This is a genomic window from Pinisolibacter sp., from assembly GCF_036782435.1.
Lineage (GTDB): Bacteria > Pseudomonadota > Alphaproteobacteria > Rhizobiales > Ancalomicrobiaceae > CALBKH01.
This window is the reverse complement of record NZ_DAIPZB010000009.1, coordinates 57,672-108,191: the sequence shown is the minus strand read 5'-3', so window position 1 is coordinate 108,191 and position 50,520 is coordinate 57,672. Positions and strand designations below refer to the sequence as shown.

The 50,520-nt window shown below is 65.6% G+C and carries 45 protein-coding genes and 3 pseudogenes (1 of these 48 cut by a window edge); 19 read left to right on the top strand and 29 right to left on the bottom strand.

The window, feature by feature from the left end:
• The 5 genes and pseudogenes from istA to V7Q42_RS05875 all read left to right on the top strand — a co-directional run.
• A pseudogene (gene istA, locus V7Q42_RS05895) lies at positions 1 to 1,475 on the top strand (IS21 family transposase); the annotation flags it as partial.
• Entirely contained in the window at positions 1,475 to 2,482 is a 1,008-nt protein-coding gene (istB, locus tag V7Q42_RS05890) for an IS21-like element helper ATPase IstB (RefSeq protein ID WP_333823031.1), read from the top strand. The pseudogene istA and the gene istB, both read left to right, overlap by 1 nt.
• A gap of 800 nt (positions 2,483 to 3,282) precedes the next feature.
• On the top strand, positions 3,283 to 3,546 hold the full coding sequence (locus V7Q42_RS05885) for a hypothetical protein (RefSeq protein WP_333823020.1): 264 nt from the start codon (positions 3,283 to 3,285) through the stop codon (positions 3,544 to 3,546).
• A 398-nt stretch (positions 3,547 to 3,944) separates the two neighbouring features.
• Positions 3,945 to 4,601, top strand: a complete 657-nt coding sequence (locus V7Q42_RS05880; protein WP_333823019.1) for a tyrosine-type recombinase/integrase — start codon at positions 3,945 to 3,947, stop codon at positions 4,599 to 4,601.
• Positions 4,602 to 5,269: 668 nt separating this feature from the next.
• Entirely contained in the window at positions 5,270 to 5,689 is a 420-nt protein-coding gene (locus V7Q42_RS05875; RefSeq protein ID WP_333823018.1) for a MucR family transcriptional regulator, read from the top strand.
• A gap of 126 nt (positions 5,690 to 5,815) precedes the next feature.
• On the opposite strand, the gene mobB is transcribed toward V7Q42_RS05875, so the two are convergent.
• Positions 5,816 to 6,376, bottom strand: a complete 561-nt coding sequence (gene mobB, locus V7Q42_RS05870) for a molybdopterin-guanine dinucleotide biosynthesis protein B (RefSeq protein ID WP_333823017.1) — start codon at positions 6,374 to 6,376, stop codon at positions 5,816 to 5,818.
• Positions 6,377 to 6,545: 169 nt separating this feature from the next.
• Complete coding sequence (locus V7Q42_RS05865) at positions 6,546 to 9,212, bottom strand: molybdopterin-dependent oxidoreductase (protein WP_333823016.1); 2,667 nt, start codon at positions 9,210 to 9,212, stop codon at positions 6,546 to 6,548.
• A 122-nt stretch (positions 9,213 to 9,334) separates the two neighbouring features.
• On the opposite strand from V7Q42_RS05865, the gene V7Q42_RS05860 reads away from it, so the two are divergent.
• On the top strand, positions 9,335 to 10,057 hold the full coding sequence (locus V7Q42_RS05860) for a response regulator (protein ID WP_333823015.1): 723 nt from the start codon (positions 9,335 to 9,337) through the stop codon (positions 10,055 to 10,057).
• Here V7Q42_RS05860 and V7Q42_RS05855 read toward each other — a convergent pair.
• Positions 10,038 to 12,953, bottom strand: coding sequence for an ATP-binding protein (locus tag V7Q42_RS05855; RefSeq protein ID WP_333823014.1), 2,916 nt, complete (start codon positions 12,951 to 12,953; stop codon positions 10,038 to 10,040). The genes V7Q42_RS05860 and V7Q42_RS05855 overlap by 20 nt on opposite strands.
• Between V7Q42_RS05855 and torT the strand changes: the two genes are divergently transcribed.
• Positions 12,952 to 14,037: a TMAO reductase system periplasmic protein TorT gene (torT, locus tag V7Q42_RS05850; protein ID WP_333823013.1), complete on the top strand. Its 1,086-nt coding sequence runs from the start codon at positions 12,952 to 12,954 to the stop codon at positions 14,035 to 14,037. The two genes, V7Q42_RS05855 and torT, sit on opposite strands and share 2 nt — an antisense overlap.
• A gap of 50 nt (positions 14,038 to 14,087) precedes the next feature.
• Here torT and V7Q42_RS05845 read toward each other — a convergent pair whose 3' ends face one another.
• The 4 genes and pseudogenes from V7Q42_RS05845 to V7Q42_RS05830 all read right to left on the bottom strand — a co-directional run.
• Positions 14,088 to 14,546 carry a MarR family winged helix-turn-helix transcriptional regulator gene (locus V7Q42_RS05845; protein WP_333823012.1) on the bottom strand — a complete coding sequence of 153 codons (459 nt, stop codon included), beginning with the start codon at positions 14,544 to 14,546 and terminating at the stop codon, positions 14,088 to 14,090.
• Positions 14,547 to 14,690: 144 nt separating this feature from the next.
• Complete coding sequence (locus V7Q42_RS05840; protein WP_333823011.1) at positions 14,691 to 15,848, bottom strand: M20 aminoacylase family protein; 1,158 nt, start codon at positions 15,846 to 15,848, stop codon at positions 14,691 to 14,693.
• 79 nt (positions 15,849 to 15,927) lie between these two features.
• Entirely contained in the window at positions 15,928 to 16,569 is a 642-nt protein-coding gene (locus V7Q42_RS05835) for an MFS transporter (RefSeq protein ID WP_333823030.1), read from the bottom strand.
• 111 nt (positions 16,570 to 16,680) lie between these two features.
• Positions 16,681 to 17,301 (bottom strand): annotated as a pseudogene (locus V7Q42_RS05830) (MFS transporter); the annotation flags it as partial.
• 694 nt (positions 17,302 to 17,995) lie between these two features.
• Here V7Q42_RS05830 and V7Q42_RS05825 point away from each other — a divergent pair.
• The 3 genes and pseudogenes from V7Q42_RS05825 to V7Q42_RS05815 all read left to right on the top strand — a co-directional run bounded on the left by V7Q42_RS05825 (position 17,996) and on the right by V7Q42_RS05815 (position 20,422).
• Positions 17,996 to 18,601 carry a trimeric intracellular cation channel family protein gene (locus tag V7Q42_RS05825; RefSeq protein ID WP_333823010.1) on the top strand — a complete coding sequence of 202 codons (606 nt, stop codon included), beginning with the start codon at positions 17,996 to 17,998 and terminating at the stop codon, positions 18,599 to 18,601.
• Positions 18,602 to 18,968: 367 nt separating this feature from the next.
• Positions 18,969 to 19,250, top strand: coding sequence for a hypothetical protein (locus V7Q42_RS05820; RefSeq protein ID WP_333823009.1), 282 nt, complete (start codon positions 18,969 to 18,971; stop codon positions 19,248 to 19,250).
• Positions 19,251 to 19,266: 16 nt separating this feature from the next.
• A pseudogene (locus tag V7Q42_RS05815) lies at positions 19,267 to 20,422 on the top strand (IS3 family transposase).
• A 597-nt stretch (positions 20,423 to 21,019) separates the two neighbouring features.
• On the opposite strand, the gene V7Q42_RS05810 reads toward V7Q42_RS05815, so the two are convergent.
• Positions 21,020 to 22,155, bottom strand: a protein-coding gene (locus V7Q42_RS05810; protein WP_333823008.1) for an IS3 family transposase whose coding sequence is annotated in 2 segments (ribosomal slippage) — positions 21,020 to 21,888 and positions 21,888 to 22,155 — 1,137 coding nt in all. Because the reading frame shifts where the segments join, the coding sequence is not laid out codon by codon here.
• Positions 22,156 to 22,224: 69 nt separating this feature from the next.
• Here V7Q42_RS05810 and V7Q42_RS05805 point away from each other — a divergent pair.
• Together V7Q42_RS05805 and V7Q42_RS05800 are read left to right on the top strand one after the other, a co-directional pair.
• Positions 22,225 to 23,304 carry an IS5 family transposase gene (locus tag V7Q42_RS05805; protein ID WP_333823029.1) on the top strand — a complete coding sequence of 360 codons (1,080 nt, stop codon included), beginning with the start codon at positions 22,225 to 22,227 and terminating at the stop codon, positions 23,302 to 23,304.
• 1,321 nt (positions 23,305 to 24,625) lie between these two features.
• Positions 24,626 to 25,021 carry a transcriptional repressor TraM gene (locus V7Q42_RS05800; protein ID WP_333823007.1) on the top strand — a complete coding sequence of 132 codons (396 nt, stop codon included), beginning with the start codon at positions 24,626 to 24,628 and terminating at the stop codon, positions 25,019 to 25,021.
• Between the two features lie 238 nt (positions 25,022 to 25,259).
• Here the strand turns inward: V7Q42_RS05800 and V7Q42_RS05795 are convergent, their stop codons facing one another.
• The 5 genes from V7Q42_RS05795 to V7Q42_RS05775 form a co-directional block, all read right to left on the bottom strand.
• Complete coding sequence (locus V7Q42_RS05795) at positions 25,260 to 26,021, bottom strand: enoyl-CoA hydratase/isomerase family protein (RefSeq protein ID WP_333823006.1); 762 nt, start codon at positions 26,019 to 26,021, stop codon at positions 25,260 to 25,262.
• A gap of 34 nt (positions 26,022 to 26,055) precedes the next feature.
• Complete coding sequence (locus tag V7Q42_RS05790; protein ID WP_333823005.1) at positions 26,056 to 26,700, bottom strand: acyl-homoserine-lactone synthase; 645 nt, start codon at positions 26,698 to 26,700, stop codon at positions 26,056 to 26,058.
• A gap of 81 nt (positions 26,701 to 26,781) precedes the next feature.
• Positions 26,782 to 27,507: a helix-turn-helix transcriptional regulator gene (locus tag V7Q42_RS05785; protein ID WP_333823004.1), complete on the bottom strand. Its 726-nt coding sequence runs from the start codon at positions 27,505 to 27,507 to the stop codon at positions 26,782 to 26,784.
• A gap of 247 nt (positions 27,508 to 27,754) precedes the next feature.
• Positions 27,755 to 29,695, bottom strand: coding sequence for a type IV secretory system conjugative DNA transfer family protein (locus V7Q42_RS05780; protein WP_333823003.1), 1,941 nt, complete (start codon positions 29,693 to 29,695; stop codon positions 27,755 to 27,757).
• Positions 29,688 to 29,999 (bottom strand): mobilization protein, encoded by a 312-nt coding sequence (locus V7Q42_RS05775; RefSeq protein ID WP_333823002.1) that lies wholly within the window; start codon positions 29,997 to 29,999, stop codon positions 29,688 to 29,690. Before V7Q42_RS05775 ends, V7Q42_RS05780 begins: the two co-directional genes overlap by 8 nt.
• A 242-nt stretch (positions 30,000 to 30,241) precedes the next feature.
• On the opposite strand from V7Q42_RS05775, the gene traA reads away from it, so the two are divergent.
• The 3 genes from traA to V7Q42_RS05760 all read left to right on the top strand — a co-directional run bounded on the left by traA (position 30,242) and on the right by V7Q42_RS05760 (position 34,761).
• Positions 30,242 to 33,706 carry a Ti-type conjugative transfer relaxase TraA gene (traA, locus tag V7Q42_RS05770; RefSeq protein ID WP_333823001.1) on the top strand — a complete coding sequence of 1,155 codons (3,465 nt, stop codon included), beginning with the start codon at positions 30,242 to 30,244 and terminating at the stop codon, positions 33,704 to 33,706.
• A gap of 135 nt (positions 33,707 to 33,841) precedes the next feature.
• Positions 33,842 to 34,093 (top strand): hypothetical protein, encoded by a 252-nt coding sequence (locus V7Q42_RS05765; RefSeq protein WP_333823000.1) that lies wholly within the window; start codon positions 33,842 to 33,844, stop codon positions 34,091 to 34,093.
• A gap of 44 nt (positions 34,094 to 34,137) precedes the next feature.
• Positions 34,138 to 34,761: a nucleotidyl transferase AbiEii/AbiGii toxin family protein gene (locus V7Q42_RS05760; RefSeq protein WP_333822998.1), complete on the top strand. Its 624-nt coding sequence runs from the start codon at positions 34,138 to 34,140 to the stop codon at positions 34,759 to 34,761.
• Between the two features lie 198 nt (positions 34,762 to 34,959).
• On the opposite strand, the gene V7Q42_RS05755 is transcribed toward V7Q42_RS05760, so the two are convergent.
• The 6 genes from V7Q42_RS05755 to V7Q42_RS05730 are packed head-to-tail and all read right to left on the bottom strand — an operon-like array spanning position 34,960 to position 38,734.
• Positions 34,960 to 36,153 (bottom strand): arabinose transporter, encoded by a 1,194-nt coding sequence (locus V7Q42_RS05755; RefSeq protein WP_333822997.1) that lies wholly within the window; start codon positions 36,151 to 36,153, stop codon positions 34,960 to 34,962.
• 1 nt (position 36,154) lies between these two features.
• A complete protein-coding gene (locus V7Q42_RS05750) occupies positions 36,155 to 36,619 on the bottom strand; it encodes a cytochrome P460 family protein (RefSeq protein WP_333822996.1) in 465 nt (154 codons plus the stop codon).
• A 16-nt stretch (positions 36,620 to 36,635) separates the two neighbouring features.
• Positions 36,636 to 36,872 carry a tautomerase family protein gene (locus V7Q42_RS05745; RefSeq protein WP_333822995.1) on the bottom strand — a complete coding sequence of 79 codons (237 nt, stop codon included), beginning with the start codon at positions 36,870 to 36,872 and terminating at the stop codon, positions 36,636 to 36,638.
• A 10-nt stretch (positions 36,873 to 36,882) separates the two neighbouring features.
• Complete coding sequence (locus tag V7Q42_RS05740; protein ID WP_333822994.1) at positions 36,883 to 37,899, bottom strand: zinc-dependent alcohol dehydrogenase family protein; 1,017 nt, start codon at positions 37,897 to 37,899, stop codon at positions 36,883 to 36,885.
• A gap of 25 nt (positions 37,900 to 37,924) precedes the next feature.
• Positions 37,925 to 38,323 (bottom strand): carboxymuconolactone decarboxylase family protein, encoded by a 399-nt coding sequence (locus V7Q42_RS05735; RefSeq protein ID WP_442958165.1) that lies wholly within the window; start codon positions 38,321 to 38,323, stop codon positions 37,925 to 37,927.
• A gap of 15 nt (positions 38,324 to 38,338) precedes the next feature.
• Positions 38,339 to 38,734, bottom strand: coding sequence for a (R)-mandelonitrile lyase (locus V7Q42_RS05730; RefSeq protein WP_333822993.1), 396 nt, complete (start codon positions 38,732 to 38,734; stop codon positions 38,339 to 38,341).
• 126 nt (positions 38,735 to 38,860) lie between these two features.
• Here V7Q42_RS05730 and V7Q42_RS05725 point away from each other — a divergent pair, with 126 nt between their 5' ends.
• Complete coding sequence (locus V7Q42_RS05725; RefSeq protein ID WP_333822992.1) at positions 38,861 to 39,763, top strand: LysR family transcriptional regulator; 903 nt, start codon at positions 38,861 to 38,863, stop codon at positions 39,761 to 39,763.
• 69 nt (positions 39,764 to 39,832) lie between these two features.
• Here V7Q42_RS05725 and V7Q42_RS05720 read toward each other — a convergent pair whose 3' ends face one another.
• From V7Q42_RS05720 to V7Q42_RS05680, 9 genes are all read right to left on the bottom strand, one after another.
• Positions 39,833 to 40,438: a recombinase family protein gene (locus tag V7Q42_RS05720; RefSeq protein WP_333823027.1), complete on the bottom strand. Its 606-nt coding sequence runs from the start codon at positions 40,436 to 40,438 to the stop codon at positions 39,833 to 39,835.
• 85 nt (positions 40,439 to 40,523) lie between these two features.
• Positions 40,524 to 40,895, bottom strand: coding sequence for a hypothetical protein (locus tag V7Q42_RS05715; protein WP_217926889.1), 372 nt, complete (start codon positions 40,893 to 40,895; stop codon positions 40,524 to 40,526).
• A gap of 44 nt (positions 40,896 to 40,939) precedes the next feature.
• Positions 40,940 to 43,903 (bottom strand): hypothetical protein, encoded by a 2,964-nt coding sequence (locus V7Q42_RS05710; RefSeq protein WP_333822991.1) that lies wholly within the window; start codon positions 43,901 to 43,903, stop codon positions 40,940 to 40,942.
• 2 nt (positions 43,904 to 43,905) lie between these two features.
• Positions 43,906 to 44,148, bottom strand: coding sequence for a hypothetical protein (locus tag V7Q42_RS05705; protein ID WP_333822990.1), 243 nt, complete (start codon positions 44,146 to 44,148; stop codon positions 43,906 to 43,908).
• Positions 44,145 to 45,245 carry a DotG/IcmE/VirB10 family protein gene (locus tag V7Q42_RS05700; protein ID WP_333822989.1) on the bottom strand — a complete coding sequence of 367 codons (1,101 nt, stop codon included), beginning with the start codon at positions 45,243 to 45,245 and terminating at the stop codon, positions 44,145 to 44,147. The genes V7Q42_RS05705 and V7Q42_RS05700 overlap by 4 nt, the downstream gene beginning before the upstream one ends.
• Before the next feature lie 14 nt (positions 45,246 to 45,259).
• On the bottom strand, positions 45,260 to 46,312 hold the full coding sequence (locus V7Q42_RS05695; protein WP_333822988.1) for a DotH/IcmK family type IV secretion protein: 1,053 nt from the start codon (positions 46,310 to 46,312) through the stop codon (positions 45,260 to 45,262).
• A gap of 23 nt (positions 46,313 to 46,335) precedes the next feature.
• Entirely contained in the window at positions 46,336 to 46,995 is a 660-nt protein-coding gene (locus V7Q42_RS05690) for a DotI/IcmL family type IV secretion protein (RefSeq protein ID WP_333822987.1), read from the bottom strand.
• Positions 46,992 to 47,246 (bottom strand): hypothetical protein, encoded by a 255-nt coding sequence (locus V7Q42_RS05685; protein WP_333822986.1) that lies wholly within the window; start codon positions 47,244 to 47,246, stop codon positions 46,992 to 46,994. The genes V7Q42_RS05690 and V7Q42_RS05685 overlap by 4 nt, the downstream gene beginning before the upstream one ends.
• Entirely contained in the window at positions 47,246 to 47,944 is a 699-nt protein-coding gene (locus V7Q42_RS05680) for a hypothetical protein (protein WP_333822984.1), read from the bottom strand. Before V7Q42_RS05680 ends, V7Q42_RS05685 begins: the two co-directional genes overlap by 1 nt.
• 319 nt (positions 47,945 to 48,263) lie before the next feature.
• Here V7Q42_RS05680 and V7Q42_RS05675 point away from each other — a divergent pair, with 319 nt between their 5' ends.
• Together V7Q42_RS05675 and V7Q42_RS05670 are read left to right on the top strand one after the other, a co-directional pair.
• Positions 48,264 to 48,731: a hypothetical protein gene (locus V7Q42_RS05675; RefSeq protein WP_333822983.1), complete on the top strand. Its 468-nt coding sequence runs from the start codon at positions 48,264 to 48,266 to the stop codon at positions 48,729 to 48,731.
• A complete protein-coding gene (locus tag V7Q42_RS05670) occupies positions 48,728 to 49,294 on the top strand; it encodes a hypothetical protein (protein WP_333822982.1) in 567 nt (188 codons plus the stop codon). Before V7Q42_RS05675 ends, V7Q42_RS05670 begins: the two co-directional genes overlap by 4 nt.
• A 2-nt stretch (positions 49,295 to 49,296) precedes the next feature.
• Here the strand turns inward: V7Q42_RS05670 and V7Q42_RS05665 are convergent, their stop codons facing one another.
• Positions 49,297 to 49,659, bottom strand: a complete 363-nt coding sequence (locus V7Q42_RS05665) for a hypothetical protein (RefSeq protein ID WP_333822981.1) — start codon at positions 49,657 to 49,659, stop codon at positions 49,297 to 49,299.
• A gap of 344 nt (positions 49,660 to 50,003) precedes the next feature.
• Between V7Q42_RS05665 and V7Q42_RS05660 the strand changes: the two genes are divergently transcribed.
• On the top strand, positions 50,004 to 50,520 hold the 5' portion of the coding sequence (locus tag V7Q42_RS05660; RefSeq protein ID WP_333822980.1) for a type IV secretory system conjugative DNA transfer family protein. It continues 497 nt past the right edge of the window; the window shows 517 of its 1,014 coding nt (coding positions 1–517); the start codon lies at positions 50,004 to 50,006; its stop codon lies beyond the right edge, outside the window.

Here is a 50,520-nt window from a genome sequence, read left to right as displayed (position 1 = left end):
GCGGATACGCCGCGAGTTCTTCGTTCGAGAGCGTTCGATCAAGGAGATCGCCCGAGAGTTGCACGTCGCCCGGAACACTGTCCGGAAGGTGCTGCGTTCGGACGAGACGAGCTTCGCCTACAGTCGGGAGAACCAGCCGCTGCCGAGGCTCGGGCCATGGAAGGCGGAGTTGGACGAGTTGCTCACGGCGAACGCGGCCGCCTCGGCGCGAGAGCGGCTGACACTGATCCGGCTCTTCGAGGAGTTGCGCGGACGCGGCTACGAAGGGGGCTACGACGCGGTGCGCCGCTACGCGCGGGCCTGGGCGCTGGAGACGGCGGCGGCGAAGGTCGATGCCTACGTGCCACTCTCCTTCGCGCCGGGCGAGGCCTACCAGTTCGACTGGAGCCACGAGATCGTGCTGATGAACGGCCTGCCGATGAAGGTGAAGGTGGCGCACGTCCGGCTCTGCCACAGCCGCATGATGTTCGTCCGCGCCTATCCGCGCGAAAGCCAGGAGATGGTGTTCGACGCCCACGACCGGGCCTTCGCCTTCTTCAAGGGCACCTGCACGCGCGGCATCTACGACAACATGAAGACGGCGGTGGAGACGATCTTCGTCGGCAAGGAGCGCGCCTACAATCGGCGCTTCCTGCAGATGGCCGGGCATTACCTCGTCGAGCCGGTCGCCTGCACGCCGGCCTCGGGCTGGGAGAAGGGGCAGGTCGAGAACCAGGTCGGGCTGGTGCGCGAGCGGTTCTTCACGCCCCGCCTGCGGCTTCGGTGCTTCGACGAGTTGAACACCCTGCTGCTCGACCGGTGCATCGCCTACGCCAAGGCGCATCGGAACCCGGAGTTCACGGATCGGACCACCTGGGAGGTGTTCGAGGACGAGCGGGCGTCGCTGGTGCCCTATCGCGGCTCCTTCGACGGGTTCCATGCGGTGACGGCGTCGGTATCGAAGACCTGCCTCGTCCGCTTCGACAACAACAAGTACTCCGTCGCGGCGAGCGCCGTCGGCCGCCCGGTGGAGATCCGGGCCTATGCCGATCGGATCGTCGTCCGTCAGGATGGGCGCGTGGTCGCGGAACACGTGCGCTCCTTCGGCCGCGGCGAGACGATCTACGATTCCTGGCACTACGTGCCGGTGCTCGCCCGCAAGCCCGGAGCCCTGCGCAACGGCGCCCCGTTCAAGGACTGGGTGCTGCCCGGCGCCCTCGACCGGATCCGCCGCAAGCTCGCCGGTTCGAACGAGGGGGACCGACAGATGGTGGAGATCCTCGCCACGGTGCTCGACGACGGCCTGGGCGCGGTCGAGGCCGCCTGTGCCGAGGCGCTCGGCGAAGGCGTGCATTCCGCCGACGTGGTGCTGAACATCCTGGCGCGGCGGCGTCCGGCGAGCGAAGCCGTCACCGTCCTGACCCCGGACGCCTTGAGGCTGCGTCACGAACCGATCGCCGACTGCGCGCTACGACGGCCTGCGGAGGGTCGGCTGATGGACCGCACCGAGATCCTGAGCACGATGACCGAGCTGAAGCTGTTCGGCATGAAGGCGGCCTACGACGAGATCGTTGCCACGGCCCTGAAGCGCAACCACGACCCCCAGCGCACCGTCGCGGCGCTGCTCGCCGCCGAGATCGCTGAGAAGCAGGCGCGCTCCATCCGCTACCAGATGGGCGTGGCCAAGCTGCCGCTGGCCAAGGACATCGACGACTTCGCCTTCGACGGCACGCCGATCAACGAGAACCTGGTCAGGGACCTCGCCGGCGGCGGCTTCATCGCCCAACAGCGCAACGTCGTGCTGATCGGCGGCACCGGGACGGGCAAGACCCACCTGGCGATCGCCATCGCCCGATCCTGCATCAGGGGCGGCATGCGCGGCCGTTACTTCAACGTCGTCGACCTCGTGAACAAGCTCGAGGCCGAGACCCGCGCCGGCCGCCCAGGACGAATGGCCGACTGGCTCTGCCGCCTCGACTTCATCGTCCTCGACGAGTTGGGCTACCTGCCCTTCGCCCAATCCGGTGGGCAGTTGCTGTTCCACCTGATCAGCCGGCTCTACGAGCGCACCTCGATCGTAGTCACCACCAACCTCGCCTTCGGCGAATGGCCGTCGGTGTTCGGCGACGCCAAGATGACCACGGCGCTGCTCGACCGCCTCACCCATCACTGCGACATCGTCGAAACCGGCAACGACAGCTGGCGCTTCAAGAACAGGGCCGGAGGCCGGCGCCGCCGTCGGTATCGTGCCTCCGGTCGGGCTACGCCCTCCCTCCGTCACGACACCGACGACACACCCAAAACCGCCGCTCCCCAGTCCGATCAGGAGCGCCAGACTTCACGAAACCAGGGGGTCAAAGTTCGACGCCGATCCGGGGTCAATGTTCCGCGCCGATTGACAGCCGTCGATATGGAGAAATTGAGTGGTCATGATCAGCTCCTTCTTGGTGATCGTGGAGCTGATGCAAGCAAGAGACAAACACTCCTAGTCGGTTTATACTAAGAAGACGAAATCGAGAGCTGCCGCGTTGGATGCCACAGCTCATCAGCTGTGGGGCGCCGCAATCTATTCGGGTCGGAGACCCGAATAGACGAATGCGAGGCGGTCGATCGCCATAGGCGATGGCGCCGAATTCTCGGAGTCGGGCATCTAAGTTCATTTTCGACAGTCAACCGATTGATCTGAAATGGGAAATCGCAAAGAAAAGTTTTTTCGACGTCATTTTGACGTTGGTTCGACGTCAGTCTGACTTGTTGCAGGGATCCATCGGGCGGGCGGCGAGACGCCGCCCGTTGGGCGTGGCGAGAAGAGGAGCGGCGCAGCAGAATGCGCTCACGGTCAGTAAGCCCGTCCAATGTTGACAACGATGAAAGTCGTCCTGGCAATATCACGTGATGACGCGATTTCAATGTTGACAGAAGCCCAGATGTCGGCGCGTGTCGTTGGCTTGATCGCAGTGACAGTCAAGGAAAATGAGGAATTTCGTGAGATTGACAGCTGGACTCAGCGGGGAATCAGCTGCAGGATGGCATCGTCTTCTACGGTTCATCTGGGAAGGCCCCCACGGAGAAGGTTGGTAGCCTCACCGCGCCGATCGGCGGTCGGCTCCGTGGTGTAGACCGTCGGTCGGCGCGGGATCGCGAGCCCGGGTGGCGCGGCATCCATACGAACCCACGCTGTCCACCGTCTCGTCGGAGACGGCGACACGGAACCAGGGCGCGACGACCGGCGCCGATGCCTCTTCGGGCGCCGCAATGCCGGCGAAGAGAGGGGCGTCGACGGAAAGTCGAAAACCCCGGGAGGTGACGAAGGGGCCGAAGCCGCAGCCGAAGGAGGCGCAGTTGGGGCGCCTGACCCCGGCACTCCTGCGGCGCGCCGCCGCCGCCGAGTTCCTCTCGGTCTCGCCCGGCACCTTCGATCTGATGGTGCGAGAGGGAGCCATGCCGAGACCGCGGATCTTCGCCAGCCTGAAGCTCTGGTCTGTCCGCGATCTCGACCGCGCCGTCGACGCCTTACCCTTCGACGGTGACGACGAAGCGGAAACCACCACCTGGGACGATGTCTGATGCCGCGACGGTCGAGATTACCCGCCTACGTCAAGGGCTACGTGGATAGGCACGGGAAGTCCCGGTACTATTTTCGCCGCAAGGGATATCCCTCGGTCGCCCTGCCGGGGATGCCCTGGACGCCGCTCTTCATGGCGGCCCTCGAGGCGGCGAAGGGGGCGGAGAAGCCGCCGATCGGGGCTGCCCGGATCATCCCGCGCAGCATCGGGGACCTCACGACCAGATGGAAGCAGACGCGTGCGTTTCTCGACCTGAAGAAAGTCACGCAGAATGGACTGACGAGTCTGATCGAGTGGCTGCAGACCGAACATGGCCACCGTCTCGTGAGGGAAATGCGTCGCCGCCACGTCGAAGCCGTGCTCGCGTCTTGGTCCGACCGACCTTCGAGCCACAATCGATTGCTGAGCCTCCTGCGGCGACTACTGAACCACGCCGTCGTGCTCGAATGGATCGACGTCAGTCCGCTCCAGGTGTTCAAGAAGCGGAAGCTCGGCCGCGGCTACGCGACCTGGACGGAGGAACACATAGCGGCCTACGAGGCGACGTGGCCGGTCGGGACCATCCAGCGCACGGCTTTCGATCTCCTGGTGTGGACCGGCCAACGCTCGGCCGACGCTCGCGTGATGGGATGGCACCAGATCGAGGGGGATCGCATTGTCCTCGCCCAGTCGAAGACCGAGAATCCGGTCAGCATTCCGATCTGTGCGCCCTTGGCGGAGAGCCTCGCCACCGTTCCTTCCGACCAGCCGTTCTTCCTCGTCAGCAAGACGTGCAAGCCGTTCACCACCTCGATGTTCTCCCACCTGATGAGCGCAGCGATCGACGCCGCCGGGCTCCCCACCCGGTGCACGCCGCACGGTTTGCGCAAGGCCGCCTGCCGGCGCCTCGCCGACGCCGAATGCTCCGCCCTCGAGATCATGGCGGTCTCGGGTCACCGGTCTCTCCGCGAGGCGCAGCGCTACGTCGAAGAGGCCAACCAGAAGAGGCTCGCCAACTCGGCGTTGGGGCGCATCGCTTCGATCGGGGCGACGCCGGCCGAGCGGCAGGCGAGCTGATCGTCGGGATCTTGGTGCCGGATCCTCCACCGAGCCTCGGGACCTCGCCGGCGCATCCTTTGCGGAATGCCGAGACACCGAGGACCACGGCCAGACTCACCCATGCCGAACGCTTTCCTCTGACCGCCGTTCGACCTGGGGTTCGCGCCACATCGCGGAGACGCACTTCCCCATGACGACGGCCGACACGCCGAGCCCCGGCAAGACGCAGCAGGCCGTTCTCACGGCTGCAGCACGGCATGGTCTATTCCGCGTCTCGTCGGCCTGGAGGGCCAAAGGCATTCGGAACGCGATCCCTACGGCGACGGTCGATGCACTCGTGAGGCTGGGATACCTGCGGCTCGACGGGGAGACCGCCACGGTGACGGATCGTGGCCGGGACGCCTCGAGGCGGCTCTCCGGCCGGAAGCCGGCCACTCTGCCAGATAGGGAGGGATGAATGCCCGGGATGCCGGCGATGGTCTTCTGCGACTGATCTCCGGAATGATCGCCCAAGATGCCTTGTAGACGTTGTTGTTCGATCGTATCGATCAATTCGGGAAACCGACACGTGATTCGAGCAACGAGAGTCTTTAGAGCCGGACGATTCTCCCAGTTCGACTTTCCCGATCTGAGATCGCATTCATCGACGCGTGCCGCAAACCACGAAGACAACCAGAGGGCTTCCTATGACCGAGTCCCGAGACCACCTCGTCGAGCTGGCCGCCTATGTCGTTTCGGCCTACGTCGGCAACAACACCGTTCCGGCCGCCGACCTCTCCGGCCTGATCGCCGAAGTCCACGCGGCCTTGGAGCGCACGGTTTCGGGGATTGATCCGGCGTCGGCTCCCGAACCGCTGAAGCCGGCGGTCCCAGTCAAGAAGTCGGTCTTCCCTGATTTCATCGTCTGCCTCGAAGACGGCAAGAAGTTCAAGTCGCTGAAGCGCCATCTCAGGACGGCCTACGGCATGACGCCGGAGGACTATCGGGAAAAGTGGGGCCTCCCGGCCGACTATCCGATGGTCGCGCCGAACTACGCCCAGGCGCGGTCGGATCTCGCCAAGAAGATGGGGCTCGGCCAGCAACGGCGGCTCGCGTCCAAGAAGTGAGTGAGGCCGATTTCGAGGGAGGAAGTAGCGCCCGAGATCAGCGCGCCTTCTAAAGGATTCGATTGATTTGGTTCGCTCGGAATTGTCGATATGTCCTGACAGATCTCAGGCCACGTCTGAGCGGGTCTATGCGGTCGCGCCGAGTGGAATGAAAGGCAGTCGACTGTATCTGGCGGAGGTTTCGGCGTTTCCCCATGCCAACGCCGATCTCGTCAACACGAAGTCGGCGATCGCAACGGTGTCGTTCAGATCGAGAACCGGGACGCCACATCCGGCGACCTGTTCGTCGGAAGCGACGGCGAGGATGTCGGAGCCCGGATGCCACATGAGGCGGTGGCCGGCCGACGGGCGATGGACTTCGAGCATCGGATGGCCGTGGGTGTGGAAGCCCTCGACCAGGACGAGATCGACCGGGGTCATCCGCTGGATCAGATCTTCGAGCGGCGGTTCCTCCTCGCGGATCTCGTGAAGGAGCGCCCAGCGGTCGCCGGACACGATCATTACCTCGGAGGCGCCCGCTTCGCGATGACGATGCGAGTCTTTGCCGGGGCGGTCGATGTCGAAGCCGTGATGCGCGTGTTTGAGGGTCGATACGGTTAGGCCGCGGGCGCGCAATTCGGGGAGCAGGCGCACCAGGAGTGTCGTCTTCCCCGAACCGCTCCGCCCGGCCAATCCGAAGATCTTCATCACAATACTCCCCAGGAGCATCTCGTTATCGGCGACTCGCCGCTTCGATCGAAGGGGTCGGCCCTACCGGCGTCCGCACCGTTTGGAAGTGGTGGACGGCGTCAACGCCGCCCGGATCATATGGAAGTGGGGGACGGCGTCACCGCCGTCCCCCGGGGGGCGCCGGACGTCAGGGCGTCGCGTCCTTGGCGGCCTTCATCAGGAAGTCGGTCACGAGTTTCCGTTCACCGTCGTCGAGGCCGGCGCGCTGGAACATACTCTCGGTGATGCCCTTCCACTGCAGCTTGGTGTACTGCGCCGGATCACGCGGACCGTGGCAGACGGTGCAGCGCTGGTAGAACATCTTCTCGCCCGGAGACATGGTGGCCTGCTGCTTCTCGATCAGGGCGGTCAGACGCTCGACCCCGAGGCTCGCGGCGGCGATCTTCGGCAGGGCGGAAGCCGTTTCGATCGCCGGCGGCTCGTAGGCCCGGTTCGGGCCTTCCGGATCGGTGCACTTGCGCAGTGTGGCGACGCAGGTGTTGGCGATCGTCGCTTGGCTGAGCCCGCTCGATCGCCGGCTCGAGGTGATGAAGTTGATCAGACCGCTGTTGCAGCGACCCTTGCTGTCGAGCTGCGGCCAGCCGCCTTCGTAGATGCTCGCCACGCCCGGCATGATGTCTTCCGAGACCACCGCTCCGGCGATGATCGTGCCGCGCTCGTTCGAAAGCTCGACGAGATCGCCGTCGGCGATGCCGCGCTTCTTGGCGTCCTCGGCGTTGATGCGCACCGGTTCACGCCCCTGCACCATGTAGAGATCGCGCAGCCGCTCGGAGTTGGCCATCTGCGAATGGACGCGGAACCAAGGATGCGGGCTGACGACATGGACCTGCCCCTCCTTGGCGTTGCCGAGCCATTCCGCCGGTTCGAGGAACATCGGCATCGGCGGGCAATCGTCGAGTTTCATATCGGCGACGGCCTGACACCACATCTCGATCTTGCCGGACTTGGTGTGCAGCGGCGTCTTGACCGGATCCTTGCGGAAGTCGCCGTGGCGCACCCACTTGCGTGCCTCCTTCGGCATGTCGAAGACGACATAGCCCCGCTTCCAGAACGTCTCGAACGGCACCTTGGATCCGGCCCGCTCGTAGGCGAACTGGATGTGCTCCATCACCGTCTTGCCCTCGGTGAACTGGATCTCGAGGCCGAAGATCTCCGACAGGCGGCGGAAGATCTCGAAGTCGTCGAGGCTCTCGCCGAGCGGTTCGATGATCTTCTTCATCGCGTAGATGCGGTCCATCGAGTAGGTGCCGCCCGACGAGATGTCGTCGCGCTCCACCGTGCTCGTCGCCGGCAACACGATGTCCGCCCAGCGGGTCGACGCCGTCCACCACACGTCCTGGCAGACCACGGTGTCGACCGCCTTCAGCGCGCCGATCAGCTCGTTCGTGTTCTGTTGATGGGACATGAAGTTGTTGCCGGAGTTGTAGATCATCCGGACCTTCGGGAAGGTCTTCACCGAACCGTTGTGGGTGAAGGTCTTGCCGGGATTGAGCAGCATCTCGGAGATTCGCGAGGCCGGACAGATCGCCTTGACCAGATTGCGGCCCTGCGGCATGCCGGCCGGCCCGGCATTCCCCGACTGGGGCATGCCGCCCGAGCCGTAGTGCCAGGAGAAGCCGACGCCCTGCCCGGGTAGACCGATCTTGCCAGTCAATGCGGCGAAGTTGATGATCGCCCAATGGGTCATCTCGCCGTGATGGGCGCGTTGCAGCGACCAGGCACCTGCGATCTCGGTGCGCTTCGTCGCCATCAGATCGGCGAGTTCGACGATCTTGGCTTCCGGGATACCGGTGATCTTCGAGGCCCAGGCGGGGGTCTTGGCCGGCGTGCCGTCCTTACCCATGACGTGCGCCATGAACTTGTCGGACCCGACGGTGTGGCTCTTCAGGAAGGCCTTGTCGGTCTTGCCGCTCTCGATCACCCGGTGGCTCATCGCCAGGAACAGGGCGACGTCGGTGTTGGGGACGATCTTCACCCACTCGGAGCCGAGGACCTGATCCGACCCGGTCTTCTGCGGATTGATCGAGACGAACTTGCAGCCGGCATCGCGGATGTCCTCCCAGTGCTGGAACATCTGATGGTCGGCGACGGTGTACTCGATGCGGTTGTTCTTCACCGGATCGCATCCGACAAGGACGAAGACCTCGGTGTTGTCGCGGATCTGCTCCCACGAGGTCTGGGCCGAATAGACCTCCATGTCGCCGATGACGTAGGGCAGGATGATCTGCGAAGCGCCGCCGGAATAGTCGCCGACGGTGTTGGTGCAGCCGCCGAAGAGATTGAAGAAGCGGCCCTGCAGCACGTTCGGCCGCATGATGCCGGCATGCGCCCAGCCGCCGTAGGAAGTCGAGAAGATCGCCTCGTTGCCGTGCTCGGCGACGGTGTCGAGGATCGCCTTGGCGGTGAGCTTCAGCGCAGTGTCCCAGTCGACGCGAACATAGGGCTCCTTGCCGCGCAATTCGACCTTGCGGTCGGCCTTGTCCCAGTTCTCCAGATAGGATTTGCGCACCATCGGGTAGAGGACCCGGGTCTTGTCGTAGGTGCGGTCGACCATGCCGAAATAGAGCATCTCGGTCGGCCGTGCGTCGAGTTCGGTCAATGCCGAGACGCCGACGAACTTGCCATCCTTCACGATCGCTTCGAACGGGCCGTAGTGGCTGCCGTGGAAGAACCGACGCGTATGCGAATTGGGGTCGACGGAGGCGAGGGCGGAAGATCCGAGGAACCTGGCGGCGAGAACCGCGCCGAAACCTCCCTTGATCAAAGTCCGCCGGTTCAGGGTGTCGTGGGCCATGTTCGTCTCCTGCTCTGGATCCATCCACGCGCCGGAGGCTAGAAACCACGTGTGAATACGTCCCGTGACGAACACGAACGGGCTGTGCAATGATGTGAAAGAATGTGAAAGAGGTCCGCACCATGCTGCGACCGACGACCAGACCGGCCCACATCGTCGTCATCGAGGACGATCCCGTCACCCGGGCGCGCCTCGTCGCCTATCTCAGACAACAGCATCATCGCGTCAGTGAGGCCGAGAACGCCGCCCGCGCCGCCGACCTCCTCGCCCGCGATCCGGCGGAACTGCTGATCGTCGACATCAACCTCGAGGGCAAGGACGGGCTCGAGATCACCCGCGAGCAACGCGCCGTCTCGGACGTCGGCATCATCCTCCTCACCGCCCGCACCGATCACGTCGACCGCATCGTCGGCCTCGAACTCGGGGCGGACGACTACATCACCAAGCCCTTCGATCCGCGCGAGCTGATCGCACGGGTGAAGAACCTGTTGCGGCGGGTGGCGGAGGGACGGGTGGCGCGGATCGTCCCCGAGCAGGTCGTCCATTTCGGCGGGTGTAGCCTCGACGTCTCGGCGCGACGCTTCTTCGCCGCCGACGGAGCCGAGATCGCGTTGACCAAGGCGGAGTTCGACCTCCTCAAGGCCTTCGCCGCCGCGCCCGGCATCGTTCTGTCGCGCGACCGGCTGATGCAGGCGACGACCCACCGCGACCTTTCGGCCGATGACCGGACCATCGACGTGTTGGTCGGCCGATTGCGTCGCAAGTTGGCCGCTATCCCGGCGCGTCCGGCGACGATCACCACCGTCCACGGTGAGGGCTATCTCTTTACTCCGGAACGGACGTGATCCCGCCGGTCGATGCCGGATCGACGCAGACCCGCCGTGCCGCCGCCTCGAGCTGTTCGGCCACTGCCCGCCCCGCGTCGCGGACGACGTCGGGTGCGTGGCGTGCTCCGGCGGAGACCGTCGTTTCGACCGCCCGCATCACGTCGCAGAAGTCGGCGAGGTCGAAATTGGCCGCCGCCCCCTTCAATCGATGTGCCGCCCGACGGATCGCGTCCGCGTCGCTCCCCTCTTCAAGGAGACTGGCGAGCCCGTCGATCTCGTCCGGCAGGCGCCCGAGGAAGGCCGTGACGATGGCGCCGACCGCTTCCCGACCGAGCGCCTCGACGTCGCGCCGCAACGCGGCCTCGACCACATCGTCGGTCACCTCGTCGGCCGGGGTCGGGGCCTCCCGCGGAACCGGTTCGGTCCGCGGGTCCCTGCCGTCCGTCTCGGACAGCCGGTCGAGCACCCGCGCCAGCGCCACCGGCGTCAGCGGCTTGCCGATGAAGTCGAAGAAGTCGGCCTGCCGCAGCTCCGCCGCCTCGGCGCCGAGCACATGGGCCGACACGGCGACGACCGGCGTGGTGACGTTCGGCCCCGCTTCGCGGATCCGGCGGACCGTCTCGCCGCCGGTGAGGTCTGGAAGGTCGAGATCCATCAGGATGATGTCGTAAGGCTCGCGTCGTGCCCGGTCGATCGCCTCGGCACCGGTCGCAGCCTCGTCGACGACGGCCCCGGCGCGCTCCAGGAAGCCACGGGCGACCATACGGCTGACGTCGTGATCCTCGACCACCAGGGCGCGGAATGGCGGGCGTGCCGGAGCGTCGGCCTCTTCGGTTTCGGCCACCGCCAACGCCTCGACAATGTCGCCCTCCTCGAGCGCCAACGTCAGGGTGAAGGTCGAGCCGACCCCCGGCCGGCTCTCGACGGCGAGCGCTCCGCCGAGGGCGACGGCAAGACGCCGGCAGATCGACAGGCCGAGCCCGGTTCCGCCGACGGCGCGGGGATCGAAGGGCCGATGGATCTGGTTGAACGCTTCGAAGATGCGCGACACCACTTCGGGACTCATGCCGATCCCGGTGTCGTGAACGCGGAAGGCGACGAGGAGGCGGCCTTCGCGATCGGCACCGTCCAACTCGGCGATCAGGGCGACCTCGCCGTGATCGGTGAACTTCACCGCGTTGGAGCAGAGATTGACCAGGATCTGTTGGATCCGGCTCATGTCGCCCCGCAGCGCCGGCGGCAGGCGCTCGTCGATGTCGACGACGAAGCGCAATCCCTTCGTTGCGGCGGCGGGCGCCGTCAGATCCGCCACCCGTGCCACCAGACCGCGGACCTCGAAGGCGTCCGTCTTCGGGCTCGCGTCGCCGAGTTCGACCTTGGCGTGTTCGAGGATGTCGTCGAGCAGGGTCTTGAGATCGCCGGCCGACCGCCGCGCCAGATCGAACCGCTGCGCGTCCCCGGGCGCCTCCGGTCGTCCCATCAGCCGCAGCATACCGATCAATCCGTTGAGGGGCGTTCGGATCTCGTGGCTCATGGTGGCGAGGAACTCGGACTTGGAACGGCTCGCCTGTTCGGCCTCGGCGCGCGCCTGATCGTGGGCGTGCATCTCTTGCCGCAGCATCTCGGTGCGGCTGGTGACTTCCGCTTCGAGTTCCTTGCCCCGCGACCTCAGTTGGTCCTCGAGCTGCTCCTTGCGCCGCACCTGGAGCTGGAGGACGCGTAGCGCCCGCTCCATCCGGCCGATGTCGTCGGCGCCACTGACCTCGACCTCCTCGTCGAGGCGGCCGCCGCCGAGCGCGACCAGATGTGAGGTCACCCGGGTCAGGCGCGACAGGACGTGGACTTTGAGATAACGGCCGATCACGAGGGTGGCGAGAAGTGCGAAGACCCCGAGCGATCCGACCAGCGCCACCAACCACTGCGAGGTAGCGAGCGTCTGGTGCTGAAAGGCGAGCACTTCCGCTTCGATCGTCCGCATGATTTCCCGTGCCGAGGCGGAGACCAGATTGGCGGCGGCGCTGGTGTCGCGGGCCAGTGCCGCGATGCGGGTCTCGGTGGCGAGCGCCTCCCCGCGGGTCGCCGCCAGCCCGCCCTCGCCGAGCACGGCGCGATCGAAACGCGCGGCGAGATCCATCGCCTGGGTGCGGCGGGTCGGGTCGACGATACGCTCGAGGCGTTGGTCGAGCATCCGGACGTCTTCGGCGATCCGGGCGCGGGCCGCCGCGAGGCCGACGGTGTCGGACGCGGTCGTCAGACCGTCCATCCCGAACACGAGACGCCGGGCGACCTCGCGGACCTCGGTCATCGATTGCAGGACGAAGAGATCCTCCTCGGCCAGCTTGTCGAGGATCACCGCCCGTTCGGCATCCGACGCCGTCTCGTAGAGCCCGCTGAGGCCGGCTGACATCTGCGCCTGGGCATTGGCGATCAGAGTGCCGGCGACGGTGGCGAGGTCCGAGGCCGCCCGACCGGCGGCCTCGCGCTGTCCGATCGCCATCTCGTCGAGATCGAAGCGGTGACGGACCGCGGCGACGAGTTCGTCGCCGCGCGCTCGACTGTCGCGCGAGCGTTCGCGCAACTCTCGGATCGTTTCGATCTCGCCGATCAACGGCGCCAGAGCCCGCAGCCGGTCGTCGATGGCATCGAGTTCGCCCCGCAGCGATGCCGCCTGTCCGTCGAGGCCGCGACGATCCGGCGCTCGTTCGGCCGCCGTCACCGCGGCGGTTGCCACTTCGGCCGAACGCGCCATGCCGCGCGCCAGTTCGGCGCTCGGGAAATTGCGGTCGATCAGCTTGCGCTCGGTCGTGGCTTGGTGGTTCAGTCCGCTCCAGGCAGTCCCGATCGCGGCGAGCAACAGGCCCATGAGTACCAGGAAGGTCAGACTGACGAGGCTCTCGAAGTTCGGCCGCCTCATGATCGCCTCTCTCGTCCTCGCGTCCGTCGTCCGGCTCGCCGTACCGATCGGCCCCGCCTTCGCCGAGGATCCTGCCTCGCAGTCGAAAGCCGCCGGGATCGGCATCCAGCTCGAAAGCCATGCGGACCCGTTCGATTACACCGGGCCCAAGACCGGAGTCATACACCTTCCCCTCGTCGAAGCACGACGCCATTGGCGCCTGTGCGCGATCGTGCCCCACGTCAAGGACGAGTATTGGCTGAGCGTCGGCTACGGCATGGTGGAGGAGGCGCGCCGCCTCGGTGTCGCGCTCAGGATCAGCGAGACCGGCGGCTATCGCAGCGCCGATCAACAGGCGTCCCGCATCGACGCCTGCCGCGAGGAGGGCGCCAACGCCATCGTCCTCGGGTCGGTCGGCTATGACGCGCCGCAGATCGCCGCGGCGATCGACCGCGCTGCGCCGAAGATCCCGGTGGTCGCGGCGATCAACGACGTCGGTTTCCGTGCCGTCGCGGCGAAGGTAGGGGTCTCCTGGCGCGACATGGGGCTGCGGGTCGGCGAGTTCCTCGCCCGCCGTCATCCCCAGGGATCGGGCCGGGTCCGCGCCGTGATCGCCACCGGGCCGAAGGTGGCGGGGTGGGTCGGGTTTCTCTCCTCAGGTATCCGCGACGGACTAGCGGGCTCCGACGTCGAGATCGTCGAAGAGGGTGGAGCCGACACCGATACCCAGGAACAGCTCATGTTGGTCGAGGACCTTCTCGCCCGCCACCCGGACGTCGATTACCTGATCGGCAGCGCCCCGGCGATCGAGGCGGCGATCTCGGTCGAACGCATCCGCGCCCGGTCGGGTCGGGTGCGGCTGATCGCGACCTACTACACTCAGGCGATCCGCCGCGGTCTCCTGCGGGGTCGCGTCGACGCCGCGCCCTTCGACGACCCCCGCCTCCAGGGCAGGCTCGCCGTCGAGACGGCCGTCCGTGCCATCGAAGGGTCGATCGAAAGGCGCCAGATCGGCCCCGAGATCCGGTTGGCGGAACCCCTCGCCCTACCACCGGCCGACGCCCTGTCCCCGCCCCAGGCGCGACCGGAATTCGTCGTGCCTTGATCCCCGGCGGGCTCATCTCGCGCGCAGACGACCGCTTCATCTCGCAGACGTCACTCGTCGGCCGGTTGCCGCGCCTTCCAGTGGTCGAACGAGGTGAGGACCCGGTCGAGCAGCGCATGTAGGCGCTGCCAGTCGTCGTCGGAGATCTCGGCGAACATCTCGTCCTCGAGACGGCGGCCGATCCGCTCGCTCTCCTTCCAGATCCGCAGGCCTTCGTCGGTCAGGTGGAGACACTGGCGGCGGCTGTCGCGCTTGTCGGGCAGGCGTTGGATCAGGCCGCGGTCTTCGAGGTGGGCGATGTTCTTGGACAGCAGCGTCTTGTCGAGGACGATCTTCTGCCCGAGATCGGTCGCCGCGATCCCGGGAAAGTCGTGCACCAGCCGCAGGACGCGCAGCTCGCGGACCCGGAGACCGACGCTCTTCTGGTAGTAGGGGTCGGCCGCCTTGGTGGCCAACGTCTTCGCCAGATCGAGCTTGTAGGTGAGGAACGGCTTGGTGGGGTCTGTCATGGTGGCCGATGGTTGGCACTTGCAACCATGACTCCTATCGAAGATCGACCGGACGGGCAACTCCGCGCGGGGCGGGGCGGCCCGTCCGATCGGTGCGAGAGGGGCGCCGCGGGGCGAACGGCGGCGGACCTCTCGGCGGGACGTTCAGCGCAGGTAGTGCTCGGTCAGGGCCACCCAATAGGCGGCGCCGACGGGCAGGTTCCGGTCGTCGAAGTCGTACATCGGGTGGTGCACCATCGGCGTGTCGCCGTTGCCGATGAAGCAATAGGTCCCGGGCCGGCGCGCCGCGAAGAAGGCGAAGTCCTCGCTGCCCATGAAGGTCGGGCCGTCGGTCGAGACCCGGCTCTCGCCGAGGAGACCCTTGGCGACCTCGGCGCAGATCGCGGTGTGAACGGGGTCGTTGACCAGAACCGCGCCGGCCGGTCCCTCGCGGATCTCGTATTCGACCCCGTAGGAGACGGCCTGCGCCGCGGTGATGCGGCGGATGCGATCGAGGACGAAGGACCGCGTCGCCGGCGCGCTGCTGCGGACCGACAGGCGCAGCACGGCGGTCTGCGGGACGACGTTGCCGGCGTCGCCGGCGAGGAAGGCGCCGACCGAGACGACGGCGGAATCCTTGGCGGCGACGTTGCGCGACACGATGGTCTGCAACGCCATCACCAGCGAGGCGCCGGCGACGACGGGATCGATGCCCTTCTCCGGCATCGAGCCGTGGGTCCCCTTGCCGGTCAGCTCGATCTCCCAGTTGTCGACGGCGGCCATGACGGGACCTGAGGTGAAGTAGAGCTTGCCCTGTTCGAGGCCGGGCATGTTGTGCATGCCGAACACCGCATCGACCGGGAAGCGCTCGAACAGCCGGTCCTCGATCATCGCCATGGCGCCGCCCATCACCTCTTCCGCCGGTTGGAAGATCAGGCGGACGGTTCCGTCGAAGTTGCGGGTCTTCGCCAGGCGGCGAGCGGCGGCGAGCAGCATGGCGGAGTGGCCGTCGTGGCCGCAGGTGTGCGATCGGCCGTCGACGGTGCTCTTGTGATCGCTCTCGCCCGCCTCGCGGACCGGGAGGGCGTCGGTGTCGGCGCGCAGCGCGATCGCCTTGCCGCTGGTGCCGACGGTGAGCGAGGCGACGACGCCGGTCTTGCCGACGCCTCGCGTGACGTCCCAGCCCCAGGTCTCGAGCAGGTCGGCGATGTAGGCCGCGGTCTGCGTCTCGCCGAAGGCCAGTTCCGGGTGGCGATGGAGGTGATGCCGCCAGACGGTGATCGACGGCTGCTCGGTGGTGAGGTCTTCCAGAAGCGCGTGCATGGTCGCAACTCCGCTCGGTGTCTCGAGGGGGGGGCCCCGACCGATCCGGAGATCGTCGTCGGGGTCCGGGATGTCGGGATCAGGGCTTGGCGGCGGGGGCCGGCGCGATCGCCTTCGGGTTCCCCTTCGGCACGGTCAGCATGATCGATCCGATGGCGACCAGGACCATGAAGACGTTGAAGGAGAGGGCGATGATCGCGGCTTCGCGGATGGCGAGGTTGTCCTGGCGACCCTGGAAGGTGATCACGCCTTCGAGCCAACGGATGCTCTCGGGATCGGCGGTGAGGGCGGTGAAGATCGCCGCCGAGATGGCCACGCCGAAGGCGGCGCCGAGCGAGGAGGCCATCTTGTAGATGCCGGCGCCGGAGCCCGCCTGGGCGGCCGGAAGGGCGGAGAGGGCGGCGTCGGTCGAGGGCGTCGCATAGAAGGCAAGCCCGATGCCGAACAGCGTGTAGCCGATCATCGCCATGATCTGGTAGTCGGCGAGCATCAGGTGGGCCGGAGTGAGCAGCACGATCGACAGGCCGGTGATCAGGCAGCCCCAGATCATCGGCTTACGGGAGCCGAAGCGCTGCAGGAGCTTCTCTCCGACGCGGATGAAGGCGATGATCGCGACCGCGTAGCCGAGCGTCAGCATGCCGGCCTGCTGGGCCGAGATGTTGCCGCCGCGCTGCACCAGCTGGAGCGAGACCAGCAGGGTCCCGGCGACGCCGTTGAGCAGGAAGTTGGAGAGGGTGGCGCCGGTGTAGGTCGGGTTGGCGAAGAGCTTGAAGTCGACGAAGGCGTTCGAGGCGCGGGATTCGATGCGGAAGAACAGGCTGCCGAAGACCAGCGCGACGGCGCCGAGGGTCAGGATCAGCGGGCTGGTCCAGCCGAGCTTGTTGCCCTGGGTGACGAAGATCTGCAGCGAGATCATCGCGACCATGAAGGCCAGCACGCCGGCGAGGTCGAACTTGTAGGAGCCCTTGGTCTCGGCCTTGCTCTCCGGGGTGCCCTGGATCAGGGCGAGACCGGCGAGGGCGACGGCGATCGAGGCGAAGAAGATGTGGCGCCAGCCGAAGTTCTCGGCGACGAAGCCGCCGAACAGCGAGCACACGCCGGAGCCGCCCCACGAACCGATCGACCACATCGAGACCGCGCGCTGACGTGCCGCCCCGTCCCAATAGGTCTTCACCAGCGCCAGGCTGGCCGGCATGATGCAGGCGGCCGAGAGGCCCTGGAGGGCACGGCCGGGGAAGATGAACCAGGGCGCGAGCGTGCCGCTCGGAGCGACGGCGATCAGCAACGAGCCGAGGATGCTGAGGAGAAAGCCGATCTGGACCACCTTGACGCGGCCGACCCGGTCGGCGAGGCCGCCGATGACGACGATGAAGATGCCGGAGAACAGGGCGGTGATCGCCACCGCGATGTTCATCAGGCTGTTGTCCAGGCCGAGATCCCTCTGCATGTCCGGGGCGACGTTGAGCGTCGTCTGGGCGAAGAGCTAGAAGGTGATCACGCCGAGGATGATGCCGATCAGGAGCTTGTCGGTGCCCTGAAAGGTCGCCGAGGTGGCCGACGAGGGCGCCGTGCGCGACGCCGTGGCGGATGGATGGGTCATGGGAGCCTCTCGATCTGAGGTCGGTTGGCGTTTCGGTGCGCTCGGGCAGATGCCGACGAGTGGGGGCCGACGGCCCCGGTGACATGCGTCGTCCCACCTCGAACGGGTGCTGCGCGCCACCACACGTTCGGGATCGGAACTCTTGGTCTCTGCGAAAGAAGACAGTTGAAAAAGTAGACGATATCGTCGAGTTTTTCAACTGATAACCAACCCAGATCCGATCCTGTGACACTCTGTCCAGCCACTCGCCGGCACTGCTTCGCCCCACGGACGACCCCATGACGGCCAACTCAAGTCTCTGTATGAACATGCTTCTCGGCCCCGAACCGCCGTCTCGACCAAGGCCGGCGCCGGCCCGTCTCGCCGCTTCGCATCGGGTTTGCTACGGATGTCGCCCCGGCTGGCGCCGCACCCGCGGCAGCCTCTCGACGGCGCGTCTCTTCCGGCGGGAGGGGGTGCGGCGGGCGTCCGACCCCGCCATTCCCGACCACACCGACCACACCGACCGCCCCTCCCGGCCCACCTTGCTTCGCAACGGACCCACGCCATGCTTCTGACGCTGCTCGATTTCGTCGGCACCTTCGTCTTCGCGCTCAGCGGCGGCACCCGCGCCGTCCAGCACCGGCTCGATCCCTTCGGCGTGATCTTCCTCGCCTTCGTCGCGGCCGCCTCGGGCGGCATCGTCCGCGACGTGCTGATCGGGTTGACGCCGCCGATGGCCATCGCCACCTGGCACTACTGCGCCATCTCCGCCCTCGCCGGGATCGCCTGCTACTTCGCCTATGGCCTGATCACCCGCCTGTCGGCGCCGGTGGCGGTGTTTGACGCCTTCGGCCTCGGGCTGTTCGCCGTGGTCGGCGCGCGCAAGGCGCTCGACGCGGGACTGTCGCCGCTGATGGCCGCGATGCTCGGCATGATGACCGCGATCGGCGGCGGCATCGCCCGCGACGTCCTGACCGCACAGACCCCGATGGTGCTGCGCCGGGAGGTCTATGCCCTTGCCGCGCTGGCCGGCGCCGCCGTCGTCACCTTCGGCGACCATTTCGGCATGCCCTACCCGCTCACCGCGCCGCTCGGGGCGGCCATCACCACCGGCGTGAGGCTCGTCGCGATCGGACGTGATTGGCATCTGCCCACGGCCAAACCGGAGTAGTGGAACGCCCCCACCCCATTGGCTGCGAGCAGAGGCTGCCGCCCAGGCGATCCAGCCATGGAGTGCGGGGTCGACATCGACGACGCTGTCGGCTTTCGATCGAACGAGACCTCACGTGCGCCTGATATCGATCGTCGCCGATCGACCCCCCCACTCAAACAAAACCTCCGATTGAACGACGCGAAAGACGAATTATCAAAGATGGCGAAGGCCCTTGGCCTGCGCCGGCTTGCGCAGACGAAATCGAATCTTCATCCGTACTTGTGCTGACTGCAAATTTTACCGAATCTAAACGCCATTTTATTAACAACAATTCATAAATATCTGTGATGGCGCGTCCGTTATGAAGACAATTAAAATCAAACTAATGGTCGTCTACGGTTCATTTGCTTTCGCATCGATCCTCGCAATCATCACTGCTCTGATCCTGTTCGGCAATTATCTGACCCGAACGGCTCTCGACGAGGCGCTGGAATCGGCCGAGAGCAGCTTTCGGATGCGTTTGAATATGGTCGAGCGCATGACCGAACTGGTGACCGAAACCATCGCGGTTCAGCCCAACATCGTCCGAGCACTCGCCGACGGGGACCGCTCATCGCTGAGGTGGTCCCCGTTCGGCGGACAGTTCGATAAGCTTGGGTCGACCTGAGAGAAGGACGATCCCGATGACGGGGAAGCGGAAACGGTATTAGCTGCGCAGGCCTTCGGCTCGGCAGATTTCAAGGCCAAGGTCGCGCTAGAAGCGATCCGCGGCGAGGCAACGGTGGCGCAGCTGACGGTGAAGTACGGCGTCCATCAGACGATGATCAGCGCGTGGAAGAAGCAAGCGATCGACGGAATGTCGGGCGTCTTCTCCGGCAAAGCCGAAGCGGCTGAGAATGCCCGCGACGGTGAGGTCGAAAAGCTGCACGCGATGATCGGCCAGCTCGTCGTGGAGCGGGATTTTTTGAAACGAGCCTCCGGACGCTGAGCGTCGGCCGGAGGCGCGAAATGATCGAACCCGACCACCCCAGGCTCACGACCCGACGGCAGTGCGAACTCGTCGGCATCAGTCGCTCGGCGTTCTACGCGCCGGCAGCGGCCGAGACACCGTTGAACCTGTCGCTGATGCGGCTGATCGACGAGCAGTTCCTGGAGACGCCGTGGTACGGCTCTCGACAGATGGCTCGTCATCTGCGACGGCACGGCCATACGGTCGGCCGGAAACGGATCCGGCGGTTGATGCGGAAGATGGGATTGCAGGCGGTCTATCAACGACCGAGGACGACCATCCCGCATCCCGAGCACAAGAAATGGCCGTATCTGCTGCGGAACCTCGACATCGTCAGGCCGAACCACGTCTGGTGCGCGGACATCACTTACATCCCGATGCGACGGGGCTTTCTCTACCTCGTCGCCGTGATGGACTGGGCGAGCCGGCGGGTGCTGGCGTGGCGGCTGTCGAACACGATGGACGCCGACTTCAGCATCGCTGCGGTCGAGGAGGCCATGGCGAGACATGGGAGACCGGAAATCTTCAACACGGACCAGGGCAGCCAGTTCACCAGCCCACGGTTCACGGAGGTTCTGACCGACGCAGGCGTTCGAATATCCATGGACGGTCGAGGCCGGTGGATGGACAACGTCTTCATCGAGCGGCTATGGCGATCGATGAAGTACGAGTGCATCTACTTCCATGCCTACGAAACCGGCTCGGAAGCCCGCGCCGGCATCGGCCGGTGGATCAACTACTACAACTTCGACCGACCTCACTCGACACACGGTGGGCGTACGCCCGTCGAGGTCCACGAGGAGGCCGGCGACATCAGATTGGCGGCGTGACGGACCAAAGGCCCAAGCTTACGACGGCCGCCAATCTGTCCACCCGGACGGGACCACCTCACAATGCCCTGTAATTCAAATACAATTTTTCGCCTGCGAAGCTCCGGTGGAGGTCATCACTCACAACTCCTATTCTCAGGTGCGGCAGTGGCTAAGTCTGGGAAGTCGCGTGACAACGCGGCATATATAGAGGTGCTAGACTTCGCGAGATTGAGCGTCTCAATTGTTCCATTTGCAGCGTGAACCGTCACGAAATCTGAGTGTCTTAGTAGACAAACAGCGGTAGAATTTAACTTAAATAAAAATGTATTTCGATCTACGCGATCATCTATAACTAGAGAACCAACATTATATTTTTCATCAAGTCCATCTGTTGAGTTTTTTGTAAAAGAAAGCCTTATCGGTAACGATAGCGTATTCGGATTATCCTCGTAATATAGCTGGACGGTTCTAAAAACCTGGCGGAATTGGCCGTTTTCTGATTCGATCGTCTCCGATGGGTTGGAGGCGATGCGATGGGCAAGGCACCCGGGTTCAGAGGTGGTCTCGCTGATTTGAACAGTCAGGCCCGGTCCGTTGAGTGGGTTCCCGCCTCGTTCATGCCGCCGCGAGGAGCGGCGTGTTGTTGAAGTAGGCCTGATCCGGAGTTCGCCGGTCAAGACTCGAGTGTGGACGTGAACCGTTGTACCAGCCGAGATAGCGGCCGATCGAGGCGCGGGCCTCGGCGACCGTGGCGTAGGCGCGGAGGTACACCTCCTCGTATTTGACCGACCGCCAAAGCCGCTCGACGAAGACGTTGTCCCGCCAAGACCCCTTGCCGTCCATGCTGATCGCCACGCCGGCGTCGGTGAGCACCGAGGTGAAGGCGGCCGACGTGAACTGCGAACCCTGATCCGTGTTGAAGATCTCGGGTTTGCCGTAGCGGGCCAGAGCCTCCTGGAGAGCTTCGACGCAGAACTCGGCCTCCATCGTGATCGACAACCGCCATGTCAGGACGCGCCGGGTGAACCAGTCGACGACGGCCGTGAGGTAGACGAAGCCCTTGGCCATCGGGATGTAGGTGATGTCGGCCGCCCAGACTTGGTTCGGCCGCTCCACCTTCAGCTTTCGAAGAAGGTACGGATAGATCTTGTGCCCGACCGCCGGCTTCGAGGTGTTCGGCTTCCGGTAGATTGCCTCGATCCCCATCTTCTTCATCAGAGTTCGGACATGGCGGCGACCGACATCGACGCCCTGGTTCGCCAGCAGAGCCGCCATCATTCGGCTGCCCGCGAACGGGTAGTTCAGATGAAGCTCGTCGATCCGCCGCATGATCGCCAGATCGACGGCCGGCACCGGCTTCGGCACGTAGTAGACGCTGCCACGGCTGATCCCGAGAGCTTCCGCCTGTTTGGAGATCGGCAGCTCGTGCGCAGGGTCGATCATCGCTTTGCGCTCGGAAGGCCGGCCTTCGCGAGCGCTCCGGCTAAAAAATCGTTGGTCAGTGTCAACTCGCCGATCTTCGCGTGGAGAGCCTTCAGGTCGATCGGCGGCGTCTCGGGATCGGGTCGCGTCTCTGCCCCGAACACGCCGGCAGCACCGTCGAGGAGCTGCGACTTCCACGTCGTGATCTGGTTCGCATGGACGTCATACTGCTGAGCCAGTTCGGCGAGCGTCTTCTCGCCCCTGATGGCAGCCAGCGCCACTTTCGCTTTGAAGGCAGGGGTGTGGTTCCGGCGCGGTCGTCTCGACATCTTCTCTCCTGTTCGCCAAGCCATCTTGGCTGCTCACAGGCGGAAAGACCACTCAACGGACCTGTTCAAATTCCCGAAGCCAGCTCTTTCTTCGATTTCGACGATCGCCTGAAGCGGCTGAGCGACCTCGGCGATCAGTTGGAGGCCTTCGGGCGCGCCGTCGACTTCGAGATCTTCCGCCCCGATCTCGCTGCCGCCCTGAACTACTCGACGGGCGAGCGCGGTGGCCGCCCCCCCTTCGACCCGGTGCTGATGTTCAAGGTGCTGGTCATCCAGACCACCAACAACCTGTCGGACGAGCGCACCGAATTCCTGATCAACGACCGGCTGTCGTTCATGCGTTTCCTCGGGCTCGGCCTCGACGACCGCGTGCCCGACGCCCGGACGATTTGGCTGTTTCGGGAGAAGCTCACCAGGGCGGACGCGATCAAGGGCCTGTTCGCCCGTTTCGAGACAGCACTGCGGGCTTCCGGCTACATCGCCATGTCGGGCCAGATCGTCGACGCCAGCCTGGTCGTGGCGCCGAAGCAACGCAACACCGACGAAGAACGTCGGACCATCAAGGAGGGTCGCGTTCCCGAGGATTGGAAGAACCGGCCGGCGAAACTCCGGCACAAAGACCGCGACGCTCGGTGGACGGTGAAGTTCACCAAGGCGAAGGAGCGGCCGGACGGGACCAAGCCGCCGGTCGACATCGCCATTCCCTCCTTCGGCTACCAGAACCACGTCGCCATCGACGTCGGTCACGGCTTCATCCGGACATGGAAGGTCACGGACGCGGCCGCCTACGAGGGCGCGGTGCTGCGCGACGGTCTGCTCGACACGACCAACACGGCGCGGACGGTGTGGGCCGACACCGCCTATCGCTCCGCCGTCAACGAGGCCTTCATGGAGGACAACGGCTTCGTCAGCAGGGTTCATCGCAAGAAGCCGAAGGGAAGGCCGATGCCGGAGCGCACTCGGCGGGCGAACAACGCCAAATCCAAGATCCGCAGCCGGGTCGAGCACGTCTTCGCCGATCAGAAGACGAGGATCGGCCTCGTCGTCCGGACCATCGGCATCGCCCGAGCGACGACCAGGATCGGGCTGGTGAACCTCGTCTACAACATCCGCCGCTTGCTCTTCATTCAGCGAAGGGAGGCCGCTTGAGGGGAGGCATAGCCAGCCATCGGCCGGCCAGCCGACATCCTCGCCGACCACGACCGGCCTGTCGTCGCTTCGGTCCGCCGCTGCGGTGCCGAAATCAGCCTATCCGCAAGCCCCCAGACCTGTTGATAGAACCGTCCAGCTGCAACGTTGCGGTGTAGCCACTGCCTTCTACAGAGAGAAGTGTATTCCGCATGGAATCACACGTATAGGCGACTGTGTTTCCATTGATGTTTTGTATGCCCCAGCCGGTATTCCGATCGCAGTTCATTGCGGCATCCCCGCCAGACCCCTCCTCTAAGGGGGCATAGGTAGGGCTTATGATGTTGAGTGTCTCTGTTCCGTGCTTCACGTACCGGGCGGTGAGTGTGCGCATAACCGCCGGCGTAGGCTGGCCTGGGCTAGGCCGATAGGTAGGTCCTGAAGGTTCTGCCTGAGGAGGCGAATGAGTGGGCGCTTGAGCCGGGATTATTGGCTGAACTGGTGCGGTTGGGGCTGGCACTTGAATCGCTGTGAAGCTCGGTGTCATCGGGGCGGCGACAGGCGCCCCTGGAGCGCAGACGGGAGTGGTTGATTGCCCTGGCCCATTATTAATAAGGACGACGACACTTGGTCCCTGCGGCGTCGTCGGTTCGGCTGCAGCGCTCCGATCGCGTGGAGTTGGTACAAGTTTTACGAATGGGACGATGAGCGTTACAACACCAGAGGTCAATCCGACAATAGCAGCGGAATAGCCGATCCTCTGCAGCGTCGTAATGTATTCCTGCGCGGGAAATATCCAAAATACGACAGCAACCAAGAGCAATACGCTAAGAAGCCCTTCCGAGTAAGTTAACGATACAGGGAGCAAATCTACCGAAGCTTGTGTTGGCATGGGCAACACCTTCTGGCACAAGAACACGACTTAAATATTAGCATAGATTAACAAAAAATCAACAAAAATTGAACGCTCGGATAAAGGTCAGTGGCCTTTTCCATGGCTACGAATATCCAGCGCTCGCGAATGATGCCGGTCATCACCGAATGCGAGCGGACTGCTTCGTCATCCGTGCGAAAGATTGGCAAGACTCGCTGCGTCAGCCTATAGTGCCGACGGGCAGTACGCGCTGCTCCGGGGTGTGGAAACCCTGAACAAGACGGCTGGCGCCGGCCGTTATGGCGCCGAGATCCTCTGACCGAAAGGCCGGGGGCCTGTGACGTATGTCCAGGTGCCTCGGTGCTAAAGGTCTCAGGAGTCGGCTTGTTCGACTTTCCACCCCCCGGCTAGGGATCAGGGATCGTGTTGGCGGGGGCGCACCGCGAACCAACTTCGAGCCCCGACACAATGCAGAGATTCGGGAACCTGCCGACGGCGAGCGCTGATGTTGGTTGGCGGGAGCGGATCGAGCGGCTGAGCGCAGCCGATCTCGAACGGGCTACGTGCGACGCTCTAGACGAAAACCGTCGTCAGATCGCCGACGATCAGGCCATCTACGAAGCGTGGCGCCATGCCGAGCGTGTCCTTTCGGAGGCTGAGGTAAAGGCACGGGATCTGCGGGATGAGTATCAGCGGCGCCAAGCCGCGGCGAAGATTGCACAAGAGCAGCTCGCGTTCCTGATCGATCGGCTCGGCTTCATCCCCGGTTCTACGGACGGCTTGATGAACCCGAAGAAGAGGATTCCAAGTGGTAGATCGCACGGCGGTCGTCGCCGACCGGCCGCGCGTTCAACTGCGCTCTGAGGACCCGGGTCGACCGGTCCGCGTCGCGGGTCTCACGATGTCCAATCGGGCGCCGATCGATCGCTGGGCTCGTTCGACACTTCCGCGGCCAATGTTTCGAGTGCGAGGACGAGCAGATGTGAAGTCCGAGGATATCGCCCCCGCGTCGTGGCTTCGACGGCGGAAATCTCGTCGGCGATCCAATCGGCGAGGCTCCCTCGCGGAAAGGCGTCGGCCTTTCTCGTCGTCTGACGGCCGCTCATGCGGCCGCCTCCCGGCGTTCCGTCGTCCGGCGATGTCCGACGAGGGCGAGACGGCGACGCGTCGCCGCCGATCGGAGGCACTCTTCGAAGAGTTCGATCTCGGTACGACAACGTGCCCTCGCCTCTTCGGTCGAGCGCAACAACCGCCGGGTGGCGGCGAGGGCGGCCGCCGGCTTGCGCGCCAGTCGGCTCGCACGCTCGCGTGCGATTGCCAGCAACTCGCCTCTCGCGACATGCTCGCCGACGAGACCGATCGACATGGCCTCGGCGGCGTCGATCTCCCCTCCCCCGCAGAAGATGTCGAAGGCACGGAGATAGCCGAACCTCCTCACCGCCAGGAGCGTCGAGGCGGCTTCCGGCACGAGCCCGAGTTCCACGAACGGCGCCGAGAACCGCGCCGCATCGGTCGCGAGAACCGCATCGAAATGCAGCAGCATCGTCATGCCGAGACCGGTGCAAGGACCGTCGACCGCGGCGATCAAGATCTTGTCGCATCCGATCAGCGCTTCAAAGAAGCGTGTGACCGTCGCCGAAAGCCCGGCCAGGTCGTCGATCGCAGCGAGCTCGGCCGGATCAGCTCCGGACGAGAAGACGTCGGCGGCGCTGCGAACGACGAGAACGCGGAGCGCCTCGTCGCCATTGGCGCGTTCGAGCCGATCGGCGAGGCAATCGAGATCGTCGATCGCCAGCACTCCTGTCGCCGGCAGGATGATTTCGGCGATCGTGGTGCTCGGGCGAGCGAAGGACAGTTTCGTCATCGTGGGTCTCCAGCCTACCGGTTCCATCTCCTGTTCAGACGGCCAGGGCCTGCGGCGTCGCCTCGCCGAGCCGGCCCCAGAGTTCCAAGACGGGTGCGTGAGCCCCACGGAACGCGCGGATGGCGTCGATGGTGCGCTGGCCGAAGCCGACCTGGGTCGCGACGATCTGCTGGTTGCCGATCTTTCGCTGGAAGCCGAGCGGGCGGGCGAGAAACTGGAGTTGCATGGCGCGTAGGACCCACATCGGCTCGAACTCGATGATGACGTTGTCGATGCCGGAACTCATGCCCCATTCGACGAAACCGGCGATCAGTTCGGAGCCGGCCGTCGACACACCGCGCCGCCCGTCACGATGTTCGGGCGCGACGCAGTATCGGGTGAGCTCCCATATGCGATCGGAGCACGGCGGCGTGCCCTCGCAGAGTTCGGGAAAGACGGAGGAGAGCAGGTTCGGACGCGTCGTCGGCAGCATCCGCTGATAGCCGACGACGGCACCATCGCGAACGCAGAAGTGATGGACCGCATGTTCGTCGTCGAACTGGTCGAATTCGCGGCCGTCGGCGCGGCGCAGGTCCTCCCATCCCATTTCTTCGACGAACACCTGGTGGCGTAGCCGCGACGACTGCTCGAAGAGGTGGGGGAACTCGGCCTGATCGGCTCCGGAAACTGCGATGATCATGGTGACCTCCTGTGTCGAGAGGCCGGGACCATCGTTCAATGCAGCGGGGGCGCCAATTGCGGGATCCGGGTATTGATTTCGTCAGCGGACGATGCCGGCGCGGATCGCTTCGGCGACGGCGTGAGCACGATTGGCGGCGCCGAGCTTGCGTTTCGCGTTGGCGAGATGGCGCGCCGCGGTGTGCTCGGAAATCGCCATGATCATGGAAATCTCCCAGTCGGTCTTGCCGATGGCAGCCCAGCGGATGGCCTCGGTCTCACGAGGTGAGAGAAGGGGCCGGGCCGGCGACGTCGGCCGGCTCAGACGAAACGCCCGACCGATGGCATAGATGGACACGAGCGCGAGCATGCTGCGATCGTCCGGGGAGAGTTCGATGTGATGGCCGCCGAAGGAGACGGAAGCGATTTTCCCTTCGAGCGTGACGAGCGGCACGGCCATTCCACCGGCCAGCCCGAATTCTCGGGCCTCTCCGTTCATCGTCGCCGCTTCTCGCCGAAGCGTCGGCGCGATCGGTGCCTCGTCCCACATGAACGGATTGCGGTCCTTGCGGATTCTCTCGATGACGGGGTCGATGTGGACATAGTCGCGTTGGACATAGCGATCGATCCAACCGTCGGGCCACCCATCGAGCAGGATGTGGCGTTGTTGGTCGGAGGGCGGTGTGCCGGATCCCGGCATCGTGCCGGCGATCACGCCGGTGAGGCCGAAGCGGCTGCTCAACCCGAGCAAGCGACGGCAGACCTCATCCGCTGTCGGGGCGTCGTCGATGGACGCGATGAACGCCAGGGTCTCGTCGTAGTCGGCCACGCGACGGGTCTTCCGGTTCTGAACGGCGCCGACCGATCGTGACGATCGAGGCTTCGGCACGAACGGTGATGCGTCGCGGTCGTGCCCGAGGGGAGCCGGCGGCGACCCTCGGACCGGCTACGACCTCGAGCCGAATCGCGAACTCGATTCGGTAGGCTCAACCTACGGCAGCAGGATGGCGGACCTCCCAGAAATGGAAGCTCGGCAGTGCTCGAATTCATCGAGGATCGTCGGAACCGGTGCGGTGTCATCCGGCGTGAAAACGGTTCTCGGCGACGACGGCGCGCATCTCCGGTCGCCTGAACCAGAACGCCCGACCACATCGGATCGGTGGCTCAGCCAGAACGAAGACGATCTGCTCGTCGCCGCGAAGCCGCATGACCTCGTCGGGATTGATCAGGTTGCGCCGCTGGACCGAGACGCTGGCCGAGCTCGTGGCGCCTCGCGCGTTCGCGCCGACCGTGCGCGACGTCGCCTCGACGGTCATCGTGCCGCAACGGTCGGAGACGTATTTCGCGGTCTCGTTGGAGTTGATCGCCGAGAACGAAATCCACGACGCCGAGTCCATCCAGGCGACGCGGCCGTCTTCGGACCAGATCGCGTCCATCTGCCCGAGCGACTGGTAGATCATGACGAGGGTCGCCCGGTACTTGCGACCGGCATCGCGCACGAGCGTCAGCACCTGCATGTTCTGCAGGCGGGCGGCCTCGTCGACGAGGAACAGAACGCGCTTCGAGAGCGGCACGGCCGCCTCGTCGCCGCTGGCGAGACGAACGCTGTCGTGATGATGCACGCTGTTGAGCAGCGCGCCGAGCACGACGCGACCGAGGCCGGGGTGCTCCTGTACGGTGGCGAGCGGCAGGTTGATGAAGACGTCGACGTGTTTCGTCGCGAGATCGGTGGTCTTCCAGCCGGTCGCGGTGCTCACCATGTCGGCGAAGCGTGGGAAGGCGAGCCAGTTCGTCATGTCGCCGGCATTGGAATAGATGCCGGAGAATGTGGCGCCGTGCATGCCGCGAAACGGTCCGAGCTGGCGATGCACGTAGCTGTCGACCGCCCACTCCTTCAGGATCGCCTCCAGCGTCGTCGTCTGGAAGTGATCGTGGCTCTCCGACATCAGGATGCGCAGGCGCCGGAGGGTGCGGTCGGTTTCCGATTTCGACAGGGTCAGATGGGCGAGGAGACCGCGGATCAGCGCTTCGGCCATCTGGGCGAAGAACGGATCGCGGCTTTCGGTCTTCGAGCCGGCGAACCAACTCGCGACCGTCGCAATATCCTCTTCGGCGGTCTTGGTGCCGGTGCCGATCCAGTCGAGCAGATCGACCGACCCGGCCGGATCGTTCGGATCGATCGTGAAGATGTGGCGCGGCTCGTCGCGCAAGGTGGCCCGCGCGTCGCGCACCATGGGCAGCACTTCGATCGACGGATCGAAAACGACCGCGTTGCCCGGCCAACGCAGCAACGTCGGAACGACATTGGCCGTGGTCTTGCCGCCGCCCGATCCGGAAATCACCAGACCGTGGCCGCTGCCGATGCCGCGTTCGAGATCGAAGGCGAGGAGTGGTGCCGCCCCTCCCCGTCCCCAGGTGTCTGAGCGGCGAGGGTCGAAGCTCATCGCAAGATCGGGTTCGAGATCGACCCGAAAGCGCTCCCCGACGACGATCGATCCGGCGGCCGGCAATGCGGCCGCGGCCTGTTCCATCGTCGCCCACCGCGCGTCGCCGTAGACCGACGAGGCGGCGCGATGCCGTTCGACCGGATCGTGCGTCCGTCCCGCCGATCCGGCAGCCACTCGGACGAGGAGAGCCCAGCCGATCAGCCAGAGCATGCAGCCGGCGACGATCGCGCGATCGGTGATCGGGAGATCGAAGCCGGGGACGGCGTAGAGCCGCACGATCGTCGGACCGTAAGCCCACAGGGCGAGTGAGACGATCGCGACTGCCGAAGCGGTCCCGGTGAAGGCGGCGATGCGCGGCACGCGAATGCCGATCGTCGTGACGAAGAACCAGAGAGACAGGAAGGCGGCGATGCCGAGCCGCGTGCTGCGATCCAAGAGGGCAGCGAGCCGAGGATCGCCGTCACGAAACGCATCCGCGGCCCAGGGGCCGAGTGTCACCAGAACCGCGACGACGAGGAAGGCGACGGCGACGCGCCAGATCGTGGCGACGAGCTCGTCGATCTCAGGCATCGACCGATGCCACGGTGTCGGTCATCTCGTCGCCGGCCATCGCCCCGCCGGCGACGAACGCGGCGAAGAGCGGACGATCGGCATCGCGGACGAGGAAGCCGGGCAGTTCACGCCGCAACCAGGTCGAGACGAGTTTGACGGTCTCGTCGTCGGCCCGGTTCTCGAGGCGATGCAGGAGGAAGGCACCGAGCAGGACCTTGCGCCGTGTGTCCTCGGTGCGGGACTGCTTCGTCAGTCGCGCCTTGAGCGTCGCCTTCTTGGCTTCGAGTTCGGCCAATCGCTGCTCGATGCTCTTGCGCGCCATTGGTTCTTTCCTTTCCGGTCGAATATGCCGAGGCTACACCTCGGTGCCATGGACACGGTTCATCCGTGGAAATGGCATATGGAAAGAAGAACAGCATTGCAATCGAGACAGTCGTACGGAAACCTATGCAACGAAGACACACCGTTACGACCGAACGAAGTGAGGAAGGACACAAGGGCGCACTTACGTGTTGCCGGCAACACGGATCGTGGATAGCTCTATTCTGGAAATGGAGACTGTCTTTGGCGATTTTTCACGCCTCGATGAAGCCGATCTCTCGGGGCTCCGGGCGGAGCGCCGTGGCCGCCGCCGCCTATCGTACGGCGACGCGCCTCGTCAACGAGCGGGACGGTGTCGTTCACGACTACACGGGCAAGCGCGGTGTCTCCCACGTCGAGATCGTGCTGCCGAAGGGAACAGAGGCAGCCTGGGCGCGCGACCGGTCGCTCCTGTGGAACGAGGCCGAGCGAAAGGAGACGCGCAGGGATGCGCGGGTCGCCCGTGAGGTGGAGGTGTCGCTGCCGCACGAGCTGTCGGCCGATGCGCGCAAAGAGCTCGCGCAGGAGTTCGCGCAGCACATCGCCGATCGGCATGGCGTCGCCGTCGACGTGGCGATCCATGTTCCCCATGACGAGATGGACGAGCGCAACCACCACGCCCACCTGCTGATGACGACGCGGGTCGTCTCGGCGGAAGGGCTCGGCGCGAAGACCGATCTCGAGCGACAGAACAAATGGCTGCTGTCGCAGGGGCGCGCGACGACGCAGATGCAGGTGAAGGAGCTACGGCAGAGCTGGGAGACCCTGGCGAACGCGAAGCTCGCGGCCGCCGGCCTCGACGTGCGGATCGACCATCGCTCGCACGAAACGCTGGGGCTCGGGATAGAGCCGACACGGCATGTCGGTGTCCACGCGACCCAGCTTGCCAGGGTCGGTCGGGAGGTTTCGCGGGCGCGGCTCGACGCGGAGGCGTTTCGGCGCAACGCCGAGCTGATCCGGCGGAAGCCGGACGAGGTTCTCGCGCTTCTCACCAACGAGAAGAGCGTGTTCGATCGGCGCGACGTCGCCCGCGTCCTTCACCGTTACGTCGACGACGTACAGGTGTTCCAGAACGCCTTGGCTGCCGTGATGGCGTCGCCGCTCTTGGTCGAACTGCAGGCAGAGAGAAAGACCGAGGAGGTCAAGATCGAGCCGGCGCGGTATTCGACGCGTGAGATGGTCGACCTCGAAGGGCGGCTCGCCGATGCGGCCGAGCGGCTGTCGGCGGACGCATCGCATCGCGTCGCCACGCGGCGAGTGGCACGGGCGATCGAGCATCAGGACCACGCGATCCGCAAGGCGGTCGCGTCGGATTGCTCCGGCAAGGTCACGCGCGGCGAGATGACGATCGCTGAGCGCGACCGTCGTGTCGCGCGGGCCGGATTGTCGGCCGAGCAACGACAGGCGATCGAGCACGTCACCGGGCCACGGCGCATCGCGGCGGTCGTCGGGTTCGCCGGTGCCGGCAAGTCGACCATGCTCGCGGCGGCGCACGAAGCATGGGAGGCGGAAGGCCGTCGTGTCTTCGGCGCTGCGCTCGCCGGCAAGGCCGCCGAAGGGCTCGAGGAATCCGCCGGCATCCGCAGCCGGACGCTGGCCTCCTGGGAGCGGCGTTGGGCGCAGGAGATCGATCTTCTGGAGAAGGGTGACGTTCTCGTCGTCGACGAGGCCGGCATGATCGGTTCGCGCCAGCTCGCCGGCTTCGTCGAAGAGGTCGAACGGCGCGGTGCGAAGCTGGTGCTGGTCGGTGATCACGAGCAGCTTCAGGCGATCGCCGCCGGCGCGCCGTTCCGCGCCATCGCCGAGCAGGTCGGGCACATCGAGCTTCAGGAGATTCGCAGACAGCGGGAAGACTGGCAGAGGGAGGCGTCGGTCGCCTTCGCCACCCATCGCACGGCGGAGGGTCTTCGTGCCTATGCAGAACGAGGTGCGGTGCGGTTCGACGACACGCGCGAGAGCGCCCGGAGCACGCTCGTCGCCGACTATCTCGCCGATCGAGAGGTCCATCCTGACGCGAGCCGTGTGGCGATGGCGCATCGCCGTGTCGACGCCCGGGCGATCAACGACGAGATCCGCGCCGCGCTCCAAGAACGTGGAGAACTCGCCCGCGGGATCGAAGCGGGAGAGCGGGCCTTCGAGACGAACGATGGTCTCCGTGCCTTCGCGCCGTCCGATCGCGTCGTCTTCCTCGAAAACGACGCCGATCTCGGGGTGAAGAACGGCATGCTCGGCAGCGTCGCCGAGGTCCATCCCGATCGGTTGGTCGTCGCCCTCGACGGTCGCGGGGACGATACCGTCGTCGTGCCGATCGAGACCTATCGAGCCATCGATCACGGCTACGCCACCACGGTCCACAAGCTGCAGGGGGCGACGGTCGACCGGGCCTTCGTCCTGGCCTCCGATACGATGGACCGGCATCTGACCTATGTGGCGATGACCAGGCATCGATCCGACGTGCGGCTCTACGCCGGCGCGGAGGAGTTCGCCGATCGGCGAGCCGGCGTTCTCGTCGCACACGGACGGGCGCCTTACGAGAACAATCCGGCGAACCGTGACAGCTGGTTCGTGACGCTGGAGAACGCGAGGGGCGAGCGACACACGACTTGGGGCGTCGACCTCGGCCGAGCGATCGAAGCCGCGAAACCCAACATCGGCGAACGCATCCGGCTCGAACATCTCGGCAAGGTGCCGGTCGCGCTGCCCAATGGGGCGATGGTCGAACGCAACGGCTGGAAGGTTCACCGCGCCGAGGAGCTTTTGCTCGACCGTCTTGTCGATCGGCTGTCGCGGTCCGGCGCCAAGGAGAACACGCTCGACTACGGTCGGGACTTCGCCGATCGGCGCGGGATCGCCGCGCGTCTCGGGATCGTCAGCGAGATCGTCGTCTCCAAGGGGGTTCCGAAGGCATTGGACGAAGCAGCCCCGGTCGGGGAACTCGTGCCGGCGGCGCCGGCGAAGGAGGCAACCATGGACGACATGTTCGGCAGGTTCGATCGGGCCGAAGTCCCCTTAGCCTGGACGGCGGCGATCGATCGTGTGCGAAGCCACGTCGCTCGGGATCTGGTGCTCGCCTATCGCGATCCGCAGGCGCTGCAGGCGAGGATCGACGATCTCGTCGCGCGCCGGCGCTTCGATGATGTTCAGCCGGAACTCGACAGGACTGCGGCGGCGCCGGAACTCGCAGGCGGGCTGAAGGGTGCCGCCGGCTGGTTCGGCAAGATCGACGAACCACGAAAGGCCGCACAGCTCGCCGTGTCGCGGCTCGCGAAGATCGGTGCGCTGTTCGTCGAGGTGCGCAACTTCATCGAGAGCGAATACCGCGAGCAGGTCCGAGGCGCCAACGTACGGGGTGCGCGCGTCGTGCCCATGCCATCTCCAGAGCTTCGGGTGGCACTCGCCGAGAAGAAGCCGATGGAGGGCAAGCTCGCCGACGAGATCACGACAATCCGGGCCGCGGTCGAGCGTCGGTTCACGCCGGAGGAACGGCGCGAACTGTGGTCGGGCGACATCGAGCGGATCCGACGCGTGGTGCCGGAAAGCACCGACCTTGACGCCCTCCGCGATCTAGCCGGACCGATCGAGGTGCAGGGGCGTGAGGTCGAGAGCCGGCGGGTGATCGAACGCTTCCTCGAGGAGGAAAAGGCGGAGGAGTCCGGGTTGTCGATGTGAGCGAGGGCGTCGAGGGAGGAAGGCCGCCGTATTCTTGTTCCAGCAAGGTCTTCGGTCTATATTATGCGGAAGAAATCGGCTCGTGGCCGAGCAGAGCATGCGGAGAGCGTGACGACGATGTCCCCGGTGGCTTCCATGGTGCTGACGACCGTGACCGCGCCTTATGGCGTGAAGGTGTCGGCGCGTGAACTCGCCGACAGGCTTCAGGATCCGGCGAGCGCTGCGGTCTTCGACGCACCGACTTTTGCTTTCTTTTCCGAGGTGAGCCCCAGGCTCCAGGCCGCATTCATCGAAGAAATGGGTGTGAGCAAGGCCGATGCGGCCGTAGTTGCGGCCCTCTTCTCCGACGCGGCCGGTTATGAGCTGCCTCTGGCTGTTCGCTCGTGAACACGCCGAACCCCAGTCGATGGGGTGAACTGTTCGACCAAGCGATGCTGATCATCGATCAGGCCAATGGCGAGGGCGATATTGTCGGCGCGTGGACTTTCGGCGGCGGTACGGCTCTGATGCTGCAGATCGGGCACCGACAGAGCCACGACATAGATCTCTTCGTCGACGACCCGCAGATTCTGCCCTACCTGAACCCCAACACTCAGGGTTATCGGATGGATGTGGCGCCGTCGTCCTATGACAGCGACGGGACGCGATCTCTCAAGCTGTCCTTCGATGGGATCGGAGAAATCGACTTTATTTGCACCGGCTCCCTATCGGAGAACCCGACGGTCGAGACGGAGGTGCGCGGACGGATGGTGCGGGTCGAGACCCCGCTGGAGATCATCACGAAGAAGCTCGTCTATCGCGGTTCTCACCTGCAACCACGCGACATGTTCGATATTGCCGCCGTCCTCTTGCGGCGAGGTTCAGATGAACTCGAAGCGGGTTTGCGGGCGCACGTTGACGCGTGTCGTGTCGCTCTTTCGGCCGCCGAGCGCTTCTCGTCGTCATCAGCGACGAGCATCATGAGCAAGCTGATGATCCAGAGCGGTTTCGAAGAACTGCCGGACACGGCTCAGAATGTCGTCATCACCTTTCTTCGGCGCGTCGTCGCCGGCTGAACGCTGGGTCGATGGGAGCAAAGCTCACGAACTTCTGCCAGAATTCTCTATCAAGCGGCCCCGTCTTTCCCTTGAGCCCGCCCAGCTGATCCGCCCGAGCGTCTCGTAGAGCGTCGATCGGGCGATTTCGGGCGGTGGCAGATTCTCGACTTGCTGACGCCCTCGCTGAAGAGACCGAATATTTTCAGTGTCACAGGGTCATCGAAGCGTTGGTTGACGCAGCAATTGCAGTGCCACCAACGACGCCGAAAGGACACAGGCCGCTCCGACCAGGAAGGTGGACCCGAGCCCGACGCCACCAGCGACGATGCCCAGCACCGGACCCGTCATCCCCAGCGCAAGGTCGAGACAGGCGGTATAGGCGCCCATGGTGATGCCTCGACTTTCGGGAGGGGTGCGCCGCACCGCCTCGACGCCGAGCCCCGGGAATACGAGCGCATAACCGAGGCCGGTCAATGCGGCCCCGATCGCGGCCGGAACGATGGAGGACGCCAGCCCCATGAGCGCGAGACCAGCCGCTTCCAGCACGACGCAAACGAGTGCGACCCTGGCTCCGCCGAGCTTGTCGGGAAGGTGACCGACCAGCAGGCGCGCGAGGATGAGCGCGACCGCATAGGCGGTGAATGCCAGCCAAACCGGCATCCAACCACGCTCGGCAAACAGAAGCGAAGCGAAGGACAGGATGACGCCGAAGCCGACGCTGGCGAGCGCGGCCCCGAGGCCGGGCAACCAGATCGTCTTCAGAACTGCCGCCATGCCGTGAGGTTCCCGGCGATCCGGCTTCTGTTGATCGCGCAACGGCGCCACGAGCAACAACGTCGCGAGCGATGCGAGCATGGTGACTGCCGCGACGCCTGTGAAGCCGGTGCGATCGTAGATCGCCACACCGATTGGTGCGCTGGCCGCGAAAGCGGCGAACATCGCCGTGCCCATCCATGCGATGACTTGGCCGGCGTTGGTGGCACCGACGCGGGCAAGCCCCCAGACCGTTGCTCCGGTGATGACGAAGCTCTCGGCGCCGCCGAGTACGGCTCGGCCAACCAGGAGGACGATGACCGAGGTGGTCGAGTTCGCGGCGAACTGGAGCGACGCGAGGTAGATCAATCCAGCGGCCGCTGCTGCTGCCAAACCGATCGAGACTGCGGTTTTCGCCCCACGGACGTCACAGGTCCGGCCGGACCAGACGCGCGAGAATAGAGAAGCAGCGAACTGGCTGCCCGTGACGAGGCCGACGATGGCGGGGCCGAAGCCGAGGGTGTGGTGGACGTGAAGCGGCAGCACCGGAAGGCCGAGCCCGATCGCGAGGAACGCGATCAGGACGACGGCGAAGATCGGCGTCAGTTCGGCGACGACGGTCTTTTGCGGCGTTGCGGCGTCCGAGGCTCGGGGCATGTCAGGGCACGCTCCGAATTCGGTCCGACGTGAAGAGGTAGTCCTGCGAGGCCTGCGACACGTGACAGGAACGGCAGCGATCGAGGTTTTCGCTGGTCTTGACCGTGCGATCCGGATTGAACCACTGGAACTCCCAATCACCGGTACGGAGTCCCGGTGGATGTAGGGTGCTCCAACCGATGCGCTTTTCGAGAACGACGTAACGGAAGAGGACGTCGGAGCGATAGTCTTCCATCGTGATGACGGTGCCGCTCGGCAGCGGTTTGCCCGCCTTCAACGCATCGACGGCCTCCCGACTGGTAAACAGTTCTTCACGAGTGTCGCCGCGATTGATCGTCGCGTAATGCACGCCCTTCGCGTAGCCCGACGGGAACCGTACCGGAGTGTCTTCCGCATGAACCGCGACGACGCAAGCGAAGGCGAGGCCCGCAGCGATCGCTGCGCGCAATGAAAGGGACCTGTTCATGGGGATCCTCGGTGACCTAGAGATCGGCGAGCGTGTAGCCCGGCTTCTTGTAGAGCTGTTCCGGCTTTCCGGTGATGTCGGGTTTGAAGACCTTCTCGGCCCAGTCTCTGGGCGTGACCTCTTCCATGGCGACCGACACCGAGGCCTCGCCGTAGTTCAGGATCGACATGACGGCTTCGGCGATCGCATCGGCGAGCTTCTGTTTTTGCTGCTCCGATCTGCCGGGCCAGAGTTTGATGACGACGTGCGGCATCGCCGCTTCCTCACGGTCTCAGCAGGGCTTTGATCGCCCGGCGCTCGTCCATGGCGCGGTAGGCCTCGGCCACCTGCTCCAGCGGCAGTTCCAGATCGAACACTTTTCCCGGGTGGATCTTGCCGGTCCATACGAGGTCGATCAGATCGGGAAGGAAGCGGCGGACCGGCGCCGGACCGCCGTGCAGATGAATATGAGCGAAGAACAACGCCGCGCCGTCGAGGCTCACCCCGTGCGGCACACCGACGAAACTCATGTGACCGCCCTTGCGAGTGCAACCGATGGCTTGCGTGAACGACCCCTGCGTGCCGACGCATTCCAGAACGCAGTCGGCGCCGACGCCGTCGGTCAGCTCCATCACCCGGGCGATGCCGGCCTCTCCGCGCTCGGCGACGATGTCGGTGGCGCCGAACTCGCGAGCCAGCGTCTGCCGCGTGGGGTGCCCGCTCATTGCGATGATCCGTTCCGCCCCCTTCAGCTTCGCCGACAATACGGCGAGCAGGCCGACGGCGCCGTCGCCGACCACCACCACCGTCTTGGCCGGCGCCACTTCCGCCGCCTCCGCGGCAAACCAGCCCGTGCCCATCACATCGGAGAGCGTCAGGAGATCGGGGATCATCGAAGCCGGCGGCATCTCGGGCGTCGCCACCAGCGTACCGTCGGCGAGCGGCACGCGCAGCATGCCGGCCTGGGCATTGCCGACCAGCTCGCGATGAACGCAAGAGGATTGATAGCCCGCCAGGCAGTTCGGGCAGGTGCCGTCGGAGGCGAAGAACGAGCCGATGACGAACTGACCCGGCTTCACCGTCGTCACTGCACTGCCGACCTCGACGACCTCGCCGCAGTACTCGTGGCCCATCCGCGTCGGCTGGGCGAGGGGCTGGATGCCGCGATAGGGCCAGAGGTCGGAGCCGCAGACACAGGTGGCCGCGATGCGGATGACGGCATCGGTCGGCTTTTCGATGGAGGGTACGGCAACCGCCTCGAAGCGGATGTCACGAGCCCCGTGGAGCATGGTGGCTTTCATCGGATTCACTCCTCTGCTCGATCGTTCATTTCGCCGCTTCTTCGAAGGCCTTGCGTGCGATCGGCAAGGCCGTGTTGGCGACCGGCCAACCGCCGTAGAAGGCGAGATGCGTGATGGTCTCGACGATCTCGTCCTTGGTCACGCCGTTTTCGAGCGCACGCTTCAAATGGAACGGCAATTCGTTGTGCCGGTAGAGCGCGATGAGCGCGGTGACCGTGACGAGGCTCCGATCTCGCGGGCTCAAGTTCGGTCGCTCCCAGAGGTCGCCGAACAGCACCTTGTCGGTGTAGTCGGCCAACGCCGGGGCGATGTCACCAAAGTTCTTGCGCGCGTTCGACGGTGCAGTTGCCATCGCGTCGTCCCCTGCTGTGAGAGCGCCGACCGCCAGTGCGGCGGATCCAGCGACGAAGAAACGGCGATCCATGAGTACCTCTTCGTTTCAACGTTGGTACTGTTCGTCGGATACCTTTTCGAGCCAATCGACCGCCTTGCCGTCGAGCTGCTCCTGAATCGCGATGTGTGTCATGGCAGTCGTCGGCGCAGCGCCGTGCCAATGCCGCTCGCCGGGTTCGAACCGGACGACGTCGCCCGGATGGATTTCGTCGATCGGTCCGCCGTCGCGCTGCACCCAGCCGCAACCGGACGTAACGATGAGCGTCTGGCCGAGCGGGTGGGTATGCCAAGCGGTGCGAGCACCCGGTTCGAAAGTGACGGCCCCGCCCGTCGCCCGGGCCGGGTCCGCGGGACCGAACAAGGGGTCGATACGAACCGTGCCGCTGAACCAGTCTTCGGGACCTTTGACGGACGGCGTGGCGCCGGAACGCGTGATGTTCATGGATACCTTCTCCCGTGGCGATCTCGACTGAGCCGCCGGACGTGAATTTCGAAGAAGGTTGTAGCCCCGTCCGTGTCATCCGATTAGATGCTATAATCGAATTGTGCTCATAGGCAGGGCCAATGAATGCCACACGAAACCCTCGACGATCTGGTTGCCTTTCTTGCCGTGGCTCGGGAACGGAGTTTCACACGCGCCGCCGCCAAGCTCGGCGTGGCACAACCGACCCTCAGCCAGACCATCCGCAATTTCGAGGAACGGCTGGGCGTTCGCCTGTTGATACGAACGACGCGCAATGTCTCACCGACGGAAGCGGGTGAACGTCTTCTCGCGATGGCGGGGCCTCGTGTCGAGGAGATCCGAGCGGAACTCGCGTCACTGCGCGAACTTCGGGAGAAACCCGCTGGGACCTTTCGTATTTCGGCGATCGATTTCACGGTCGACTATTTTCTCTGGCCGAAGCTCGAACCGTTCCTGAAGACATATCCCGACATCAAGATCGAGATCACGATCGATTACGGCATGACCGATATTGCCGCCTCCGGCTACGATGCCGGCATCCGTCTGGGCGGCGTCGTGGCGAAGGACATGATTGCGGTACCGATCAGTCCGGCGGCGCGGTTCGCCGTCGTCGGTGCACCGGAGTATTTTGCGGCGAACGCCTCTCCAGCTGTTCCGCAGGACCTGACCGATCACCGCTGCATCAACCTCCGGCTACCGACCTACGGCAACACATACGCCTGGGAATTCGAGAAGGGCGGGCAAGAGCTGCGTGTCCGTGTCGACGGCCAGCTCACCTTCAACGGGATCTTCCAGGTGATGACTGCCGCACTCGCCGGCTTTGGGCTCGCCTTCGTTCCCGAGGCCATGGCGGCTCCACACCTGAGCACAGGCCGCCTGCTTCGTGTTCTCGAAGACTGGTGCCCTCACTGGGAAGGATACCACCTATACTATCCGACCCGCCGGCAGTCCTCATCCGCCTTTGCGCTTCTGATTGAAGCACTTCGATATCGCGAGCCGGTCGCGTGAACAGGTCGTTCTCTGCTGAAGTAGTGGAGGGTGAGAAGCGAGCGTGATCGATGAACTACCTGAATGCGATCAGAGCTCTCGGTCGAGCGGCTGTCTATGCTTCGATTGCGCCCAGCCTATCCGCCCGAGGGTCTCGTAGAGCGTCGATCGAGCGATCCCGAAGCTGCGGCAGACTTCCGTCTTGCCGACACCCTTGTCGAGGGCATCGAGCACGGCCTCCATCGTGCGCGGATCGATGGCATTGGGGCGCCCTCCCCTTCGGTCTTTCCGTCCGATCGCAGCGACGGCGGTGAGGATGCGTTCGCGGCTGATGGTGCGCTCGCATCGCGATAGCGCGCCGACCACGTCGAACAACGCGTCGCCGTGTGCAGCACCGGCGTCGATCTTCTCGACCAGGGAGCGGAACCCGACCTCTCGCCGCCGCAGATCTTCGATCGTCCGGAGGAGATCCGGCATCGAGCGGCCGAGCCGGTCCAGCCGCCAGACGACGAGGCTGTCTCCCGGCTCGAGGACCGCGAGGCATTTCTCGAGCGCGACGCGGCCGTCGGATGGCGGGGACGAGGGCTCCTCGAACACGTGCTTCGGATCGACTCCGGCCGCCATCAACGCGTCGCGTTGGAGGACCGTCGTCTCGCGACCGTCGTCGAACGACGCGCGGATGTAGCCGACGAGCATGTTCGTCAAACTCCAAGGATCTCTGCAGGGAGGTAGCGATCTTTCTTCCGGAGGGAGGGCCGGCGCGCCGGCCCCACCCGTGGACTCAGGAGCCGGTCATGTAGTTGGTGATCACGCCGATGATGACGCCGATGATGGTGACGCCGGCGCCGATGACGATGCCGGCGATCGAGCGGCCGACGTGCTCGCGCGATCCATCGGGGTTCTGGGAGGCGTGGTAGAGCTTCACGCCGGAGATCCCGGCGAGCCCGATGCCGGCAAGCCCGAAGGCGCCCATGATGAAGAGGCCGATGTTGGAGAAGGAGCTCGTGAGCGAGGTGGTGTTGAGCGAGCTCGACGAAGCCTTGGTGCGGGCCTGGTTCAGGACGTCGAGGGGAGCGGAAGGGTCGACGGCGCCGGCCGGAAGGATGGAGAGGAGATAGATCGTCGCCATCGGGACGAGGTCGCGGATGCGCATGAGGGTTCCTTTCGAGGGCTGGTCGAGGGATCGGGAGGAGAGGGTCAGGTGCGGATCTCGCCGCGCATGATCTGAGCGATGATCTCATCGGCGAGCATCGCGGCGATCCGGTCGTCGGCGTCGTGGTGGCGGCCGGCAACCTTCTTCCAGGTGTCGTGGGCGGTGCCATCGGGAAAGCGGGTGGCGAGGACGCGGAGTGCCTCGTTGACGTCCATCCGGCGGTAGAGCTCGTCACGCACCTGCCGATCCTCCGCGCGGGTGGTGAGGGCCCAGAGCATGCGCGGTCCGAGCGAGTTGTTGAGGACGACCCAGCGCTCCTCGTCGCGCAGCTTGAAACGGGCGAGGAAGTTGGCGCCGCGTGACCCTCGGGGGCCGTGAACCTGCCGCTCGAGCGCTCGCTTCACCGCATCGGAGAAGCCGAAGGTTTTCCTAGCGGCCTCGCGCAGCTCGTTGCTGTCGGCGTTGAGGATCATCACCGTCGAGGCCATGTCGGCGAGGACTTCGAAGTCGGCGAGCAGCTGCGAGGCGAGGATCACCTCGAGCCCCCATTTGCGGCCCTCGCGCACGTCGGAGAGCACCTGTTTGGCGATGGTCGCGACGCCACCGGTCAGATGGTACTCGTCCATGCAGAGGCGCTTCGGCGTCTCGGCGATCTCGGCGTAGCGGTTCTCCCAGAAGGCGACGTATTTGGCGCGGACATCGGGTTCGGTCGGCAGATCCATCGAGCCGATCTCCTCGGCATGGCCGGAGATCTTCGACAGGAAGGCGTGACGGCTGATCATGAACATCAGCGCGTTGTTGCGCTCGGCGTCGGGCGCCTTGTGGCGCAGCGCGACGTCGTTGAGATCGATGGCGATGACGCGCGCCTCGCCGAGATCGAGGCGGGTCGGCCGGGCGAAGACGGGGAAGCGTTCGATGGCGGATTCGAGCGCGCGCTGCGCCGACTTCACGAGGGTTTCGCCGAAGTCCTCGGTCATGATCCGCTCGCCGAGGACGCGGGCGAGATCCTCGAGGATCGGCTCGGCGTAACGTTGGGCCCGCATCGCCGGCAGGATGCGGCCGAGCGCGACGAACTCGTCGACGATCCGCCACCAGCGGGTGCGCTCGCCGACGACGATGGCGGCGTCTCGGATGGCGCGATCGACCTCGGCGTCGATGCCGGGCTGGTAGATCGCCGGCGAGGATCCGAACTCGAGATCGGACTTCAGCTGAAAGAGCCGGGTGACGAGGCGAGAGATCAGCTGCTCCGACCCGTCCTGTTTCAGATCGAGGAGCGTGGCGAGGAAGTTCTCGACGAACACCCGCTCGCGCGGCAACGGCCGCCGCCGGCCGAGCCCGAGGCCGAGCGGATTGATCGCGTGGGCATGGTCGTTGAGGAGGCGAACGTAATAGGCCTCGTGGCGACGCTCCGGCGGCAGGGCGTTGCGGATGAGTTCGATGAGGCCGGAGGAGGAGACGCCGACGTCGATCACGCCGAGGAAGGGGAGGACGCGGCTCGGCTGGAAGGCAGCGAACTCGACGTTGAGGCGGTTCATCAGAACCGACTTGCCGGAACCCGGTGTGGCGAAGATCAGCGTCAGCCAGAAGAGCTGCTCCGGGCTCAGCGCTTCGTAGGGCATCATCCGCCCGTCGGGGTTGAGGAGCATGGTCTGCCCCTGCCGGAAGATCTCCGCGGTGCGGTGGAACGGGAACATGACGGCGAGATCGCCGAGGGGCGCGAGCGAGGCCGGGGCGACGCTCGCCCGGTAGTTCATGCCGGCGATCGTCTCGCACAGGGCGCGCAGAGGATTGTGCGGCGCGTCGGCGATCAGCGCGTCGCCCCAGGTCATCAACGCATTCTTCAAGGTGGAGCGGCGCTGATCGAGCCGTCCCGGCTCCTCGCCGGGCTCCACCCAGGTGCAGGCGGTGAGGCGGCATTTGACGATCGCTTCGCTGTCGCGACCGATGATCTCCTCGAGGGTGCGCAGGGATTCGAAGAGGTTGCGGTTCGAGGGGCTCGCCCAGGCGATGAGACCGGCCGCGACCTTGCGCAGCTTCATCGCCATGCCGCCGTCGTTCGGTGCCTCGATGTGGAGGCAGACACGGAACGGCAGGTCGGCGGATCGCGACGAGCGCTGGAGAAGGGCTTCGAGCAGTCGGTCGAAAGCGAGGATCGTCGCCGGGAACATGCGCATGACGGCGAGCGCGTAGCGGCGGCCGCCGACGGCGATCGTGCGCAGGTCCGAAGACGCTTCGGCGTTGGCAGTCATGATCTGGCGAGCGACCGTCGGGGCGAAGAAGGCGCCGACGTCGTCGTCGATCCGCTCCTTCGCCGCCGGATGGGCGCGGGTGCCCGGGCCGAAGGGTCGCCAGACCGTCGGGGTCTCGTGGAAGAGGATCGCCCGACGGACCTCGTTGAGATCGCGTCGGGATCCGTCGTCTTCGGGACCGAGGACGCGGACCTGAAGACGCGCATCGGTCAACGCTTCGACCACCCTCTTCACGAAGGCGGCGTGGGGGCCTTCGAGGGCATCGAGCTTCAGGAACGGGTTCTGGGCTTCACTCGCCGGCGGCAACGATCGCCAGAGCGTGCGGGTCTCTCTGATCTCCTCGGCGAGTTCCTCGGAGATCGCGGCGTCCGGTCGGGTCCATACCGCGACGAGGATGCGTTCACGCCGGGCACGGCGTTCGAGGACGACGCGCCCCTCTTCGACGATCGCCTCGAGCGAGAGCCCCTTCTGTTCGGCCGACCGGAGTTGGGCGGTGGCGAGGGTCTCGATGTCGGCGTGGGTGTTGAGCGAGCTCTCGAAGGAGATCGAGAGATTGTGCCCGGGCCGCTTCAGGATCTGCGCGAGCGAGCCGGCGATGCGCAGGATCGCGGCTTCCTCGAACTCCTCGTCGGAGACGATGGTGCGGGTGCCGTCGACCTCGATCAGGGTGCAGCAGGAGCCGTCGTGGGCATAGACGACGGGTTCGAGCCGGTCGGGGTGGAAGCCGGCGAGATCGCAGAAGCGGTCGGCGGTGTGCATGCTCACTCCACGATCTGGAGGCTGATCCAGCCGGCGACGATCGCGACGATGGTCATGGTCGCGCCGACGAGAAGGCCGACGAGGTGGCCGAGGACCGGCCGGCCTTCGTCGATCGCCCGATAGAGGGCGATGCCGGCATGTCCCGCGAGCGCGATGCCGACGACGCCGAGCCCGCCGGCGACGACCGCGGCCGCGCCTTCGCCGTAGCCGATGATCCCGTCGAGGACCGACTGGATCGTGCTCATTGGACGGTGACGGGTTCGAGGAAGAGGACGCCGATCATCGTCCGGCCGTCCGCCGACATCGTGTTCTTGCGGCTGAAGTTCTGGCTCGCCGCCGCCGTCAGCGCCTGGCCGAGCGGCAGGGTCGCGCCCATCGCCGCCTGACCCCAGTTGACCGAGTTGCCGGAGGTGGTGGTCGACGACGCGGTCGAGGTGGTGGTCGAGTTCTGCGCCACCAGCATCTGCCCGACCTGCCCGACACCCTGGACGAGGCCGCCGAAGGCGAGGCTGCCATAGCGTTCGAGATAGTGGTGGTCGACGTCGGTGGCGATGCCGGTGCGCCCCGTCCCGGAAGTGATGGCGACCGCCTTCAACTTCAGCGTTCGGCCGTCCTGCAGCACTGCCTGATCGAACTCGATCGCGCCCTGTTCGCTGGTGTAGGTGATCTTGCCCATCATGCGGACGTCGTGGAGCGGCCCGGGCCGACCGTATTCGTCGATGTCCTGAATGGTGGCGAAGATCGGCGCCGCCGGATCGTCCGAATTGAAGCCTCGATCGAGGGTCGCGGTGGCGACGTCGCCGGCGCGGGCGACCATGCGGACACGCACCGGCTGAACCGCGGCCGTCGGCTTCGGCCGTTCGCCCTTCTGGTAGGTACGCACGGTGAACTGTCCGGTCGGCGGCGTCAGTAGCGCCTGGATCTGGCTGTTGATCGCGGCGACCTGCGACTGGTCGGCCTTCGGTTCGGGTTGGACCGGCACCTGGACGTAGACGATCTGCGGCTGAGGCGGGGGCGCGGGCGCCGGGGCGGGAGCGACCGGACGTTCCGGCATCTCGCCGAGCTCGGCATTCGACGACCGCGAGATCACCGGTTTCGAAACATAGGACTGGCCCTTGTCGGCTGCGGCCCGAGCCTGCTCACCGTTGACGGCGGCGCGCCGGTCGGCCTCCTTGGGCCCGACCGCCTTCATCGGCTCGTTCTGCGGATTGGGGGGTGTCCCCCTCAGCTCGGAAGCGGAGGTGCCGCCGAGATCGGTGCTTTTCTTCGGGATGAGCAAAATGCCGGCGGTCCCGACCGAGAGGGTGCCGACGAGGCCGCCGATGACGAGATATTTGTTCATGGAACGTCCTCGGATCAGTAGGCGAGCGTCAGGGCGACTTCGGTCCCGTCCTCGCGGGCGACGAGAACGCGCGCGGTCGGGGTGAGGCGCCAGACGTGGACGTCGTCGCGATCGGCGGTCGCCTCGTGGACCGGGTTGATCAGCGTGATGCGACCGCGCAGGTAGAGCCGATCCCGGAAGAGCCAGGCCTGCACATCGCCGTCGCCGGCGACGCGAATGCGGTAGGCCCCGGCAGGCGGCGTTCCGGCTGCGAAGGCGATCAGGGAACCGTCGATGCCGGCGGGCGATTTCGGGACACCGGCCAGGGGCATCTTCGGGATGGTCGCGGTCGTCGTCGGCGCCGGGAGGCCTGAGACGCCGGAGGCTGCGAGCGGCGAGGCGCCGGACTTGGTGATGCGCACGGTGACGGGCACGTCGACGATCGGCTCGCGGGCGCCCGAGCGCACCATCAGCACGATCGGCCAAGGGTAGCCTTCGAGCTGGATCGAGACGTTGCCCCAAGTGTCGACGCGACAGGGCATCAGGTTGACGGTCGAGGGGCGGTCGGTGAGGCCACCCGCTCCGCCGCCGCTACCGTTGCCGCCGCCGCATCCGGCCCCGTCCTGAGCAAACATCCGCGGATCGTAGGCGACCGAGGCGACCGGCCAGGGCCGGTTCGCCGCGTCGGTGAAGGTGACCGGCGTCACGACGCCGAAGGCGAGGTTCAACTGATCGGGTGCGGCGGTCGCGGCGGCCGGCGTGATGGTGAGGACGCGGGCGCGGGGTTGCGGCGGCGTGCCGGTGCCGAGCCGCGCGGCCCCGTCGGCGGCGACGACCCGGTCGCGGATGACGCCGATGTCGCCCGGCGAGAGGATCTGGGCCCCGGACTGGCGCACCATGCGGTCGCGCAGTTCGGCGAGTTCGCCGGCGGTCAACTCGCGCACCGGTGGCCGCCCGTTCTGCGCGACCGGCGGTGCGACGACGGGCTGTGGAGCGACGATCGGCGGCGGCACCACGGCGGTCGGAGGCGCCTCCGGCGTCGCGGTCTGGGCGACGGCGGCGGTCGAGGCCCAAGCGAAGGCAATCACGGACGCGGATACGCGAAGGATGGTCACGGGGAGATCCCCTGGGTCACGAGGAGCTGGGTGGAGACGAGACCGTCGATGGCGATGCCGTTGGGATTGATCGGGCTCGGGTCGACGCGGACGATCGTCATCGTCAGGAGACGGTTCTCGCGCTTGGTCTCGGCGTTGGTCTTGTAGAAGACCTGGAGGGGGACCTCGATCTTCCAGTAGTAGCGACCGCGGATCCGGCCTTCCTCGGCGATGTTGACCGCGTCGGAGGTGACGGCCGAGACGGTCTGGTAGTTCTGGACCACCTTCTCGATGATGCCGGACGCGAAGAGCGCCTGCTTGTACTGTTCGCGGCCGCGCGCGGTGAAATACTGCGTCAACTGATTGTCGATCAATTTGCGCCAGTTGGCATAGTCGTAGGAGTTGAGGCCGACGGCGGCCGAGGCGGCGAGATCCTTGAGACGGGCCTGCGATACCGACGGTTCGGTGAGGGGGATCGCTTCGCAGACCGCCGCGCCGTCGCTGGTCCAGAGGAACGCCTTGATCGGCATGCGCCAGAAGGCGTTGTAGATCAGCGTGACGTTGGAGAAGAGCGACAGCGCCAGGAACAGGCTCAGGAAGGCGATCCAGATCCACAGCCGATTGGCCATGGCGACGGCCGAGGCCGTCTCCGCGGCGATCTGATCGGGGGTCTTCACGGGCGCTCCTCCCGAAGGACCGTTGCTTCACAACCGAAGAGGCCGCCGTCGACGACGAAGGGCTTCACGTCGGCGCGGGCGAGCGCCAGCGGAACGAGCAGGGCACTGGCGCCGATCGAGGCGGCGAGGATGCCGGAGAGGACGGAGGCGCGGTGCATCAGTCTGGCGATTTCTTCGCTGCGCACGCTCGGCGGCACCATGAGATGCGGCGACGGCGCGCCGAACCGCCCGAGGGAAACGGTCTTCGCCATCATGCGCCCTCGATGATCGAGCGGATCCGAGCGTCGTCGCCCTTCTCGTAGCCGACCATGATGACGACGCGCCCGTCCGGACGCGGCACGAAGAGAGTGGGAACACCCGGCTTCAGGCCGCGGCCGGCGGCGGCGAAGACGGCGGAAAAGGCTTCGAGGTTCTCGGTGAGCTTGGCGCCGAGCTCCGCCGGTGCGGCGGGACCGACCACGGCCTTCTTCGTTTCGAAGACTCGGGCCAGCGCGTCGACGCGGTCGTCGGCGGCGAGCACCGAAAGAGCGAGCGGCGTGCCTTCGCCGGGATTGCCGAGTGCCAGCACCGGCACCCAGCGCACGGCCAGCTTGCCGTGCAGCTCGGTGAAAGCCTGATGGCAGTAGGGGCAGCGCGGGTCGAAGAAGACGGTGATCGTCTTGCGAGCCTCGGTGCCGACCGGCGCATCGAGAGCGCCTTCGAGTTGGGCGAGGGAGTCGAGTACCTGGCCGCCGATCGCCGGATTGTCGATGGCGGCGGTATTGACCCCCGGAGTCGCGTTGATCGTGGTCGGTGCCCCCGGTGTCGCCTTCGCCGTCGCCTGCCGAGCCTGCAGGCGCACGACCTCCTGCCGCAGTCGTTCTTCTTCGGAGGCCGGCTGCACGATCGGCGTCCGGTTGGCCGTGAGCTGCGCCACCTGCGCACCGAGAGCTTCGACCTGCGACGACAATCTGTTTATCTCTGATTCGGACGGCCGACGCGGATCGACGGCAACCGAACCGACTGGGACGGGCGTTCGTCCGCCGAGTACGAACCCGGTCGTCGCGGTGATGCCGAGGAGAACCGCGGCCGAGGCCCAGACGACGTGCTTGTTCAGAATGTCCGACATTTCTCGTGATCGCCTCGGTTCGAATCAAAGCAAGGCCGGACCATATCGACGTTTGTTTTGATCGAAAAGCCCTATACCGAACGAATATGCTTCGCTATGGTTCGTCATGTATCGGCAAAAAGTAAATTGAATACGAACAGAAAGCGGGTACACGTGCGTGATGAACTTCGATCTTGGCTCGGTGATGACAGATTATGTAATCCGGAAAGTGTCCGGAAACCCGATGTGTTCTTCCATGAGCGCGAACCTTCGCATGGATTGCGTCAGATTCGTGCGCGGGGTCGTAGCGGCGATTTCTCTGTCTTCGGTTGTCACCTGCCTCGGAGTGTCTCCGTCGCCGGCTCAGGAATCTGGCGTGAACGGCAATACAACTTATTTATCTTTTATGGTGTCGCCCGATCGCTCCGTCGTGGCGACGGCTTCGGCCGGCGCCGGGAACTCGCCGTTCCGCTATGTCGACGGACAGAAGGCGCCGGACGCCGGTTACGCGCGGCCGGGCGATGCGGCGCGTGAGGAGCTCGAACTCGCCGTCGAGCAGCTGCGCCGGCGTCAGACGGAACTCGAGGACCGGATCGAAGCGCTCGAGCGGCGCCTCGGAGCGAGCGCACCGGCCGGGAGCGACCGATGACGGTTCCCGACCTCGGCAATTTCCTGATCTCGCTGACCGAGGTGTTCCCCCGGATCGTCCAGCTCGTCTTCGTCGGGCTCGGCGTGTTCGGCCTATGGGCGACGGGGAGCGGTCTCTACGCGCTCTACAACATCGTCTCCGGCGAGTTCAAATTCGCCAACCGCTCAGTCTCCTACGAGGGTGCCTTCGCCCGGATCGCGCTCGGCGGCGCGCTGATCGTCGCGCCGGTGCTGCTGTGGATCTCGGCCGACACCTTCGTCGCCGGCGGATCGACCACACAGGGCCTCTTCGGCTACGGCGGATCGTCGTCGAACTACTGCCTGGAGATCTACTACGCGGTCTCCACCTTCTTCATGGCGCTCGGCGCCGTCGCCTGGGGCTTCGCCGCGGTTCAGCTCTACGACGCGGCCGGCGGTGCGCAGGGCCGCACCGGGTCGGCCGTCCTCTATGTGATCGGCGGCACCCTCGCCTTCTTCGTCAACGACGTCGCCCAGCTCGTCTCCAACACGACCGGCATGAACGTCACCCTCTCCAACGTCTGCACGATCATGGGAGGGAGCTGATGTCAGTCGCCTCTCGTCTCGGCGCGCAGCCAAGCACCGATCGGCGGCCGCGCCTCGAAGAGACGCCGGTGCTCGACCTGCCAGGCGCGATAGCGCGCGGTCGCCGCGAAGGCGAGGAGCAGCAGCGCCAGCGTCGTGCCGCCGACGAGGGTCGGCAGACCGCCGGCTGCGACCGCCCATATGGCCGACCCAACGGCGACCCCGTCGGCGGCGAGGAAGGCGATCAGCGCTTCGCGGCGGCTCGCCGCCGCGACACGGGCGATCGTCTCGTCGTCGGCCACGATCGTCTGCCGCAACACCTCGAGCGGGAAGGACGAACCGCAGGCCTCGCAGATGCGCGCCCCGAGATCGGTCGTCGAAGGCACGAGCGTGCCCCCGTCACAGTCCGGACAAGGCGCCCGGCGCGGGCCGAGCACGTCGGCGACCGCCGCCCGAAACGTCCGGGTCTCCGCGCCACCGACGCGAGGGAGAAGCTTTCCAAACAGAGTCATAACCGGTGATACCTCGATGTTTAAGTTACAAAACACTTAGAATTGAGAAGTTGTCGTGTCAATCGAAGGAAAAGAAAGAATGAATGTATCGTTGCGGGTCGTCTCCGTGTTGCTTTTACTGTCTGTTGTTTCCGGCTGCGCGACTTCTAAAAGTTCCGTATCGACGAACGAATTCGTTCGATCGGAACTCAAGAAGCACGAAAACTGAGGGTATTCGTATGAGATCGCTTCACCCGGCCGTCCTCGCCGTCGCGCTGCTCGGGACGTCCTCGCTGACGGCCACCGCCCAGGTCGCCTACAACCCGAACGCCTATCTTCTGAACCAGGGCGCCTATCTCGGTCCCGGCTATGCCGGCGCGCAGATCAATCCGACGATCGCACCGCTCGTCGCCGCCGAGCAGGCGCAGCTCCTCCAGCTTCAGCAGGCCCAGCTCGCCCAGCAACAGGCGCTGGCCGCCCAACAGGCCGGAACGGCTCAGGCACAGGCGGCCGGTACGGCGGGCCAGTCCGGGACGACCCCGACCGTCGTCGTCACCGATCCGCGCAATCCCGATCTCTCGCGCTATTCGCCGACCTCCTACGGCGACAAGGCCCGGCTCGATCTCGTCACCAAGGCGGCGCACGGCGCCGGCATTCGGGCCGGGTTTGCGGAAGAGATGGAGCGGATCGCCGCTTCGCTGCGTGACGGCGAGCTCGTCGCCGACCTCGATCGCCGCTACGATTTTACGTCCGAAG

What these genes read in the sequence shown, in the direction of transcription:
- istB (WP_333823031.1), top strand. Translation starts at nt 1,475, where the DNA reads ATGGACCGCACCGAGATCCTGAGCACGATGACCGAGCTGAAGCTGTTC.
- V7Q42_RS05875 (WP_333823018.1), top strand. Translation starts at nt 5,270, where the DNA reads ATGACCGAGTCCCGAGACCACCTCGTCGAGCTGGCCGCCTATGTCGTT.
- mobB (WP_333823017.1), bottom strand. Translation starts at nt 6,376, where the DNA reads ATGAAGATCTTCGGATTGGCCGGGCGGAGCGGTTCGGGGAAGACGACA.
- V7Q42_RS05865 (WP_333823016.1), bottom strand. Translation starts at nt 9,212, where the DNA reads ATGGCCCACGACACCCTGAACCGGCGGACTTTGATCAAGGGAGGTTTC.
- V7Q42_RS05860 (WP_333823015.1), top strand. Translation starts at nt 9,335, where the DNA reads ATGCTGCGACCGACGACCAGACCGGCCCACATCGTCGTCATCGAGGAC.
- torT (WP_333823013.1), top strand. Translation starts at nt 12,952, where the DNA reads ATGATCGCCTCTCTCGTCCTCGCGTCCGTCGTCCGGCTCGCCGTACCG.
- V7Q42_RS05855 (WP_333823014.1), bottom strand. Translation starts at nt 12,953, where the DNA reads ATGAGGCGGCCGAACTTCGAGAGCCTCGTCAGTCTGACCTTCCTGGTA.
- V7Q42_RS05845 (WP_333823012.1), bottom strand. Translation starts at nt 14,546, where the DNA reads ATGACAGACCCCACCAAGCCGTTCCTCACCTACAAGCTCGATCTGGCG.
- V7Q42_RS05840 (WP_333823011.1), bottom strand. Translation starts at nt 15,848, where the DNA reads ATGCACGCGCTTCTGGAAGACCTCACCACCGAGCAGCCGTCGATCACC.
- V7Q42_RS05825 (WP_333823010.1), top strand. Translation starts at nt 17,996, where the DNA reads ATGCTTCTGACGCTGCTCGATTTCGTCGGCACCTTCGTCTTCGCGCTC.
- V7Q42_RS05820 (WP_333823009.1), top strand. Translation starts at nt 18,969, where the DNA reads ATGGTCGTCTACGGTTCATTTGCTTTCGCATCGATCCTCGCAATCATC.
- V7Q42_RS05800 (WP_333823007.1), top strand. Translation starts at nt 24,626, where the DNA reads ATGCAGAGATTCGGGAACCTGCCGACGGCGAGCGCTGATGTTGGTTGG.
- V7Q42_RS05795 (WP_333823006.1), bottom strand. Translation starts at nt 26,021, where the DNA reads ATGACGAAACTGTCCTTCGCTCGCCCGAGCACCACGATCGCCGAAATC.
- V7Q42_RS05790 (WP_333823005.1), bottom strand. Translation starts at nt 26,700, where the DNA reads ATGATCATCGCAGTTTCCGGAGCCGATCAGGCCGAGTTCCCCCACCTC.
- V7Q42_RS05780 (WP_333823003.1), bottom strand. Translation starts at nt 29,695, where the DNA reads ATGCCTGAGATCGACGAGCTCGTCGCCACGATCTGGCGCGTCGCCGTC.
- V7Q42_RS05775 (WP_333823002.1), bottom strand. Translation starts at nt 29,999, where the DNA reads ATGGCGCGCAAGAGCATCGAGCAGCGATTGGCCGAACTCGAAGCCAAG.
- V7Q42_RS05765 (WP_333823000.1), top strand. Translation starts at nt 33,842, where the DNA reads ATGGTGCTGACGACCGTGACCGCGCCTTATGGCGTGAAGGTGTCGGCG.
- V7Q42_RS05760 (WP_333822998.1), top strand. Translation starts at nt 34,138, where the DNA reads ATGCTGATCATCGATCAGGCCAATGGCGAGGGCGATATTGTCGGCGCG.
- V7Q42_RS05755 (WP_333822997.1), bottom strand. Translation starts at nt 36,153, where the DNA reads ATGCCCCGAGCCTCGGACGCCGCAACGCCGCAAAAGACCGTCGTCGCC.
- V7Q42_RS05750 (WP_333822996.1), bottom strand. Translation starts at nt 36,619, where the DNA reads ATGAACAGGTCCCTTTCATTGCGCGCAGCGATCGCTGCGGGCCTCGCC.
- V7Q42_RS05745 (WP_333822995.1), bottom strand. Translation starts at nt 36,872, where the DNA reads ATGCCGCACGTCGTCATCAAACTCTGGCCCGGCAGATCGGAGCAGCAA.
- V7Q42_RS05740 (WP_333822994.1), bottom strand. Translation starts at nt 37,899, where the DNA reads ATGAAAGCCACCATGCTCCACGGGGCTCGTGACATCCGCTTCGAGGCG.
- V7Q42_RS05735 (WP_442958165.1), bottom strand. Translation starts at nt 38,323, where the DNA reads ATGGATCGCCGTTTCTTCGTCGCTGGATCCGCCGCACTGGCGGTCGGC.
- V7Q42_RS05730 (WP_333822993.1), bottom strand. Translation starts at nt 38,734, where the DNA reads ATGAACATCACGCGTTCCGGCGCCACGCCGTCCGTCAAAGGTCCCGAA.
- V7Q42_RS05725 (WP_333822992.1), top strand. Translation starts at nt 38,861, where the DNA reads ATGCCACACGAAACCCTCGACGATCTGGTTGCCTTTCTTGCCGTGGCT.
- V7Q42_RS05720 (WP_333823027.1), bottom strand. Translation starts at nt 40,438, where the DNA reads ATGCTCGTCGGCTACATCCGCGCGTCGTTCGACGACGGTCGCGAGACG.
- V7Q42_RS05715 (WP_217926889.1), bottom strand. Translation starts at nt 40,895, where the DNA reads ATGCGCATCCGCGACCTCGTCCCGATGGCGACGATCTATCTCCTCTCC.
- V7Q42_RS05710 (WP_333822991.1), bottom strand. Translation starts at nt 43,903, where the DNA reads ATGCACACCGCCGACCGCTTCTGCGATCTCGCCGGCTTCCACCCCGAC.
- V7Q42_RS05705 (WP_333822990.1), bottom strand. Translation starts at nt 44,148, where the DNA reads ATGAGCACGATCCAGTCGGTCCTCGACGGGATCATCGGCTACGGCGAA.
- V7Q42_RS05700 (WP_333822989.1), bottom strand. Translation starts at nt 45,245, where the DNA reads ATGAACAAATATCTCGTCATCGGCGGCCTCGTCGGCACCCTCTCGGTC.
- V7Q42_RS05685 (WP_333822986.1), bottom strand. Translation starts at nt 47,246, where the DNA reads ATGGCGAAGACCGTTTCCCTCGGGCGGTTCGGCGCGCCGTCGCCGCAT.
- V7Q42_RS05675 (WP_333822983.1), top strand. Translation starts at nt 48,264, where the DNA reads ATGAACTTCGATCTTGGCTCGGTGATGACAGATTATGTAATCCGGAAA.
- V7Q42_RS05670 (WP_333822982.1), top strand. Translation starts at nt 48,728, where the DNA reads ATGACGGTTCCCGACCTCGGCAATTTCCTGATCTCGCTGACCGAGGTG.